The following is a 54,072-nucleotide window of genomic DNA, read 5'->3' as shown; positions in this document are numbered from 1 at the left end:
CCGGTCGACGACGACCCGGGTTGGGACGGGTCGTCGGCCGGCCGGATCGGCAGTCGGCACCGACGTCGGCGTCGGCGTCGGGTCGGCGGACCGGGCGCCGGAGGTGCTCGTCGGCACCGCCAGCGCCCGGCTGCTCTGGGCCGTCGGTTCACGCGTCGCCCACGCCGCAGCGCCGCCCGCGGTGACGGCGACCGCGAGGGCCGTCGTCGCCGCGAGCCGTCGCGAGCGGGCGAGCGCCATCTCAGCCCTCGTTGCGGCGGCGCCGCATCGGCACGTAGACGAGCGCTCCGGCGACCACCGCGACCGTCAGGACCGTGGCGACCCGCTGGCGCTGGGCGTCGGACGCGACCTGGCCACCGGTACCCGACGGCACCCCGCCGGGAGCCGAGTGCAGGCCGCTGATCGTCTGCGTCGCGAGCTTCAGGTTCTTGTCCGAAGCGCTGCCCCACGCGTAGACGATCGTGTTCGTGCCCTCCTTCAGGTCCAGGTCGGCCGGGCCGATCGCGACCGTGTCCGTGCCGGCGAGGGTGACGTCCGCCGAGATCATCCCGGCGGGCAGGTCGGCCTTGGCCTCCTTGGGGTTGACCAGGTTCTGGAAGGCCGCCTTGCCGTTGGCGCGGACATCGACCGCGGGTGCGGCGGCCGTGTGCCGAACGGTCAGCCGCGCCTGGCCGGCCGCCACCTTCGAGGTGTCGTTGACGAACGGCGTCAGCTCGGGCTTGCCGTCCGCGCTGAGGTGAGCCACGACCGTCGCGTTCGCGCCGGCCGGGACCTTCACCCCGTTCGCCTCGATGAGGGCCTTGCCGCCCGCACCGGCGCCGGCGGCCGTGACCTTGAGGTCGTACGTGCCGGCCGGCAGCTGCTGCGGGTCGGTGAGCGTGCCGGGCTTGAAGTTGGTCAGCAACGGCTTGCCGTTGGCCCAGACGTCGACCGTGACGCCGGGGACGCCGTGCAGCACCGACACGGTCGCGGTGTCCGCGGCGTGTGCCGGGCTCGGCGTGATCGCCAGGCCGAGGCCTGCGGTCGCCGCGAACGCAGCACCGGCGGCGAGGGTACGAGTGGTGTTCATGACTGCTCCTTCTCGAACTTCCTGGTGGGGTGTCGTGCGGGTGTTGCGGATCAGAGGTCGGCAGGGCGCAGGACGAAGACGATCCCGTGCGCGATCTGCCGGTTGCCCTTGTTGATGTCGAGGGCGAACGGGTTGACGATCGGGTTGACGTCGTTCGGGTCCTTGTCGCGCAGCACGATCAGCGGCAGCTGCCGGCTGAGGACGCGCACCCCGATGGTCGGGCCGAGCGCGGTGGTGAGCTGGGCGCCGTCGGCGTTCGCGGCGGCCTGCTTGTCGATCGTGGCGCCGGGCACGACGTGGTAGAGCAGGACGGACTCGATGGCGTCGATGCCGACCGTCTGCGCCAGCGTCGTGAACGTCTGCTGCTCCGAGCCCGGCCAGCGCTTGGTGAGGTCGAACGCCAGCACCTGGAAGGCGCGGTCGTTCGGCAGGAACGCCGTCAGCGGGACGGTGCCGTCGGCCAGGACGGCGACCTTGCTGGTCGGCTTCGCCGCGAGGACGGCGCCGACCGCCTGGGCGAGGATGTCGTAGTCGTACCAGTTGCGGTCGAAGGTGTCGCCGTCAGCGGCGAGGACCGACGCGAGACTTCGCGTGCCGAGGCTGGGCGCTGCGGGAGCCGCGGAAGCGGCGGGGGCCGCGAGTCCGACGGCGGTCGCGGCGCTGACCGCGCCGACCAGCCAGTGACGTAGGGACATGAGACGTCCTCTCGGTGGGGTTCGCCGACGTGGGGTGTCAACGAGATGCCCTTGCTTCCGGACGAGAGCCGTCCACGGATGCAGTGAGAGGGAAAAGTTTCGAGAAGTGCGAACCGGGCGGTCAGGCGGCGCGCTGCTCCGGTGCGGGAGCGACAGTCGGCGCGGCGGAGTCGGTCTCTGCGGTCGACCCCTCCGAAGACCCCAGAAGACTTTGCTCGACTCTGGCCATCACGAACGGCAGCGCCATCATGACCGTCAGGTGGAAGAAGATGAGGGCTATGCCCCTGCCCAGGCCCACGTCGCCACACTCTCACTCGCAGCGGCTCTTGTCACCACTTGTGAACAGTCAAATGTGTAACAAGGGGTCCTTTTTCTTCCCAAGTTCACCTGCGCGAGACCCGCGCGGCCCTCTACGCTGTTCGCTTTTGTCGCAGGGGGATCCGCGACAAGCACCGTGGCGCCGCCCGCCGCGCTCCCACCGGCCTGCCGTCGCGGCGCCTAGGTTCGAGGGGTCAGGCAGTGCACCTCGTCCGCCAGGAGCAGTCATGAGCGCCGACCACGACAGCGCCGAACGACCCGACCGGCCGCCCGTCCATCCGCGGCCCGACGGCGTCGACGACGCGACGGTCGAAGCGCTGGGCACCCTGTCCGAGGCGCTGGAGGTCATCGAGCACGCGCGCGGTCTGCTGTACGGCTTCCACCGGCTCAGCGGCACGGCGGACCTGACCCTCCAGCGAGCGGTGCAGCAGCTGCGCGAGGCGGGGCACACCGGGCTCGCGGCGCAGCTGGACGACGTCCTCGTCGGCCGCGACGTCGTCCGGGACATGTGGACGTTCGAGATCGTCGAGGCCTACGACGAGGGCTACTGGCAGGTGTTCCGCGACCTGGAGCGCACGGCGCGCGAGCAGCTCGGCGTCCACGAGCCGCACGTGCTCGAGTCGGAGATGAAGCACCGCGAGCAGGGCGGTCGGTGACGTGGCGACCGTGACCGTGTCCGTCGAGGGCTCCGCAGCGCCGGCGCAAGTGTGGGAGCGCTACGCCGACATCGGGCGTTGGACCTCGTGGGCTCCGCACATCCGGGCTGTCGAGCCCTCGGCACCACGGCTCGCGCCGGGGGTGCGCGGAGTCGTCCGCAGCGTCCCTCCGGTGTCGGCGCGGTTCGTGGTCGACACCGTGCAGGAGCCTGAGCGGCGGTGGACGTGGACCGTCCGGGCGTACGGCGCCACGCTCCACCTGGAGCACCGCGTCGAGGAGGTGCCCGCCGGGACGCGCGCGACGGTGGTCGTCCGCGCACCCGCCGTCCTGGCCTACCCGTACCGGCCGGTGATGGCCTACGCGCTCGGCCGGCTCGTGGCGGCGAACGGCTGAGCCGACGGTCGACGTGCGGGTCGGGGAGCCCTAATGTCGAAGAATGAGCCAGCACGCCGCCCAGGAGAACCACCGTCCGCGGGTCGTCGTTCTCGGCGGCGGCTTCGGTGGGATGGCCGCCGTCAAGCATCTGCGCAACGCCGACGTCGACGTCCTGCTGATCGACCGCCGTTCGTACACGACGTTCCAGCCGCTGCTCTACCAGGTCGCGACCGGCGGCCTGAACCCCGGCGACGTGACGTTCGCGCTGCGGGCGTTCACCAGCCGGTACGACAACGCCGACTTCCTCCGGGCGACCGTGACCGGGGTCGACACCACCGAGCAGCAGGTTGAGCTGGAGGGCCTGGACCCTGTGCCGTACGACTTCCTGGTCGTGTCGGTGGGTGTCACCGCCAACTTCTTCGGCATCGAGGGCGCCCAGGAGAACGCGCGCCCGATCTACACCCGCCAGGACGCGATCACCGTCCGCGACCGCATCTTCACCTCGATCGAGAACGCCGCCCAGGCGCGCTCCGGCAAGCGTGAGACGTCCGTGGTCGTCGTCGGCGGCGGGCCCACGGGTGTGGAGATGGCGGGTGCGCTCGCCGAGCTGCGCAACGGCGCCGTCCCGGTCGCGTTCCGCACCCTCGGCATCGACCAGGTGCACATCGTGCTCGTCGAGATGCTGGACCACGTGCTGTCGCCGTTCGCCCCCAACCTGCAGGAGTACGCCGCCCGCGAGCTGCGTGAACGCGGCGTCGACGTACGGCTCGGCACCTCGGTGCAGCAGGTGACGCCGGACGCCGTCGTGGTGAAGCGCCCGGACGGGGAGCAGGAGACCATCCCGAGCGTCATGACGGTGTGGGCGACCGGCATCACGGCCGGCCCGGTGGTGGGGTCGTGGGGGCTGCCGACCGGTAAGGGCGGGGCCATCGAGGTCCAGCCGGACCTGAGCGTGAAGGGTCTGCCGAACGTGTTCGCGGCGGGCGACGTCGCGGGCGCGGGCCTGCCGCAGGTGGCGCAGCCGGCGATCCAGGGCGGCAAGCACGCGGCGCAGCAGATCAAGCACCTGCTCGCCGGTGAGCCGACCACGAAGTTCTCCTACTTCGACAAGGGCACGATGGCGACGATCGGCCGCAGTGACGCGGTGGTCCAGCTGCCGGTCGGGGTCAAGCTGCGCGGCAGCATCGGCTGGCTGTCGTGGCTGGGCCTGCACCTGATCGAGCTGATGGGCGGCCGCAACCGCGTGGCGGCGATGGTCAACCTGGCGACGCGCTACTACAGCTGGCCGCGCAGCGTGAACGTCGTCGTCGGCGACCCCGCGGAGTGACCTCGTCGCTCGCTCAGCAGCGCCGGGCGATGAGGTAGCCCTGCGGCTGCAGCTCGTCGGGGTCGGCGGGCTTGGTCGCGGTGAGCACGACCCGGAAGCCGGCGTCGGTGACGCGCCGGGCCATCTCCGCCTCGGAGAGCCAGTAGATGTCGAACTCGACGTCGAGGCTGCGACCGCCGCGGCGGAGGGTGTCGTCGCCCTGCTTGTACGCGATCGCGACGTGGCCGCCGGGGCGCACGACCCGGGCGAGCTCGGCGAACGCCCGCGGTCGCTGGTCCGGCGCGAGGTACATCAGCGAGTACCAGCCGAGCGCCCCGGCGAGGGAGGCGTCCGCGAACGGCAACGACCGCACGTCGGCAACTTCGAAGGGGTGGCCGGGGTAGTCGCGCCGTGCCAGCCGGATCATCTCCGGGGACAGGTCGACCCCGGAGGGCGTCAGCCCCAGCCCGGCGAGGTAGGGCGCGAGTCTGCCGGTGCCACAACCGATGTCGCCGACGTCGGTGCCCAGCCCGCTCTCCAGCACGAGGTCCCGGAAGACGCCGAGGACGCCACGCTCGACGGGCATCGTGTCGATGATGTGGGCCAGCCGCTCGGCGTACACGGCGGAGATGACGTCGTGCGCCTCGCGCAGCTCCCGGGTCTTCGCGTCCATGCCCGAGACCGTAAGGACGGCCACCGACATCAGCCGGGCAGGTGACCCATCACCCGCGTCACCCGGACCGCGATCACAACCCGCAGCGGGTTCTCGCGCGGCACGCGGAACCGCTGCGCGTACCGCTGCTCGGCGAGCCGGACGTCGGCCGGGTCGTCCAGCACGGTGGCGACGCCCTCGACGGTGACCCAGCGGCGGCCGTCCACCTGGCACAGCGCGACGGGCACGCCGCCGTCGCCACCGGCGAGCACGTTCCGGGCCTTGCGCGAGGTGCGCGAGGTGATGACCCGGACCAGCGGCTCGTCCGGGTCGAGGGTCGCGGCGACGGGGACGACGTGCGGCGTGGCATCCGGGCGCGGTGTCGTCAGGGTCTGCAGGTGGCGCTCACGCCAGAACTCGGTCAGGGCGGGGTCGCGCAGGTCCAGGGCGGCCTTCCGGGTGCTCATCGGCCCATCGTCGCCGACGATCCGCGGGGCGCGGACGGCAGGACGGCCCGTCCGACGACGAACGGGACGACGACGCCGGGGGCGACCCGGACGTCGTACGTCTCGGTCTCGACGTGCTCCCACGCCAGCGTCTCGATGACGCTGAGGGTGTCGCGGGTCGGGCGGCAGCCGTGGTCGAACCGGCGGCTGAACGGCGTGGCCATCCGCTGGAGCCGTCGGGACCAGGAGCCGTGCGGCGCCCCGACGTGCTCGGCGAACGCGAAGGCCCCGCCCGGCCGTACGACGCGACGGATCTCGGCCAGCGCCGTCGGCTGGTCGTCCACCGAGCACAGGGTGAAGCTGGTCAGCGCGGCGTCCACCGACCCGTCGGGCAGCGGGATGTGCTCCGCCCGGCCGAGCAGCAGCCGGTCCTCGCCGGCGACGGTCGGGACGAGCCGGTGGTGACGAGACTCGTCGGGTTCCAGGCCGACCCACCGCGAGCCCGGTGCGAGGTGGGCGCGGCGGCGCGGCGTACCCGCCCCGATGTCGAGCACCGTGCCGTGCAGGCTCGCGATGAGGGCGTCACGCGCGGCCTCGACCGTGACGCGAGTGGCTGTGGTCATCGGTGCCCTCCAGGTCGCGACGGCTGGTCTCAGCCCGACGTCTGCATGGCCCGGGGGGCGACCGCTCGCGCTCGTGCGTCCGCGGAGCCGGCTCGTCCCCGACCCATCATGTTGAGGACCGCTTCGGTCCGGGCCCGCGCGCCCAGCGCGCGGAGGACGGCCGCGACCTCGCGCTCGACGCTGCGGGTGGAGATGTCGAGCCGGCGGCCGATCGCCTCGTCGGTCAGGCCCAGACACATCGCCCTGGCGACGCGGACCTGGCGGGGAGTGAGCGGCGGCTTCTCACCGGGAGCCAGTGCCGGGGTCGACGCCGCCACCAGCGAGGTCAGGTAGCCCGAGGCGAGCTCGAAGAGCTCGGTTCCGCGCTCGCACCGCCACGCGGTCGACTCGCCGTACCGGGTGGGGGGTCCCTCGACGATGGCCAGTCGGTCGTCGACGAGGATCGTCCTCAGGCTCGCAGGCCCGATCAGCACGTTCGGGCTGGTGCACACGATCATCGGATTGGTGGCGAGCGCCAACGGCGTCGTCGTGAGATGCAGCGAGATCCCGCGCGCTCGGGACCGCTCGTTCAGCTCGAAGCCCGGGTCCTCCGGGTCGAAGCTCACCATCGGCAGCGAGGTCACCGCCGACACCCGAGCCGACCGCTCCAGGTCGTCCAGCGCTCGCATGATCTGGACCGGTCCGCACGCCAGCAGCGTCACTCCGCTCACCGTCGCGCGACCGGTCGCGATCCGCGCGAGGCGGCCGCTCACCTCGTGGGTGGTCGTCATCAAGTCGTGCAGGTCCACCATCGCCATCAGCCCCCTGTTTCCGCGCCCCCGCGCGTTCCGCCCCGCACATGCGTAGCACGGCTCGTCCCGAACCGCCCAGCCCTGATCGCCGTGTGGCGGCCATCCGCCACGAGCGTTGTCCGTCGACGCGGCGACCTGGCGTACTGGGGCTCCCGTCACACCGACAAAGAACGAGGACCCATGAAGACTCTGAAGTTCCGCACCATGTCCGTGCCCGCCGCTGCGGCGATGGCGCTCGTCGCGTCCGGAGGCGTGATGGCGGTCGGCTCCGTCGAGTCGGCGCACGCCGCCACGTACCAGTGCACGTCGAGCACGAACTTCTGGCACAACGACTCCAGCGTGGACAAGTACATCACCCTGCCGACCTACCGTGGGAACTCCAGCTGCGAGCTGCGGCATGGCGCCGCGAACAGCGGGGTCACCGTCCTGCAGCGGGCGATGACCGCGTGCTACGCGCTGGGCGTCAAGGCGGACGGCAGCTTCGGCCCGGCGACGGAGACCGCCCTGAAGACCCTGCAGAGCCGGCTCAAGATCGAGCCCGACGGCGTCTACGGCCCCATCACCCGCAGCGCGATGGTGTGGGACGCCAGGACGAGGGCCGGTGCAGGCGCCGGTTGCTGGAAGGCCGTCAACTACATCTGAGTCCGGGCGCCCGCCCATGCCCGCCGCTGGTGTCTCGAAGCCCGAGCCGCCGGCGGCGGGCGTCGTCATGCACCGGTGCCGGACCACGGAATTGGTCCGTAGGCCTTGCGCGGTCCTACGTTGGAGGGACCTCACGACACGACGCCGTGACTGTCTCAATGAGGAGCAGGCCATGACCGGTAACAGAGTTGTTGTCTACAAGGGCGCGGGCGAGGTGGCGGTCGAGTCGATCGACTACCCGACCCTGGAGCTGCCGAAGGACGTGTCCTCCGGCATGAAGATCAAGAAGAAGGCGCCGCACGCAGCGATCCTGAAGCTGGTCACCACCAACATCTGCGGCAGCGACCAGCACATGGTGCGCGGCCGGACCACAGCCCCCGTCGGGCAGACGCTCGGCCACGAGATCACCGGCGAGGTGGTCGAGACCGGGGACGACGTCCTCTTCGTGAACAAGGGCGACATCTGCTCCGTACCCTTCAACATCGCCTGTGGCCGCTGCCGGATGTGCAACGAGGGCAAGACGGGAATCTGCTTGAACGTCAACCCTGCTCGCGCGGGGGCGGCGTACGGGTACGTCGACATGGGCGGATGGATCGGCGGCCAGGCGGAGTACGTCATGGTGCCGTACGCCGACTTCAACCTGCTGCGCTTCCCCGACCGGGACCAGGCCATGGAGAAGATCCTGGACCTGACGATGCTGTCCGACATCTTCCCGACCGGGTACCACGGGGCTTACACGGCGGGCGTGACCACCGGTTCGACCGTGTACGTCGCGGGCGCCGGGCCGGTCGGCCTCGCCGCCGCGCACGCCGCCCAGCTGCTCGGCGCGTCCGTGGTCGTCGTCGGCGACATGAACGCCGAGCGGCTCAAGCAGGCCAAGAGCTTCGGCTGCGAGACGGTCGACCTCAGCTCGGGCGACAAGATCCAGGACCTCATCGAGGGCGTGCTCGGCGAGCCCGAGGTGGACGCCGCGGTCGACGCGGTCGGCTTCGAGGCCCGCGGTCACGGCGCGGACGCCGAGGAGGCGCCCGCCACCGTCCTGAACGACGTCATGGGCATCGCCCGGGCCGGAGCCTCGCTCGGCATCCCCGGCCTGTACGTCACCGGCGACCCGGGCGCCATCGACGAGAACGCCAAGCAGGGCCGGCTCGGGATCGACCTCGGGCTCGGCTGGGCGAAGTCGCACTCGTTCACGACCGGCCAGTGCCCGGTGAAGCGGTACAACCGCCAGCTGATGAACCTGATCCTCAGCGGTAAGGCGGAGATCGCCAAGGCCGTCAACGCGACCAAGATCAGCCTGGACGATGCCCCGCAGGGCTACTCCGACTTCGACAAGGGCGCCGCGAAGAAGTACGTCATCGACCCGCACGGCATGGTCGCATGACCCGCGGACGTCGTCGCCGTCACGGCTCGTACGTGACGACGGCGTCGTCGCCGAGCTCGCGCTGGAGGTCGCGCGCCAGTCGTCGTCCGTCCCGCTGCCACTCGTTGTGGCTGTCCTTCTCGCGGATCCGGAAGTCTTTGCCCATCAACTCCTCCCAGCGCGCCGCCCAGGTGCGCAGGTCGGTCCGGAGGCGCGAGGAGATCGGCAGGTCGTCCAGGTCGACCATGCCGCGCTCGGCCCACACCGGGTCGGCGCCGTAGTCGGGGAACAGCCGGTAGCTGGGTGTCATGCCTCATTGTGGTCCGGCCGTCGTGGGCGACGGAAGCGTACCTGGACAGTTACGTAACTGTATGGGTACGCTTCTGCGATGGACGCTGTCTTCCACGCGCTGGCCGACGGGAGCCGACGGTCGATCATCGACACACTCGCCGCCGGACCCGTCACCGCGGGTGCGCTCGCCGAGAGCCTGCCGATCGCACGGCCCGGCGTCTCGCGGCACCTGCGGGTGCTGCTGGAGGCGGGCCTGGTCGAGGTCGAGCAGCGGGGCCGGGAGCGCGTCTACTCGTTGCGCCCTGACGCGTTCGCCGACGCCGACGCGTGGCTCGCCCACCACCGCGACCTGTGGGGTCAGCGCCTCGACGCCCTGCACACCGAGGTCGCCCGCGGACGGCGTACGGCACGCAGGTCCGGCACCACCGAGAAGACCGGGAGGTCAGCATGAGCACTCAGACCCGCACGCTCGCGACGATGCACCTGTGGGCGGGGGTGCCCGGGGTACGCCTCGAGGACACCTACGCCACCGACATCGACGACCTCTGGGAGGCCGTCACCGATCCGGAGCGGCTCGCCCGCTGGGTCGCCCACGTCACGGGCGACCTGCGTCCGGGCGGGCGGTTCGAGATCCGCTTCACCAGCGGCGCCGAGGGGCCGGGTCGGATCGAGGCGTGCGAGCCGCCGCACCGGCTGTTCGTCACGATGATGCCGGGCGAGGACGACGCCACGACGCTGGAGGCCACCCTCGCCGAGGTCGACGGAGGGACCCGGCTGGTCGTCGAGGAGCGGGGCCTGCCCCGCGAGATGCTGCCCGCGTACGGCGGCGGCTGGCAGGTGCACCTGGAGGACCTGCACGCCTACCTCGAGGGTCGCCCGACCGCCGACTGGGGCGCTCGCGCGAACGAGCTGAAGCCGACCTACCAGGCGATGTCGGTCGAGGAGTCATGACCGAGCGCGCGGACCTCGCCCACTTCCTCGACGCCCAGCGCCGCTCGATCGTCGCTATCGTCGACGGCCTCGACGCCGCGGCGATGACCCGGTCCGTCGTGCCGAGTGGCTGGAGCCCGCAGAGCCTGCTCGAGCACCTCGCCGGCGCTGAGCGGTACTGGTTCGGCGCGGTCATGCGCGGGGAGCCCATGGCGCGCCCGGACTCCGGCGACGTGCTCGCGGACTACCTGGCGCAGACCCGGCTGTGCGACGAGGCCGTACGCGACGTGTCGCTGGACTCCGCGCCCGCCGGTCCGGTGCTGCCCGAGCTCGCCGACGAGGTGACCGACCTGCGGGGCGTCATCCTGCACATGATCGAGGAGACCGCTCGGCACGCCGGCCACCTCGACATCGCCCGCGAGCTGCTCGACGGCCGCACCGGCCTCGGCCCCCGCTGACCTCCGCCCCCTCCGCTGGTTGAGCCGGCCCCTCCGCTGGTTGAGCCGCTCTCTCCGCTGGTTGAGCCGCTCTCTCCGCTGGTTGAGCCGGTCTCTCCGCTGGTTGAGCCGGTCTCTCCGCTGGTTGAGCCGGTCGAGGCGCCAGCCGAGACCGAGTCGAAACCCGGTGACCGCGAACGGACGAGTCTCCCCGTACGGCACCGGGTTTCGACTCGGACCTCCGCTTCGCTCCGGCCCGGCTCAACCAGCGAGTGTCGGCCCGGCTCAACCAGCGAGGGGCCCTCAGTCGATCTCGGCGGCGACGCGGTCGCGGGAGCGCAACGCCCAGGGGCTCGTCGTCACCAGCGCCAGGACGAGGATGCCGGCGCCGCACGCCAGCATGAGCGCCCACCCGGCGTGGCTCGACGCGGCGAGCCCGGTGCGTACGGGACCGTCGAGCCGACCGAGCGTCACTGCGCCGAACACCGCTACCCCGAGCGCCGTCCCGACCTGGCGGCTCGTCGAGGCGATGGCCGCGGCGACGCCCGCCTGGGCCCGCGGCATCCCGGACACAGCGGTGTTGGTGATCGGCGCGTTCAGCGACCCGAACCCAACGCCGAACGCCAGGTACGCGACCGCCAGCACGACGTACGAGGTGTCAGACCGCAGCGTCAGTAGGATCAGGGCGCTCACCGAGATGCCGGCACCCGCGACGACCATCGGCAGGCGGGGACCGCGGACGCCGACGACGCGACCGGAGAACGGCGAGCACAGCGCGGTCATCCCTGCCATCGGCAGCGTCATCAGCCCGGCGGCGAAGGGTGAGAGGCCGCGTACGTCCTGCAGGTAGAGCGTGTTGAGGAACAGGAACCCGCCCATCGCCGCGAACCCGAGCACGGCCGTCACGACCGCACCCGAGAACGGCACGCTCCGGAAGAACCGCGGGTCCAGCAGCGGCTCGCGGCGGCGACGCTCGTACGCGACCAGCAGCCCGAGCGCGAGGGTGGCGGCGACGAAGCAGCCGACCACCGCGGCGGAGGTCCAGCCGAGGCTGCGGCCCTCGATGATCGCGTACGTCAGCGAGGCGAGCAGCACCATCACGCACAGCTGGCCGACCGGGTCGAACCGGCGGGGCCGCCCGGCGCGCGACTCCGGCACGAACCGGGTGGTCAGGACGAGCGCGGCGACGGCGATCGGGAGGTTCAGCCAGAAGATCGACCGCCAGCCGATCGCGTCGACGAGTGCGCCGCCGACGACCGGCCCGAGCGCCAGCGACAGACCGACGGTGCCGCCCCACATGCCGATGGCGCGGGCCCGCTCCCGAGGGTCGTGGATCGTGTTGGTGATGATCGACATCGCGACCGGGTTGAGCATGGAGCCACCGACCGCCTGCACCATCCGCGCCGCGATCAGCACGCCGATCGACGGCGCGACCGAGCAGAGCAGCGAACCCACGCCGAACAGCGTGAGCCCCAGCCGGAACACGCGGCGGCGTCCGAACCGGTCGGCCATCGACCCGGACAGCATCAGCAGACCGGCGATGACCAGCGTGTACGCGTCGACGACCCACTGCAGCTGCGAGTACGACGTCGACAGGTCGTCCTGGATCGAGGGCAGCGCCAGGTTGAGGCCGCTGGTGTCGATGCCGACGATGAACAGGCTCATGCAGCAGATCGCGACGACGATCCAGCGGTGCCGCCGGTCGAGCTCGTGCGCCTGGACGGACGGGACGTCCCGGGTCGTCGTCATCAGCTCGCCCCGACCTGGCTGGCCTGGAGCTTGTCGAGCAGACGCGCGAGCTCGCGCCGTTCGTCGCCGGTCAGCACGTCCATCAGCGGCGGCGCCCCGTCGGGCAGCGACCGGACGTCGTCAAGCCAGGCGAGGCCGGCCGGCGTGGCGGTGACGAGCTTGACCCGGCGGTCGTCCGGGTGCGCCTCGCGCGTGGCGAGGCCGTGCCTGACCAGGTCGTTGACGATCACCGTCATCGCCGGGGCGTCCACCCCCATCGCGTCGGCGAGCTCGCGCTGGCTGCGCGGCTGCTGCTCGACCCGACGCAGGGCGCGGTACCGGCTGTACGGGACCGGCAGCTTCTTCTCGAACCGCTCGGCGAAGTACCACTTGTGGTCCATGACGATCCCCATCATCGACAGCCAGAGGCCGACCGGCGTGGTTTTGGTTGTTGTCATGCAACCATTGTGATCACACAACTACCTCCCTGTCGAGGGATGTCCCCAGCGCGTGGTCACCCACCGCCCCTTTCCGGCCGAGTGCGCGTGTCCTGCTGCGTTCACAGCGGAAATCCCGCACGACGCGCGCACTCGACCCGACAGGGGCGCGCGGTGGACTGGACGCACGACGCGCGCACTCGACCGGAGGGGGCGGCGGCCGGCGAGGATCAGGCTGGTTCGCCGAATCGGCCGCGACCCTCGATCGGGTCAGGCGTCGAACCGGCCGCGGCCCTTCTTGACCTCGCCGCGTCGTTTCTTGGCGGCGATGCGGCGCTCGTGCGAGCCGCGGGTCGGCTTGGTCGCCCGGCGCCTGGCCGGCGGGGGAGCGGCGGCCTCGCGCAGCAGCTGAGCCAGCCGCTCCCGTGCGGCCCGACGGTTGGCCAGCTGGCTGCGGTACTCGCTCGCCGCGATCGTCAGCTCGCCGCCGACCAGCCGGTGCGCGAGCCGGGCCATGATGCGGTCGCGCAGGGGTTCGGGGATCGACGGCGATGCGGCCACGTCGAGGGTGAGCTCCACCCGGGAGTCGGCCGTGTTGACGCCCTGACCTCCAGGACCGGAGCTGCGGGAGAAGCGTTCGCGCAGCTCGCCGGCGGGTATCACCAGCCGGTCGCTGACGACCACGTCCTCGGGCATCTGGCCAGTATCGCGTGCGTTCTGAGCCTCGTACGAGGCGTTATTGCCGTCGTGGGTGAGCCGGGCCGGTGCGGAGCCCGACAGGGGAGACTCGTTCGTTCGCGGTCACCTGGTTTCGACTCGGTCTCGCCCCAGCGGCTCGACCGGCTCAACCAGCGAGTGCTGCCGGCTGGTTCGGATACGAGTCATCACTGCGTTCGCGTCTGCTCGACCGGGCGGGTGGGGTCAGCGGGGCTGGTCGGTGCGGGGTCCGACGGGGCCGGTGGCTGCCGACACGCGGCGGGTGCCCGCGAGCGTCCGGAAGCTGCGGGTGTACGTCGGCAGCACGCCCGGGTTCACCCGCGGGTCCGGGGCGGCGGACGTCGGGACGGGCGTGTGGTGGAAGTCCGCCTGCACGCGCTCGGGCGTCACGTCGATGACCGTGAACCCGTGGCCGACGCCGTCGAGGTACTTCACCCACGGGTTCAGCTGCTGGACCGCGCCGGTGATCTGCCGGGTGGCGCCGACCGCGGTCTCGGGCGCCGGGTTGCCGAGGAAGGAGCGGACGATCTCGTAGAAGCCGTCGCTGGTCACCGACGGCGTCACGAACTCCACACCGGCAGGCGTACCGCCCGCCTGCAGGTCGGCCGCCCAGGATGAGTGGATGTCGCCGGTGAGGACGACGACGTCGCCCGCCGCAGCCGGCTGGGCGCCGAGGTGACCGAGCAGCGAGGCCTGGTCAGCGGCGTACCCGTCCCACTGGTCGGCGTTCACGAACAGCACGTTCCCGGCGCCGAGCGCGGACCCGGGGTAGCGGACCGGCGTGATCATCACCTGGTTGCCGAACAGGTGCCAGCGGCGGCCGGTCGTGCTGACGCCGTCCTTGATCCAGGTCAGCTGCTCCGGCTCGGGCAGGTGACGCTGCGGCGAGGCGAGCGCGCCGTCGATGGCCGGGCTGACCCCGATCGGGACGAACCCGTCGAGCGGGCTCTGCGGGTAGCTGACCTGCTTGCTGCGGTTCTGCCGGGTCTCGAGCACCGACAGGTCACCGAGCGCGCCGAACGAGAACCGCTTGAAGAAGCGTGTCCCACGGTGGGACACCGACTGGTCGGGCAGGCGGAACGGCATCCACTCCAGGTACGCCTTGAGCGCCGCGTTGCGTCGGGCCAGGTACGACCCCTCGTTCGCCTGGTGGTTCTCGGCGCCGTCGGCCCAGGCGTTGTTGGCGACCTCGTGGTCGTCGAAGATCGTGATCCACGGGTGCGCCTGGTGGGCGGCCCGGGCGTCGGGGTCGGCCTTGTGCAGCGCGTGCCGCAGCCGGTAGTCCTCCAGGCCCAGGATCTCGGTGGCCGGCTGGGCGTCGCGGACGCCGACGAGCTCCTTCGGGCCGTAGCGGTCCGCGCCGTTGCCGTACTCGTAGATGTAGTCGCCGACGTGCAGCACGAAGTCGAGGTCGTCGCGCTCGGCGATCGCGCGGTACGCGGTGAAGTAGCCGCCGGTGTAGTTGCTGCAGCTGACCAGCGCCATCCGCAGCGCGTGCACCTCGCCGGGGATGTCCGCGGCGGTACGGGTGCGGCCGACCGGGCTGTACTCGCCGAGGCTGTGGAACCGGTAGTAGTACTGCGTGTACGGGTCCAGACCCGTGACGTCGACCTTGACCGTGTGGTCGGAGTCCGCCGAGGTGTGGACCGTCCCGTGGGCGACCTTGCGGGTGAACCGCTCGTCACGCGCGACCTGCCACTGCACGGGGATCGACCGGCCGCAGCCGCTGCCGGGAGCGGCGATCCGCTCGCCCGGACGCGCGGGCGGCGTCGCGCGCGTCCAGATGATCACGGAGGTCCCGGTCGGGTCTCCGCTCGCGACGCCGTACCCGAAGACGCCCTTGCCCGCGGGCGCAGCGGCGGCAGCGGCGTCGAACACGCGGGGTGCGGCGAGGGCGGCGGTGGCCGCGGCGACGCCCTTGAGGACGGTGCGGCGCTGGATCTGGGGCAGGCTCATGGCCGCATCGTCCACCGCGGAACGTCCCGATGTGAACCGAATCACAGGAATTGGCGGCGGGGTCAAGAACTGTTCACGACCACGACGCCACGACCAGCCCGAGCCCGACGCCGAAGCAGACCGTCCCGGCGCCCAGGACCGCGGCGTACCACTGGCGTCGCCGCGCGAGCACCCATCCGGCGAGCGCCAGCAGCATCCCCACGCCGGCGATCCGTACGCCGCGGGACGCCACGGACTCGACGAGGAACGGACCCGGGTCGACGCCGGCCCGACCCGCCTCGGCGGCGTACACCTTGTACGGGATCCCGTCGTACGGCTGGTGGCGGACGGCGGCGGCGCCCTCGTCCGCGACCTGCTGGACAACAGTGGCGCGCATCCGGTCGGTGGTCAGCGGGGCGGGCGCGACGACGCCGTGCGCCGCGAGGAGCAGCGCGACCAGGCCACCGAGCATGCTCCCGGAGATGGCCACCGGGATCAGCCGGCGCCACGCCGCGGGCGCCGCGAGCAGGGCCACCGCCAGCGCGGTCTCGGGCAGCAGGGGCCAGCTCAGCGCCTCGGCGAACGACAGCCCGCCGACCACCAGCACGCCGCGACGGCCGGCCGTACGAACCGCGACCCGCTGCCGCAGCCGGCTGTCCCGCTCGCGGGGCCGGCTGACCAGGGCGTCGACCGACGCGCGCGCCTGCTCCGTGGTCGCGGCGACGTCCGTGGCCTCGAGCGGCGCCCCGATGCGCACCGACACCGGGCTGCGGTGGAACCGCCCGTGCGCCGGCAGCAGCGCCCGGGTCCCCTGGATCCCGACGGGGACGACCGGCACGCCGGCCTGCGCGGCCAGTCGGGCGGCGCCGGAGTGGAAGTCGCCCAGCTCGCCGTCACGGGTCCGGGTGCCCTCGGGGAAGATCACGACGGCGTGGCCGGTACGCAGCAGCTCGGCTGCCGCGGTGAGGTCGGCGCTCCCGCCGCCACCTCGGCGTACGGCGAAACCTGCTGCGAGAGAACGGCATACGGACGCCTTGAACCCGCCGCGGAACCAGTAGTCCGCCGCCGCCGCGACCCGCGGGCGGTGGCCGGCGTCGAGAGCGGCGAGCAGGGCCGCGGTGTCGGCGTGCGAGGAGTGGTTCGCCACGACGACGCAGCCGCCGCGGGGCAGCCGGCCGGTCACCCGGACGCCGCCGGTGAGGACGAACGCGATGCGCCACAGCAGGCGGCGCAGGAAGGCGGCGATCATCACGCACCGCCCACCAGGACGAGCGCCACGGGCAGCGCGACGAGCAGCGAGTCGACCCGGTCCAGCAGCCCGCCGAAGCCAGGCAGCCAGGTGCCGGCGTCCTTGCGGCCGCAGCCGCGCTTCACCAGCGACTCCAGCAGGTCGCCGAGGACGCTGCCGACGGTGGCCGCGACCAGGAGCGGCCAGGACGGCTCGCCCAGCACGGTCAGGACGAGCGCCGCGCCGGCCAGGGAGCCGAGGACGCCCGCCCAGGTCTTGCTGGGCGAGTGCGGTGACAGCGGCCGGGAGAGGGGACCGCGGCGACCGAGCGCGCGGCCGGCGCACCACGCGCCGACGTCCGCGGTGGCGACGGCCAGGCACAGCGACACCACGACGACCGGGTCGAGCAGCACCAGCGGTAGGAGGCCCGCGACGAGCCAGAGCGCCCCGAGGGCCAGGGCGCTCACCCGCCGGAACCCGCCGGCCGCATCTCCACCGAGCAGGGCCGGCAGAGCGATCGCCAGAGGGGTCAGCGCGAGCCAGCGGGCGTCGTACGACCCGACGTCGAGACGGGCCAGGACGGGTGCGGCGACGACCGCTGCGACGAGGAGGCCGCCGTCGGAGGGCCGCAGCCCGGTGAGCCGGCCGTACTCGGCGGCGGCGACGACGCCGAGACCGGCGGCCAGCAGGACCGGACCCCACGAGCCGAGCAGGAGCATCGGGACGAGCACGACCGGTGCGGCGACCAGCCAGGTACGCCAGCGCTCGCGCAGCACCGGGTTGCCGCTGAGGTGGGTGGCCACGCCGCCGACGGTGAGGACGGTGGCGGTGAGGGTCAGCTGTTCCATCACAGGCTCCGCAGCGCGATCGCCCGGCGGACCGCGGTGACTGCCGAACCGGCCGCGACGACGGCGAGCAGGGGCACGGCCGCCCCCGGCACGGCGGCGACGCCGACCAGGGCCAGGCAGCGCTCGGTCTTGCCGACCGGGCCGCCGTTCAGCCGGTCGTGACCGGCGGCGGCGCCGGCGAGCGCGACCCAGGAGGGGAGCGTGGCGGCCAGCATCGCGGCCAGGACGAGCCACGCGGGCGCGAGCCAGAAGCACCCGACCAGTGCGGCGAGCTCGGCCGCCCGGTCACCGAGCTCGTTGACGACCGAGCCCCAGCGGGACCGGCGGCCGGTGACCCGGGCGAGGTTGCCGTCGAGGTTCGCGGCGGCCAGGCGCAGCGCCAGCAAGGGGGCGACGGCCAGGGCGGCCGCTCCGGTCGGCAGGGTCGCGAGCGCGACCCCGGCGCCGGCACCCATGACGACGCCGGCAGCGCTCACCCGGTTCGGGTGAACGTGCCGGCGTACGAGAAGGGCCAGGACGGAGGTGAGGCGAGCGGCGTACCAGGGCTTGAGGGCGTAGAGGCCCTGGCGCGGGGCGTACGGGGCGTGATGTGCGGACATCGGGGCTCCTCGGACGGGGAACAGGACTGGTCACCAGCCTGCTGAGCCGCGCCGTTCCGGGGATCCGCCGTCGTACCCGGGTCGCCTGAGTAGAACCCCCTGCCTAGTCGGCCGGCTCCCAGGGAACGAGGGGCAGGCGCGCCTCGTACGCCTCGCCGACGGCCCGGAGGAACCCGGCGCGGTCGACCGAGCGGCGGACGCCGCCCGCCACGTCGGTCACCTGCACCTGCTCGGCCGACACCTCCGCCTCGCCCACGACCGCGAGCAGGCAGTCGCGGCGCCGGCGAGCGGCCTGGATGCGGCGACCGAGCGACCCGTCGAACTCGACCCGAGGACGCAGCCCGGCGGCCAGCAGGTCGTCGTGCAGGCGGCGCGCGGCCTCGTCCTGGTCCGGGCCGACCGGCAGGACGCACACCTGCACCGGCGCGAGCCAGAGCGGGACGCGCCCCTGGTACCGCTCCAGCAGCGCCGCGACGACGCGTTCCATGGAGCCGACGGTGCCGCGGTGGATCATCACCACCCGCTGCCGGGACCCGTCCGCCGCGTCGTACGCCAGGTCGAACCGCTCGGGCTGGTTGAAGTCGAGCTGGACGGTCGCGATGGTCTCGTCGTGGCCGCGCCCGTCGTGGACCTGCAGGTCCAGCTTCGGCCCGTAGAACGCGGCCTCACCCTCGGCCTCGACCACGCCCCGTACGCCGACGGCGGCTGCCGCCTCGCGCAGGGCCTGCTCGGCCGCCTCCCACTGCTCCGGGGCGCCCAGGTACGCGGGGCCCGCGTCACGGCGGGACAGTCGCACCTCGTCGACCGGCAGGCCGAGCACCTGCTGGGCGTGCAGTGCGGACCGCAGCGCCCGGGCCGCCTCCTGCGCGACCTGGTCCGGCCGGCAGAACACGTGGGTGTCGTCCAGGGCGATCTGCCGGACCCGGCTCAAGCCGGACAGCACACCCGAGCGCTCGGCGCGGAACATCGGCGCGAGCTCGTGCAGGCGTACGGGCAGCTCTCGGTAGGAGTGCGGCTGCGCGGCGTAGGTGAGCGCGTGGTGCGGGCAGTTCGCCGGGCGCAGGACCAGGTCCTCGTCGGCCACGCCGCCACCGTTCAGGGACATGGGCGGGAACATGTCGTCGGCGAACTTCGCCCAGTGGCCCGATCGTTCGAACAGCGCGCGCTTGCCGAGCACGGGCGAGTACACCTCCTGGCAGCCGTCGGCGCGCGCGATCTCACGCGCGAGCCGCTCCAGCTCGGCGCGCAGCACAGCGCCGGCGGGAAGCCACAGCGGCAGCCCTGAGCCCACCATCGGGTCGGTGGCGAAGATGCCCATGGCGAGGTTCAGCTCGCGGTGATCGAGCGGCGAGTCGTCCTGTGCAGCAACGGAATTCATGTCGTCCTCCTGTCGGTCGAGCCGAGGAGCACGTGCCGAGGGATGAGAAAGCCCCGGAGCCGTGCTCCGGGGCGGGGATGCGGTGAGTGCAGCCTGTCAGCGCCGGAGTGGGTCCGGCGTCGTCGTCTGCTGGCTGCGGTGCATGCCGACCAGAGTACGCCCGCGGGAGGGTCGGGCGAGCGGGCTGATGTGCACTGCCCCACCGACAGGGGGACTCGGTGGGGCAGTGCACGGCGCCGGTGCCGTCACGCGGGGGAGGGCGTGCTGGCTCCCGGACGTCCCTTCGTCCGGCCTCCCTCCTCCTGGTCGCGCCGACGACGGGTACGGTCCGCCGGCCCGCGCCGCAGCGCGGCCCGCGCGACCTTCGCGACCACGCGCGGCGTCATCAGGGTGCTGGGCGGCGCCGCCAGGTGGCTGACCCGCAGGAAGACGGTGGCCAGCTCGGCGTCGTCGCACGCGGCGCGCAGCAACGCCCCGACGTACCGGTTCATCATCCGCGTCGCCCACGGAGCGGGGTCGGTGGAGCCGGGCAGCTCGCGGTCGCGGCCGACGACGAGCGTCCACGGTGTGTCCACGTGCCGAGCGGCGCGGGCGAAGAACCGGCGAGCCAGGTCGTCGGTGCCGTCCGCCAGGCAGCCGCGCAGCTCCAGTGCCTCCAGCGCCGCCACCGACATGCCCTGCCCGTACGCCGGGTCGAACGCGCACAGCGCGTCCCCGGTGACGAGCAGGCCGGCGGGGAAGCGGCGCACCTTCTCGTACCGGCGCCGCACGTTCGCGGCGAACCGGTACGTCGCGCCGTCGTCCAGCGGCTCGAGGGTGGGAAGCATCCGGCCCACCGGACCCGGGTGCGTCGCCGCGTAGGCGATGAACTCCTCCAGGTCGGTCGGGGGCCGCACCCCGTGGTAGCCGGTCAGGCCGACGATCCAGCGGTCGCCCTCCTGCGCCAGCATGATGGCGCTGCGGGGCAGCTCGGGGCTGCTCGGCTGCAGCACCGCCACCAGGCCGTCGGCGTGCGTCGCCGAGCGGCGGAACTGGCGGGTCGCGTACGCCACGTCGATCCGGACCCTCTCCTCGGCCGGTGCCGGGAAACCGCGCCGCTCCAGCCACTCCGGCGTGCGCGCCGTGCGGCCGGACGCGTCGACGACGAGGTCGGCGGGCACCGTCTCGACGCCGCTCGGTGCCTTCTCCGGACCGGCGACCCCGTCCAGCGGCGCGACCGCCACTCCGACCACGCGCGCCGCCGGCCCTGACTCGTCGTCGAGCACGAGGTCGAGCACGGTCGTGCGCTCGCGGATCGTGACGTTCGGGAGGGCCGCGACGCGCGTACGGACCCGGTGCTCCAGCAGTGGCCGGCTCACCGCCAGGGCGAGCAGGCCGCTCGTACCCCCGGCGAGCGTCCGGTCGCCGACGTAGAACTGCGTGCGTTCCTGGAAGTCGCCCAGCTCACCGCCCAGCGCGCACAGCTCGTCGGTGAGCCCGGGAAGCAGCTCCTCCATCGCCTCCCGGCCGCTGGCGAGCAGGCCGTGGACGTGCTGGCTCTGCGGTACCCCGGACCGGGCCAGCGGCTCGTCCGGCAGCCGGTCCCGGTCGAGGACGACGACCTCGTCCGCGTGGTCGGCCAGGGCGCTCGCGCTGAGCAGCCCGGCGAGGCTGCCCCCGATGACGACCGCCCTGCTCATCCGCTGTGTCATGGCCCCTGCTCCTCTCAGCCCGCCGGAGCGAGGATCGCGCCGGTGACGCCGCCCACCCGGTTCAGCGGGACGGTGCGGAACGACGGGTAGCGGGTGGTGAGGTCGGCGACCCGGGCCATGCCGGTCTCCGGGCTGGGGCAGAAGACGCGCTCGACGTCCTTCTGCCTGACCGTCACGGCAGGAACGCCGTTGACGTTGAACCGGACCAGGAACTGGAAGCCCAGCCGCTGCTCCTTCGGCACCCGGACGATGTCGCAGCTGAACGGCGCCTTGCCCCCGATGTCGACGCGCGGCACCGCGCGGTGCAGCCGTCGCTCGAGCTTCAGCGAGCCGTCGGCGTTCTTCTGGAAGGGGGCGAAGACCATGGTGTCGAAGCCCTCCTGGCCGAGGAACGCGTCGCTGCCGTCGCCGGGCGCCCAGATGTTGATGTCGTTGCCGCGGTCGCCGACGATCACGTCGCTGTTGGGTGCGGCGAAGTTCTCCGGGCCGCCGATCTCGATGTCGTCCCCGGTGCCGCCGAGGAGCGTGTCGCCGCCGAGGTTCCCGATCAGCAGGTCGTCGTTGCCGCGGCCGAGCAGCACGTCGGTGCTGTCCATGTGCTGCTTGGCCGTGACGCCGGGCGGCTGGACGAAGGTGTTCGCCGCGTTGTCGTTGTCGAGGCCGATGTGCACGTCCTTGGCGGGCGTGCCGGGCTCGGCGACGGCGAGGACCGCGGGTGCGGTGAGGCCGACGATCGCCATGGCGGCGACCACGGCGGTCACGGTCGTGCGTCGTCGGGGTCTGGTCGTGAGTCGCATCGCTGGTGTCCTTTCGTGACGGGTTCGAGCGATGCAGCGACGCTAGGAACGCCACCGGACCCCGCACATCGGTCGCCTACCTCAGATGTGGCCCCGGACGCCTTAGCCGGGCCATGCTGGGGCCATGGCCGAGGTGGCGTCGACCGGCCTCGTCGGGCGGACGGACGTCCTCGACGAGCTGGGCGCCCTGCTGCGGCTCGCCGGGGACGGTGCGCCGTGCCTGGTGCTCCTCACGGGTGAGACGGGGGTCGGCAAGACGCGCCTGCTGCGCGAGGTCGTCGCCCGGTACGAGCCCACCCTGCTCGCCGGGGCCTGCGTCCCGATGGCCGGCGAGCCACTGCCGTACGCGCCCTTGCGGCAAGGGCTGCGGCGGCTGCGCGGGCACGGCGTCGTACGCCAGGAGCTCACGCGGTCCGCGGCGCTCGCGCGGCTCGTGACGGGTGTCGCCGACGCCGAGGAGGCGGAGCGGGCGAGCCAGGCTGCGCTGTTCCAGGCCGTGCTGTCCCTCATCGACCGGCTGGGGGCGAGCGCACCGGTGCTGCACCTCGTCGAGGACCTGCACTGGGCCGACCGGTCGACGCTGGACCTGCTGCGCTACCTCGCGGTGAACATGAGCACCGAGCGGGTGCTCGTGGTCGGGACGTACCGGGACGACGCCGTCACCCCCGGCTCGGCGCTCGCAGGCTGGGCGGCCGAGGTCGGGCGGCTGGACATCACCCGGCGCATCGGGCTGGACCGCCTGGACGCCGAGGAGACCGCGCGGCTGGTGGCCTCGCTGACCGGCGGTCACCCCGATCCGACCCTGCTCGACTCGACCCTCTCCCGGTCCGCGGGCAACCCGCTGTTCATCGAGCAGCTCGTGCTGCGCGGCGCCGGCGAGGACCTCGCCCTGCCCGTCACGCTGCAGGAGCTGCTCGCCGCCCGGGTCGACGCCCTGCCCGAGGGGTCGCGGTCACTGCTGAGCGCGCTCGCGGTGCACGGTCGGTCGGTGCCGCTGGAACGACTCGCGGACACGCTCCACGTCGGTGTCGAGGACGCCGAGCAGGCGCTGCGCCCCGCCCTGGAGCAGCACGTGCTGGAGCTGCGCGACGAGCAGCGGGTCGGTTTCCGGCACCCGGCGTTCGAGGAGGTCGTGTACGGCGGCCTGCTGCCGACCGAGCGGACGCGTCTGCACCTCGCTGCGGCGTCGGCGCTGGAGAGGTCGCGCGCCGGCGTTGCCTCGCCGGAGCCCGCGGACGTCCGCGCGGCGGAGCTCGCCCGGCACTGGCTGCGCTCCGGCGAGGAGGAGCGGGCGCTGGACGCGGCCGTGGAGGCCGGTCGGACGGCCGAGTGCGTGTACGCGTTCGCGGACGCCCAGGTGTGGTTCGGGCGCGCTGCCGAGCTGGCGCAACGGTGGCCGTCCGACCACGACCCGATGCGGCTGCTGAGCCGCGCGGCCGAGGCGGCGGCACTCACCGGCGACACCCGCGAGGCGGAGCGGCTGGGGGAGGCCGCTCTGGCCCTCGCCGCCGAACCGGCTCAGCAGGCCGAGCTCTGCGAGCGGCTCGGGACGTACGCCTACCTGGCGGGGAGCGGTCCGCGGGCGGAGCACTGGTTCCGGCAGGCGCGCGCGGCCCTGCCCGAGGGCGAGGTGAGCGTGCTCGCGGCCCGGGTCCACGCCGGGCTGGCGCTGCTCGCGGGCGCCTGGTCACGGCTCGAGGAGGCGCAGGAGTGGGGTGAGGACGGTCTGCGCCTCGCCCGCGCCACCGGTGCCCGTCGTGAGGAGGGCCGGCTGCAGAGCGCGCTCGGGCTGGCCGCGGCCGCCCGCGGACGCACCGACGACGGCGTGGCCCACCAGCGCGAGGCTCTCGCCATCGCCGAGGAGGTCGGCGAGCCGCACGACATCGGTACGGCGTACGTCAACCTCAGCCACGTCCTCGGCCTCGCCGGCCGGTGGGACGAGGTCGTGGACGTCGGTCGCGCCGGGATGGCCGCGGTCGCCCGCGTCGGGCTGTCGGCCCAGCGGGGCAACCTGCTGCGCGCCAACACCGGCGAGGCGCTCATCACCCTCGGTCGGCTGGACGAGGCTCAGGCGCTGCTGGACGACCCGCAGGCACGGCGCGTCCGGGGGATCATGGCCGCGCCGGGGCTCATGCAGTCCGCCCGCATCGCCGTCCTGCGCGGTGACCTGCGGGCGGCGTGGGACCAGTGCGGGCGGGCGCGCGCCGTCGTCGAGGCCGAGGGTGCGCCGGACGCCTGGCTGCGGGACGTCCACGAGCTGACGGCCCTCATCGAGCTCTGGGCGGGGCGCCCGGCAGCCGCGTACGACGCGGTGATCGACGGACTCGACCTGATCGCCGGCGGTGACGAGGAGGGTTTCGGCGACGAGCTGGCCGCCCTGGGCATGCGCGCGCTCGCCGACCAGGCGGAGGCGCACCGCGACCGAGGCTCGCAGCGAGCGCTGGACCGTCGCGTCGCGCCCCTCCTGGACGCGATGGACCGCATCGGCGCGCGACCCGAAAGTGCGGCGTACGCGGCGTGGTTCGCGGCCGAGCACGCCCGGTTCTCCCATCGCTCCGACCCCGCGCTGTGGGACACCGCGGTCGCCGCCTGGGACGCGGTGGGCCAGCCGTTGCGGGCGCTGTACGCGCGGTGGCGGGCGGCCGAGGCGCGGCTGGACACGGGCGTCGACGGCGCGGCGATCGCGGCCCTGCGCGCGGCGTACGACGGGGCGGTGCGGCTGGGGATGGTCCGCGTCAGCGAGGAGCTGGTCCGCCTGGCGGCGTGGCACCGGATCGATCTGCCGGCAGCGGACGAGGCGCCCGCCGTGGGCGGGACCCCGTCCACGGGGGTGGCCGCTCCCGACGCGGACGGGACACCGGCCGGTCTGCGGCGGTACGGCCTGACCGAGCGCGAGCTGGAGGTGCTGGCCGGTCTCGCCGAGGGGCGGACCAACCGGGAGATCGGCGAGGAGCTGTTCATCAGCACCAAGACCGCCAGCGTCCACGTGTCCAACATCCTGCGCAAGCTCGACGTCTCGGGCCGCCAGGAGGCGGCGCGCGTCGCGTACCGGCTCGGCGTGCGCGGGGTCGAGGCCGCGCGCGAGTCACCGCCCGGTGACCGGTGACGCCCGGGCTGGCTAGGGTCGGGGCATGAGTGCGCGGGTTGCTGTGTACATCGACTTCGACAACATGGTCATCTCCCGCTACGACGCCGTCCACGGCAGCGGCCGGTGGCGGCGCGACGAGGCCCGGCGGCACGCACCGGGCGACGGCTCGGACGGCGACGTCTCCCGCCGGCTCGCCGATGCGGAGGTCGACCTGGGCGCGATCATCGACTACGCCTCCTCGTTCGGGACGGTCGCGCTGACGCGGGCGTACGCCGACTGGTCGGTGCCAGCGAATGCCGCCTACCAGCGGCAGCTGACCGACCGGGCCGTGGACCTGGTGCAGCTGTTCGCCACGTCGGGCACCAAGAACGGCGCCGACATCCGGTTGTCGATCGACGCCATCGACGACCTGTTCCAGCACGCGGACATCACCCACGTCGTCGTGGTCGGCGGCGACTCCGACTACATCGCCCTCGCGCAGCGCTGCAAGCGGATGGGCCGGTACGTCGTCGGGATCGGGGTCGCCGGCTCGACCAGTCGTGCGCTGGTCGCGGCGTGCGACGACTTCAGCTCCTACGGCGACCTGCCCGGGGTGACCGAGGCCGCAGAGGTCGCGGACGAGGCCGCGCCCGAGGAGCCCGCGCCGGCGTCGGACGCGAGGTCCACGACGAAGGCGCCCGCCAAGAAGGCCGCGAAGGTCAAGACCGCCCCGGCGCGCAAGTCGTCCACCAGCAAGGCCGCCCAGGCGACCGCACTCCTGCGCCGGGCGGTCGCGGTCGGCGCGGAGAAGAGCGACGACGGCTGGCAGCACTCCTCCAGCGTGAAGAGCCAGATGCAGCGGCTGGACTCCACGTTCAAGGAGAAGTCGCTGGGCTTCAGCTCGTTCCGGGCGTTCGTCGAGGACCACGACGACCTCCTCGAGACCAAGCTCCTCGACAACGGCCAGCTCGCGGTCCGACTGCGCTGATCGGTCGGGTGGACCGGTGCTGAAAGGTGCGCTCCTGCGCACCTTCGGTCACAGGTCCAGAGCCCAGGTCCCGTACACGATCCGGCGGCCCAGGGGGCAGACTGGAGGGGACCCCGGGAGGCTCCATGTCACTCGACCACGACGAGCGTGAGCGCACGCGCCGCGAGCTGCGGGCCAACCTCGAGCTCAGCGGGCTCGACCGGCAGGCGGTCGCGAGCGCGCTCGACCTCACCACCGACCGTCTCGACGCCACCCTCGACGTCACCCCGACCTCCCGGCCGGCGGACGTCTGGTTGCTGCGCGACTTCCTCGACCGCGCGATCCGGGACCAGGGCGGCGAGCCGCACCCGTGGAGCGTGCTCACCGACGACGGCCGCCGGCGCGCGGCCCGATGGTTCCGGTTGCGGGAAGCGCCACCTGCGCGCTGACGTCCTGCGCCAGGGTGTGGCCATGACGTCCTTCATCTCGCACACCACGATCGACAGCCGTGACGCGTACGAGCTCTCCGAGTGGTGGAAGCGGCTGCTCGGCTACCGGGACCTGCCCGACGACCCGAACGCGCCCGGTCACGAGGAGTGCATGATCGAGCACCCCGAGACCGGCCACCGGCTGCTCTTCATCGAGGTACCTGACACCAAGCAGGTCAAGAACCGCATCCACCTCGACCTGCGACCGACCGAGGGAACCCGCGACGAGGAGGTCGAGCGGGTGCTCGCGGCCGGGGCGACCCAGGTGGCCGACCTGCGCGGCACCGACGGGCCGGGCACCGGCTGGGTGGTCCTCGCCGACCCGGAGGGCAACGAGTTCTGCATCCTGCGGTCCGAGGCCGAGCTGGCGAACCCCGCGACCTGACGCGGGGCGTCCGGTCAGGCGGGCGGGGCGTACGGCGGCAGGCGCAGCACCTTGTCGTTGCTGCCGTTGGACGTGGTCACGTACAGCGCACCGCCGGGGCCGCTCTGCACCGTACGGATCCGGCCGTAGGTGTTGTCGAGGGCGGGCAGCTGCTCCTGGCGGGTGACCTGGCCGGAGGAGTTCAGCGTCAGCACCCGGACGCCCTGGCCCTTGAGCTCGGCGACCGCCAGTGCGCCGTTCCAGCGGCCCCACCCGGACCCACGCAGGAACGTGATGCCGGACGTCGCGACCGTCGAGGAGCCGGAGGACCAGCGTGCCCGGATCGCGTTCGGGAACTTGGTCGTGTCGGTCATCGGGACCGACTCGTTGTAACCCGGGACCGGGTCGTAGCCGTAGTTGCCGCCGGAGACGATGGCGTTCGTCTCGTCGTCACGCGTGGTGCCCTGCTCCTGGCTCCACAGCTGGGACGTGCCCGGCCGCACGTCCAGGCCCTGCACGTTGCGGTGGCCGTAGCTGCTGACCCACCGGCGGCTCGTCGTCGCGCCCGCGTACGGGTTGTCGCTCGGGACGGGGCCGCGCGGGTCCATCCGCAGCGTCTTGCCGCCCAGGTTGTCGAGGTTCTGCGGGTTCACGCCCGTTGCCGCGTCACCGGTGCCGGCGTTCAGGCGGTAGCCGGGGGTGAACCGCAGCCGGCAGCCGGAGTGCCGTCCGGACGTGAGCGGCAGCCCGGAGACCACGACCCGTTGCCGCGCGGCGGACGTGCCGTCGGCGGACAGCTTCCACTGGATGATGCGGACGTCGACCGGATTGCCGCCCGACTTGTAGGTCTGGCACGTGTAGAAGTAGCTGTGGACCGTGGTCGGGTCGACCACCAGGCCCATCAGGCCGCCCTCGCTCGCGACGTACAGGTCGGACATCGGGGCCTTGATGGTCCGGTTGCCCGCCGCCGTGCGCAGCACGATCCGGCCACCGCGCTCGGTGAAGAGCATGTCGCCGTTCCGGAAGAAGCTGACGTCCCACGGGATGTTCAGCGAGCTCACGACCGTCTGGACGGACGCGGCAGCCGCGAGGTCCGGGGACGAGGCGGAGGCATGAGGCGCGGATCCGGCCAACGTGACGGCCATCATGGCCGCACCCGCCGAGGCGAGCAGTCGTCGGGACCGGGGACGCGTCGCGTCGCTCATACTCTTCACCGTAACCCGCATCCGTCGGCAACGGCAGAGCCCGAGGGTCGGATCTGTCGTCGGTGCGGATGCGGGGGAGCCGTGGCTCAGAACGGGCAGGTGGAGCGGTACTCCTCGACGGTCGAGCTCGGCGCGGGGCCGGGGCACAGGTAGGAGTCGTAGCTCGTGTCGCCGTTGACGAAGTGCTTCAGCCACGAGACGGACTGGACGGACGTCGCCGGGTTGTCGCTGTTGGTGGCGCTGTGGCTCGCGTTGTTGAGCTCGAGGTAGGCGTGCTCCGCGTTCGCGGGAAGGCTGGTGTAGAACGGCTCGGCGTGGTCGGCCACCGGCGCGATGGTGTCGTTCTCCGCGCCGACGATCAGGGTCGGGGTGGTGACCTCCGGCCAGGTCTTGTCGGTGTGCCACGGCGCCAGCGGGATCGCCGCCTTGAGTGAGGGGCGCGACTTCGCCGCGGCGAGCGTGCCGCCGCCACCCATCGAGTGGCCCATGACCGCCAGGCGGGAGGGGTCGACCTTCGACTTCACCGCGCTGGTGCCGGTCAGGTAGTCGAGAGCGGCGAGCAGCTGGGCGCCCCGCGAGTCGGGGTTGTCGAGGCCGGAGTTGGTGTTGAACGTGATGACGACGAAGCCGTGCGAGGCCAGTCGCGGCCCCAACCAGCTGATCGCCGACTGGCTCTCGGTGAAGCCGGGCGAGATCGCGACGCCACCGACCGTGCCGGTGGTCGATGTCGGGTAGTAGATCGTCGCCGCACCGAAGCCGGGGGTCGCGGCGTCGCTGACCGTCGTGCTCGTGTACGCGTACGGACCGTTCCGCGCCGGGTTGTTGGCAGCGAGGGTCTGCGGGCGCTCGACGACGGACGCGGACGCGGGTCCGGCGGGGGCGGCGACGCCGACGACTGCTGCGGAGAGGGCGACCGCGGCGGCGGCACTACGGGGTGTCCAGGACTTCACAGGATCTCCTTGGGGGATGCCCGGCCGGGGGAACCGGGATCCCGATGCTACCGACGCGTAGCCCTGCGATGTGACGTGCATCACGTCGAATTCCCTGGGCTCGGCGGACGAGGCGCATATCGAGCACCGCACCCGTTCGACGACGAAATCGGTGGAGAGTTACCGTCATCACATGCGCATTGGTGTACCCACCGAGGTCAAGAACAACGAGTTCCGCGTCGGCATCACCGCCGTCGGCGTGCACGAGCTCGTCTCCCACGGACACGAGGTCCTGGTCCAGAAGGGCGCCGGCACCGGCTCGTCCATCAGCGACGAGGAGTACGTCGCCCAGGGCGCCCGGATCGTCGACACCGCCGACGACGTCTGGGGCGAGGCGGAGATGGTGATGAAGGTCAAGGAGCCGGTCGAGGAGGAGTACCACCGGCTGCGTGACGACCTCATCCTCTTCACCTACCTGCACCTGGCCGCCGATCGCCCGCTCACCGAGAAGCTCGTCGAGACCGGCACGACCGCGATCGCGTACGAGACCGTGCAGCTGCCGTCCGGTCTGCTGCCGCTGCTGTACCCGATGTCCGAGGTCGCCGGCTGCCTCGCCCCGCAGGTCGGCGCGCACTCGCTGATGAAGGCCCAGGGCGGCCGCGGTGTGCTGATGGGTGGCGTCGGCGGCGTGGCCAACGCCAAGATCGTCGTCCTCGGCGGCGGCGTCGCCGGCCAGAACGCCGCGAACATCGCGCTCGGCATGGGCGCGGACGTCACGATCCTCGACACCGACCTGGACAAGCTGCGGATGAGCTTCTGGCGGTACAACAACCGCGTCCACGGGCTCGCGTCGTCGCGGCTCGCGGTCGAGCAGGAGGTCATGGCGGCGGACATGGTCATCGGTGCCGTCTTGATCCCGGGGGCCAAGGCGCCCAAGCTGGTCAGCAACGAGCTGGTCTCGCGGATGAAGCCCGGCTCGGTGCTGGTCGACATCGCCGTCGACCAGGGTGGCTGCTTCGAGGACACCCGCCCGACCACGCACGCCGACCCGACGTTCCGGGTGCACGAGTCGACGTTCTACTGCGTCGCCAACATGCCCGGCGCCGTCCCGAACACCTCGACGTGGGCGCTGACCAACGCGACCCTGCCGTACGCGGTGCGCCTGGCAAACCAGGGTTGGCGGGACGCGATGCGGGCGGACGCGGCGCTGGCCCTCGGTCTGAACACGCACGCGGGCAGCATCACCTGCCCGCCGGTCGGCGAGGCGTTCGACCTGGCCGCCATCACCCCCGCCGAAGCCATCGCCTGACCCGCCAAGCCGCGCGCTTCGCTGGTTGAGCCTGCCCTCGCCCGGCTCAACCAGCGGTGGGGGTGGCCAGGGTCTCGCGGGTGATGTCGGCGACGGACCGGACGCCGGCGAGGCCCATCGTCAGGTCGAGCTCGGCCAGCACGTGCTCCAGCACCGCCTGGGCGCCGTGCGCGCCGGCGAGCGCGAGGCCGTACACCCAGGGCCGGCCGAGCAGCACCGCGTCCGCGCCCAGGGCGAGCGCGATGAACGCGTCGGCTCCGCTGCGGACGCCGCTGTCGAACAGCACCGGGACGCGCCCGTCCACCGCGTCGACGATGCCGGGCAGGGCGTCGAGCGAGGCGATCGCGCCGTCGACCTGACGGCCGCCGTGGTTGGACACGACGATGCCGTCGACGCCGTGCTCCAGCGCGAGCCGGGCGTCGTCGGCGTGCTGGAGTCCCTTGAGCACGATGGGCAGCGACGTCCACTCGCGCAGCCGCGCCAGGTCGTCCCAGGTGAGTGACGACCGGGAGAAGGTGTCGAGGAACGTCTCGACCGCCGCCCGCGGCAGCCCCGAGCGCAGGTTGGTGCGCACGTCGCCGGGGAAGCGCCGGGCCTGCGACAGAACCGACCGGACCGCTGCCGGCGTCGGGCGCGGATCACGTTCGGTACGAGGCTGATTCGCGCGTTCACGAGTCATCCGCTGGAACACCGGGTCGCTGGTGTACTGCGCGAGGCCCTGCCCCTGGGCGAACGGCAGGTACGCGAGGTCGAGGTCTCGTGTACGCCATCCGAGCAGATGGGTGTCGAGCGTGACGACGAGCGCCTGCGCCCCGGCGGCCTCGGCGCGGCGCACGAACGACTCCGCGAGCTCGTCGTCGCGCGACCAGTACAGCTGGTACCACATCGGACTCGCGCCCAGGTCGGCCGCGACGTCCTCCATCGGCACCGACGCCTGCGTCGACACGATCATCGGGAGGCCGAGCGCCCGCGCGGCCGATGCGACGGCGTGCTCGGCCTCGCGGTGCGCCATCTCCAGGACGCCGATCGGCGCGAGCAGCAGCGGCGCCGGCAGCGTCCGTCCGAACAGCTCGGTGGTGAGGTCGCGCTCCTCCACGTCGACCAGCATCCGCGGGACGATCTGGTGCCGGCCGAACGCGGCCGTGTTGGCGGCGGCCGTCCGCTGCTGTCCGGCGCTGCCCGCGACGTAGGACCAGGAGCGCGGGCTCATCGCCTTGCGAGCGGCGGCCTCCAGCGCGGCCGGCTCGACGGGCACCGTCGGGCGGTGGCCGAAGACGCCGGCCCGGTAGATCGCTGACTGGACAGCACGACCGACGCTCGGCACCGCAACTCCTCCCGCTGGACGAACCCGTGCCCGCGACCGTACCGCCGCTACAGCGTCACCCACTGGCGACCGTCGATCAGCTCGCGCGTCGCGTCGAGGTGACCGGCGTGGACGGCGGTCTCGGTGATGACGTGCAGGACGACGGAGCGCACGTCCGGGAAGCCCATGCCCCACGTCTCCCACGCGGGGTCGGTGTACGCGGGCGGCGCGTCGAGGGTCGTGGCGGCGAGGACGGTGTCCGCGCGGGCGCCGTGCTCGCGGTAGAGCGCGACCAGGTCGGCGAGCGTGCTGTCGTCGCCGACCCGCCAGTCGGCGCCGTCCGCGCACAGCGACCCGTCCACCGGTTCGCCGCCCACGACGCAGGCGAACCAGTAGTGCTCGTCGGAGTGGGCCAGGTGCTTGAGCAGCCCCAGACAGCTCCAGCCGGACGGCAGCACCGGTCGGCGCGCCTGCTCGTCGTCCAGGCCGTCGACCATGGTGACGACGTGCTCGCGCTGGCTGCGCAGCGCGCCGAGGAGCAGGGTGGTCTCGCGGTCGGTCATGGTCGACTCCTTCGTGTCCTGGCGGGCCGGACGTGGCCCCCTCACCCGGATGTCGGAGCCGGGCAGCCGGACCCGACATCGGGGTGCACGGCGCCGGAGTGCACGGCTAGGGTAGAAAGGTACCCGGAACAGGTAGAGTGCTACCCATGGGACTGAACATCAAGAACGAGCGCGTGCACGCGCTGGCGCAGGAGGCCGCTCGGCGCACCGGTCAGACGCAGACGGGCGTCATCGAGACGGCGCTCGAGCGGCTGCTTGCCGGTCTCGGCCCCGAGGGGGTGGGCGGCGGCGCTCGGATCGACGTGCTCCTTTCCGAGGTGCAGCGACGAGTGGCCGTCGAAGGCCCGCTGGTGAGCGAGGGGTTGTACGACGACGCGGGCCTGCCGCGGTGATCGTCGACACCTCTGCAGTGGTCGCCATCCTTAACGCCGAGCCGGGCTGGCAGGTGCTGGAGGAAGCTCTCCGGTCGGCTCCGTCCCCGAAGATGTCAGCCGCCACCTACGTCGAGCTCGGCGCCGTCGTCGACTCTCGCCGCGACCCGTCCCTGTCCCGCCGCGTCGACCAGCTGCTCGATGCGTGGGGCGTCACCGTCGTGGCGGTGACACCGGCGGACGCCGACGTGGCCCGTGCGGCGTACCGCGACTTCGGACGCGGGAGCGGCCACTCGGCTCGGCTGAACTACGGCGACTGCTTCGCGTACGCCCTCGCCCGGTCGAGCCGCGAGCCGCTCCTGTTCGTCGGCGACGACTTCGGGCACACCGATGTCGAGGTGGTGGCTCTGGACGCCTGAGCCGGGCCCGGTCGCCGAGCGCCGCCGATGTCGGAGTCGGCTGGCACGATTCCGCAGCGTGACCACCGAGAGACCGATGCCACCCCTCGACGCCGACGAGATCGCCACGCTGGAGGGCTGGCTCGACTTCCATCGCAGCACCCTCGAGGCCAAGTGCGCCGGGCTGGACGACGCCCAGGCCGCGACCGCGTCCGTACCACCGTCGCCGCTGACGCTCGTGGGCCTGGTGCAGCACCTGTCCGAGGTGGAGCGGACGTGGTTCCGGGTGCTCGTGGCGGGGGAGAGCCTCGAACCCCTCTACGGCCCGAAGGCCGACCCGTCCGACCACGAGGGCGGCTTCGAGGTCGCCGACGGCGCGACGCTCACGGGCGCGCTGGGCACCTGGCGGACGGAGGTGGCCGCGTCGCGGGCGGCGTGCTCGGGCCGTGCTGCCTCGCAGACGGTGCCGTTCATGGGGGCGCGGGTGACACTGCGCTGGGTGTACGTACACCTGATCGAGGAGTACGCGCGCCACAACGGGCACGCGGATCTGCTCCGCGAGCGCATCGACGGTGCCACCGGAGTCTGACGTGGCGATGCTCCGCGCTCCGCGCTCGCTCGACGATCCCGGCCGCTCGGGCTTGACCTCAAGGCGAGTGGAGGTCGCACGATGACGGGCATGACCGACGACCGATGGCACCTCGACGAGCTCGACCTGCCCGCCTACCTCGCGCGCACCGGACTGGCGGCGCGCCGGCCGAGCATCGAGGCCCTGGACGAGCTGCACACCGCGCACGTGCGCACCTTCCCGTTCGAGAACATCGACGTGCTGCTGCGCCAGCATCCGGGTGTCCAGCTCGGCGCGGTCGCGGAGAAGTTCGTCGAGCGGGGGCGGGGCGGCTACTGCTTCGAGCACGGCACCCTGTTCGCCGCGGTCCTGGAGCGCCTGGGGTACGACGTCGAGCGCCACCTCGGCCGTGTCGGCGACCCCGGGACGGCCGGCCGGACGCACATGACGGTCGTCGTGACCATCGAGGGCCGGCGCTACCTGTGCGACCCCGGGTTCGGGATGAGCCTGCTACGTCCGATCCTTCTCGAGCACGGCGCGCAGGACGACCGGGACGGGTGGGCGTACCGGGTGCAGCGGATCGACGAGGGCGGGGCCGGCGCGGCGTGGCGGCTGGAACGCTTTCGGGACGAGGAGTGGCAGCGCATGCACACCACCGACGAGGTCCCGGTCCGGCCGGTCGACCTGGTGATGGGCCACCACTTCACCAGCACGTTCCCGGGCTCGCACTTCACCCAGCGGCTGATCCTGGCTCGCCACGGCGACAACCGGCACACCACCGTCTCCCCGGAGGGCCTGACCACGCGGGTCCCAGGGCGGCCCACCACGCGTACGGATGTGGCGGCCGAGGACCTGCCGGCGCTGCTGCGCGAGCACGGGGTGACGTTGTCGGAGGAGGAGGTCCAGCGGCTCGTGGCGTTGTGGCCGGGGATGCTCGACGCCGCCTGAGCGGGCGGACCCGCAGGGATGCCGGCGCCCCCCGCGGGTCAGGCCGGGTCGCCCGGCAGCGCGAGCCCGGTCAGCAGCAGCCGTCGGGCGAGGTCGAGCCCGAGGTCGGCCACCCCGGCGCTGCCGTGGTCCAGCAGTCGTCGGACCCCGGGCACATCGTCAGCGGCCAGGCGCAGGTCGCCGGCCCGGCTGCGGACCAGCGCGCTGCCGTCCGGCGCCTCCTCGATGCGGGCCACCAGGTGCTCCCGGAGCCGCAGAGTCGCGTCCCCGGAGAGCGCTGCCGCGGCCTCGGTCTGCGCGACCGGCGACACCGGCTCCGGCCGCTGGGCGTCTCGCACGCGGCGGCCCAGTGCGGCGGCCACGTCGTCGGCGTCCAGGGACTCCAGCGCCCGGATCAGCGCAGCGCGCGCGAGGTCGACGTCGTCGCGCAGCTCGCCGCCGCGGGTGACGTCGGCGTACGCCGGGAGCGAGACCCGCAGCGCCGGGTCCCGGCTCGCGCGGGTGAGCGCGAGGGTCGCGAGCTCGTCGGCGAGGTGCCGGCGGGTCCAGACGTGGACGCCGATGGTCAGGTGGGTGCTGACACCGCCGAGCGCGGTCGCGGAGTGCAGGTACCCCCGCGGCAGGTAGAGGCAGTCGCCCGGCTGCAGGGTGAGCTCGAGCATCGGTGGCTCGGCGGCCGCGGTGCGAACGGCGTCACGATGCGCCGTCCACGGCTCGTCGCGCAGCGGCCAGCGGTGCACCGGAGGTCTGATGCGCCAGCGCTTCTCGCCCGCCACCTGGACGACGAACACGTCGTGCACGTCGTAGTGGTCGTCGAACCCGGTGTTCTGCGACGGCGTGATGTACGCGTTCGTCTGCACCGGGTGCCCCAGCTCGCCGGAGAGGCGCTGGGTGAAGTCGATCAGGGCCGGCCAGGTGCGGTGGAGGCCCTGCAGCACGAGGGTCGCGCCATCCGCGAACAGACGCAGCAGCTTGTCGTCGCTGACCTGGTCGGCGATCGCCGCGCCCACCCCGCCGCCGGCCGTGAACTCGCGGTCGCCGTACGTCCGCCCGTCCTTGGCGACGCGCAGGAACGGCGCGCGCAGGCCGCGCCGGGAGACGAGCTCGTCCACGGCGGCGACGTCGAACAGATTGCCGAGCTCGCCGGGGAGGTCGGCGCTGCGGGAGATCAGTGGTTCCAGACCCCAGTACGTGCCGGCGAAGACGTCGTCGGGCACGGCCACCAGGGCAGGCAGAGCCGGGCGCCCGCGTGATGTCGCGGACGCCCGGCTCGTGATGCTGTCGGTCATGCGGTCGGTGACTCAGAGCTGGTCGCCGGCACCACCGTCGGCGCCGCCGTCGTGGGTGCCGGGGTCGGCTCCGCCGTCCGCGGGGCCTTCCGAGCCGTCGCCACTGCCGCCGCCGAAGCCGCCGCTGTCGCCGCCGGCGCCACCACCGGCACCACCGTCGGCGCCGCCGTCGTGGGTGCCCGGGTCGGCTCCGCCGTCAGCGGGGCCCTCCTGGCCGCTGGCCAGGCCGCCCTCGGAGTCACCGGCAAGGCCGCCACCGCCACCTGCTGCGCCGCCGGCACCGGCACCGCCGGCTGCACCGGTGTCGTCACCGAAGCCGCCACCGCCACCGCCACCGCCACCGCCGGCACCACCGTCGGCGCCGCCGTCGTGGGTGGCCGGGTCGGCTCCGCCGTCAGCGGGGCCCTCGGCGCCGCCGCCGAAGCCGCCGCTGTCGCCGCCGGCGCCACCATCGGCGCCGCCGTCGTGGGTGCCCGGGTCGGCTCCGCCGTCGGCCGGGCCTTCGGAGCCGCCGCCGAAGCCGCCGCTGTCGCCGCCGCCGGTGGTCGGGTTGTCAGAGTTCTCAGGGTCGAAGGTGTCGCTCATGGATGTGCCTCCTTGAGGAGATCGACACGGCACCGCACGGTGTCGCTCCGTCGTTCATACCCTGATTTCTGCGCCACCACACCCCTTCCGAGCAGGTCCTTGGCCGCCGTCGGTGTACCCGGTCAGGATGGGCGCATGACGCGCTGGGTGCTGCACGTCGACATGGACCAGTTCCTCGCCGCCGTCGAGCTGCTGCGCCGACCCGAGCTCGTCGGTCTGCCGGTCGTGGTCGGCGGGCGCGGCGACCCCACCGAGCGGGCCGTGGTGTCCACGGCGTCGTACGAGGCGCGGGAGTTCGGCATCCGCTCCGGCATGCCGCTCAAGGCCGCCGTCCGCAGGTGCCCCGACGCCGTCTTCCTCCCCGTGGACTTCCCGGTGTACGAGGCGGCCTCGGCCCAGGTGATGCAGACCTTGCGCGACTTCCCGGGGGCGACCGTCCAGCTGCTCGGCTGGGACGAGGCCTTCGTCGGCATCGACAGCGACGACGTCGAGGCGACCGCGCGGGCGATCCAGGCGGCCGTGCTGGCTGCCACCGACCTGCACTGCTCGGTCGGCATCGGCGACACGACGGTCCGCGCCAAGAACGCCACCGACTTCGGCAAGCCGCGCGGCATCTTCCGGCTCACCCGGGACAACTGGCTGGAGGTGATGGGGCACCGGCCGACCACGGCGCTGTGGGGCGTCGGCAAGCGCATCGCCGAGCGGCTGGCGGCGCTCGGGATCCGTACGGTCGCCGAGCTCGCGGCCGCTCCGGACGAGCCGCTGGTGGCGGAGTTCGGACCCAACACCGGGCCGCACATCGGCCGTCTCGGCCGGGGCCTGGGTGCGACGACGGTCGACGACACGCCCTGGGTCGCTCGCGCCCACGGCCACGAGACGACGTACCAGCAGAATCTCGTGACGCCCGAGGAGATCGCGGCGGCCGTCCGGGTGCTGGCCGAGCAGGTGGTCGAGGCCATCCGCGCGGAGGACCGGCCGTGCATCCGCGTCCACCTCAAGGTCCGGTTCGCGCCGTTCTTCACGGTGACGCGCGTCCGGAAGCTGGCCGAGCCGACGTACGACCCCGCGGTCATCGCGGACACCGCCCTCGCCCTGCTGCTGAAGATGGAGGACGACCGCCCGATCCGGCTGCTCGGCGTACGGGCCGAGATGGTGCCGCCCGAGGGTGGGTACGACCCGCCTCGCTCGCACGGCCGCCGCGGCGCCCCCTGAGCGCCTTTCCCCCGCCGAGAGGCCCACCTTTCGCCGACCGGCCCACCGTTCCGCGCTGGATCGACGGTCCGCTCGCTGAGAGGTGGGCCTCTCGGTGACACAGCACCGCCGGGAACTCGTCGCGTCGTGGTCACCCGCAGTTGGCCGGACGCTCCTAGCGTCGGAAGGACCACCGTCTCGAGGAGGAGATCACCGTGCGACGTACCCTCACCGCACTCGCCGCGGCCGGAGCCACCGCGCTGCTCGCCGCGACCACCGCCACCGCCTCTGCGGCACCGGCCGACGCACGCTCGTACGGGCCGCCGACGAAGAACCACTTCGACCTGCAGGCCCACCGCGGCGGCATCGGCATGACGACCGAGGAGACCCCGCAGGGCTTCGCCAAGGCGCTGGAGCTGGGCGTGACGACGCTCGAGCTCGACACCCAGGTCACCAAGGACCGCAAGGTCGTCGTCACCCACGACCGCCAGGTCTCGGGCACCAAGTGCCAGGACACGGCCCCGGTCACGCCGGGGGACCCGCAGTTCCCGTACGTCGGGAAGTACGTCAAGGACCTCACGCTCGCCCAGATCAAGACGATGAACTGCGGCTTCCAGCAGCTGCCGGGCTTCCCCGAGCAGGAGGTCGTGCCCGGCGTGCGGATGGCCGAGCTGAAGGACGTGTTCGCCGTCGTGAAGCGGCACCGGGCGTACGGCGTCACCCTCAACATCGAGACCAAGGTCGAGGCGGGTGCCCCCGAGCAGACCGCGCCGCGCGACGTCTTCGTCACCCGCGTGTACGACGAGATCGCGCGCTCCGGTCTGCAGAAGCAGGTGACCATCCAGTCGTTCGACTGGGGCTCGCTGATGCTGATGCACCGGCTCGCACCGCGAATCCCGTTGGTAGCACTGACGAACTACGACTTCCTGCAGGTCGGCAAGCCCGGGGCGTCACCCTGGCTCGGCGGCATCGACGCTGACGACTTCGGCGGTGACTTCGTCGCGGCGGCCGACTCCATCGAGGGCGTGACCACGCTGTCGCCGAACTACGGCTTCCCGCAGGACGGGAAGATCGGCCAGCCCGGCTTCCGGTTCTACTCCGACCGGTCGATGATCCAGCGGGCGCACGCGCGCGGCCTGAAGGTCGTGCCGTGGACGTGCGACGACCTGCCGACGATCGCGCAGCTGATGGACTGGGGCGTCGACGGCATCATCACGAACTACCCGAACAAGGTCCGCGACCTGATGGCCTCGCGCGGCATGAAGCTCCCGAAGGCCTACCACGAGCACCCCCGCCCCTGACCCGATCGCCGGACGAGCCGGCCCACACCGCCGGTCGAGCCGGCCCACACCGCCGGACGAGCCGGCCCACACCGCCGGTTGAGCCGGCCCCCACCGCCGGTTGAGCCGGGACGAGGCGCCAGCCGAGGCCCGAGTCGAAACCCGGTGCCGCACAGGGAGACTCTCCCCGTACGGCACCGGGTTTCGACACGGTCTCGCCTAGCGGCTCGACCGGCCCAACCAGCGTGATGGCGCGGGCTCAACCAGCGTGATGGCGCGGGCTCAACCAGCGTGATGGCGCGCACTCAGCTCGTGGGTGGGACGCGGTCGAGGAAACCGAGCACGGTCTCGATGCGGCCCTGGTCGTTGGTCACGACCACGTCGAACCCGACCACGACCGGCTCAGCGCCCTCCGGGCCGAGGCCCCACTGGAACCGCGTCTGCCGGTGGTGGCCGTCGGCGTCACCGACCGGCGTGAACACGAAGCCCGGGAACTGCTCGTGCACCGCGCCGATGGTGGCCGAGATCGCGTCGCGGCCGGCCGCCTCCGCCAGCGGGTCGGTGTACGAGGCGTTGTCGGCCCAGTGGTCTGCGAGCATCTTCGCGCGGGCGTCGACGTCCTGCTCGTTCCAGGTGGAGAGGTACGAGGTGACGAGGTCGTTCATCGTGGATCCCCTTTCAGGAGAGTCGCTCTCGGCTGATGACGAGAACTCTCCCCGGAGGGAGCTCACGCGGTCGATGACCTCCGAGGTCATGCCGGGCAGCACCCGGCCGAGGACGTCACTGGCCGAGCTCCTCCATCAGCCGTAGCCAGACCTCGCTCATCGTCGGGTACGCGGGGACGGCGTGCCGCAGCGCCGACAGCGGCACCTCCGCGGCCACCACGATGGTCGCGGCCTGCAGCATCTCGGCGACGTCCTGGCCGACGAACGTCGCACCGATCACGGTCTGCGCGTCCTCGTCGACGACGAGCGCGACCTTGCCCGTGTAGCCGTCCGCCTGCACGGCCGCACCCGCGACCGAGCCCAGGTCGTACTCGACCATCCGGCAGGAGCGCCCGGCGTCCTTGGCCTCCTGCAAGGTCAGCCCGACGGCGGCCACCTCGGGGTCGGTGAAGACGACCTGCGGCACCGCGCGGTGATCGGCGACGGCGGTGTAGGGCACCTCCTCTCCGCGGGCGCGCGCCACGATGGCGTCCGAGGCGATCCGGGCCTGGTACTTGCCCTGGTGCGTGAGCAGCGCCCGCCCGTTGACGTCGCCGACCGCGTACAGCCAGGGCGTCCCGGGCGTGCGCAGGGTGTCGTCGACCTCGACGTAGTCGCCGTCCTTCAGCCCGACGACGTCCAGGCCGAGGTCGTCGGTGCGCGGCTTGCGGCCGGTGGCGATGACGAGCTCGTCGCAGGTGAGCGTGCTGCCGTCGTCGAGTGTCAGCGTGCGCGGCCCGTCGCCGTCGCGGGTCACCGACGTGGACTCGCGCCCGAGCAGGACGGTGATGCCGTCGTTGCGCAGCGCCGCCAGGACGGCCTCGCCGACGAACGGCTCGTTGCGCTCCAGCACCGCCTGGCCGCGGACGACGAGGGTCACTTCGCTGCCCAGCCACGACCACGCCTGCGCCATCTCGACGGCGACGACGCCACCGCCGACGATGACCAGGCGCCGGGGCGCGGCCTTGGCGTTGGTGATCTCCCGGCTGGTCCATGGTGCGACGTCGTCCAGGCCGTCCAGCGGCGGGAGGTTCGCGCGCGACCCGGTCGCCAGCGCGACCGCCTGCCGCGCAGTGAGGACGCGTTCGCCGGACCCGTCGCGGTCACGCACCGCCACCGTGCGCTCGCCGACCAGCCGGCCGACGCCGCGCACGAGGGTGATCCCGGCGTCCTCGACCCACTCCACCTGGCTGCTGTCGTCGAGGTCGTGGATGAACTCGTCCCGACGCCTCAGCACCTTCTCGACATCGAGCGGCCCACGGACCGCCTCGGCCGAGCCGGCGACGCGTTCGGCGGCGCGCAGGGCATGGCCGCTGCGCAGCAGTGTCTTACTGGGCATGCACGCCCAGTACGAGCACTCGCCGCCGACCAGCTCGGACTCGACGATCACCGTACGCAGCCCGGCGGCGGCCGTACGACCGGCGAGGTTCTCGCCGACCGGTCCGGCGCCGACGACGATCACGTCGTAGGCGTCCTCGGTGTCGCTCTGGTCAGGGGAGTCGGTGCTGGTCATGGTCGTCCTTTCCCGTGGGCGTGCCCACCACCGTACGGACGCGACGGCGCACACCGCGAGGGTCTGGTGGGTGTCGGGGCGCAGGTCTAGCCTCCGAGAGAAGCCGCCGACCGACCCGAAGGAGCTCGCCCATGACCAGCCGACTCAACCCGTACATCTCCTTCGACGGGCAGGCCAAGGAGGCGATGGACTTCTACCAGGCCGTCCTCGGCGGCGAGCTGCACAGCAACACCTTCGGCGAGTACGGCGCGGCGGACGGGCCGGACGCCGCCAAGATCATGCACGCCCAGCTCGAGACGCCTGACGGCTTCACGCTGATGGCGTCCGACACGCCGCAGGGGATGGAGCACAAGCCGGGCGACAACATCAGCATCAGCCTCAGCGGCGACGACGCCGACAACCTGCGCGGCTGGTTCCAGAAGCTCGCCGACGGTGGCCGGGTCACGGTGCCGCTGGAGAAGCAGATGTGGGGCGATGAGTTCGGCATGCTGGTGGACCGGTTCGGCATCGCCTGGCTGGTCAACATCGCCGGCGAGGAGAACCGCCGGTCCTGACCTCGGGCGCTGCGCGCGCAGGCGCCGACCGTCGAGAGCGAAGGTAAAGATCTGGTCTGGTCCGGTCCTCGTGGCGGCCCGGCGTGCTCTGCTTCGCGCACTGCAGTTCCCTTCTCATCTACGGAGCTCTCATGCGAGTCCCCCCGCTCCTGGCCGGCGCCGCCCTGTGCGCGCTCGCCCTCCCCGCCGTGTCCGCCACGACCGCGACCGGTCTTGCCACGGCACCCGCCGGTGCGGCGAGCGTCCGCTCCGCCGCCTCCGCCGTACCGTCCGACCTCACCCAGGTCCGGGTCCGGCAGTCCCTGCTCGGCAGCCACACCTGGTACCAGCAGACCCACGGCGGCATCCCGGTTCTCGGCGGCTACTACGCGGTCCACACCAGCCGCGGCGCCTCGACCGTGCAGGACGGCCGCCTCGCGGTGACCGGGCTGGTCATGCCGCGCACCCGCATCACGCCCGCCGCCGCGCAGCAGGCCGCCGCCCCCCACGGCTCCGCGCGCAGCACCCGCCTCGTCATCGTTCCCGGCGCCACCGCGCGCCTGGCGTACGACGTCCGGACCAGCGCCGACAAGCAGGTCCTGGTCGGCGCCTCCGACGGGAAGGTGCTGAAGGTCGTCGACGAGCGCCGGCTGGCGGATGCGACTGGCAAGGTCTTCGACCCGAACCCGGTGGTGTCCCTGCAGAACGAGGGGCTCAAGGACAGCAACAACGCCGCCTCGGCGGTGCCCGCGGCGGCGTACCGGACAGCCACGCTGCAGCACCTGGACACCAGCGGCTACCTGCACGGCACGTACGCCACCGTCGTGAACAAGGCCAAGGGCAAGGTGCCCGGCGTGAAGGCGACCAACGGCACGTTCGACTTCGACCGCAGCCAGACCGGCTTCGAGCAGGTCAACGCCTACTACGCCGTCGACACCGTGCAGAGCTACTTCCAGTCGCTCGGCTTCACCGACGTCAACAACGAGGCGCAGGACCTCAGCGTCGACACCGTCACCGACGACAACTCCTGGTACTCCCCGAGCACCGACACGATCACCTTCGGCACCGGTGGCGTGGACGACGCCGAGGACCAGGAGGTCGTGTGGCACGAGTACGGCCACTCGGTGCAGGACGACCAGGTGCCCGGGTTCGGCAGCACCGAGGAGGGCGGCGCGATCGGTGAGGGCTTCGGCGACTACCTCGCGATGACGATGACCCAGGCGAACAGCCCCGACACCGCCACCACCCCGTGGGCGTGCGTCATGGACTGGGACAGCACGTCGTACACCTCCACGACCCCGCACTGCATCCGCCGCCTCGACACCGGCAAGACCGTTGCGAACAAGACCGGTGAGGTCCACGACGACGGCGAGATCTGGTCGCAGGCGCTGTTCGACATCAACAAGGGCCTGGGCCGCGAGAAGGCGAACAAGGTGATCCTGGAGGGGCAGTTCAGCTACGCCCCGAACACCGACTTCGCCGGCGCCGCGCAGAAGACCGTCGACGCGGCCACGGCGCTGTACGGGTCGACGGACGCCTCGACCGTCCGCGCGGCGTTCCACGCCCGCGGCATTCTCTGACGAGTCCGCCGGCCGGTCACCGGCCGGCCGGCGGCTCGCCCCTCACCCACCCCAGCCCACACCGGCAAAAGGTGGCGACCAGCACACGCATACCTGTGCCGCTCGCCACCTTCTGCCGGAGGGTGGGCGCGCCGCGCGGCGCGCGGCACGAACGGTCGCTGACGTCACGATCCGGTCCCGACGTCGGCGTGCTGCGGACGACGACCGCTCGCTGGGAGTAAGACCCGTACATGAAGCCGTGGCGCGTGCTGGTCCTTGTGCTCCTGACCATGACGTTCTCGCTCACCTCGCTCGCGCCCGCTCACGCGTGCAGCTGCGCTCTCGCGGGAGTGGCCGAGGTGGCGCCCCGTGCGGACACCGTGCTGCGCGGAACGGTGACCCGCGCGGAGTACGGCGGGTCCGACAGCTTCGGCGGCATCCTCACGCGCTACACGGTGACCGTGTCCGAGGTGTTCAAGGGAACCGCCGGCCGTACGACGTACGTGAGCAGCGAGAGGGACCAGGCGTCGTGCGGCGCGACCCTCGCCACCGGGCACGACGTGCTCGTCCTCGGCCGCCGTGTCCGGGGCGAGATCTCCACGAGCCTGTGCCAGTACAGCGGCGACACGACGGCGCGGACCCGTGCGGACCTCGTCCGGCTGCTCGGTCCACCGAAACCGCCGAGCGCGCGCGCCGATCCCTCGCCGCCACCCGCGCCATGGGCCGCCCCCCGCCCGGAAGCAGGCGGAACGGGGCCTCAGGTCAGCTGGGGTGTCGACGAGGAGATGGCGCGCTGGGGCGCCGGCGCAGTGCTGCTCGTGCTCGCGGCCGGGGTGGCGGCGGTCGTCGTCCGCCGACGCCGCCCCGCGGCGACCTCACCGGTCAGGGGACGATGACGACCTTGCCGCGGACGTGGCCCTCCTGGCTGGCGGTGAACGCCTCGGCCACCTGGTCCAGCCCGTAGGTCTTCGACACCTCGACGGTGAGCTTGCCCGCGTCGGCGAGCTCGCTGAGTCGTGCGGTCTCGCGCCCGTCCGGGCGGACCCAGATCAGTCGGCCGCCGTGCTTGAGCACGTCCCCGTCGACCACGGACGTGTGCCGGCCGCCGTCCCGCAGCACCGCCAGCGTCGTCTCGAGCTGGCCGCCGACGAAGTCCGCGACCGCGTCCACCCCGTCTGGAGTGAGCGAGCGCACGCGGTCGGCCAGGCCGTCGCCGTAGGTGACCGGCTCGGCGCCGAGGCCGCGCAGGTAGTCGTGGTTGCGCTCGGACGCGGTGCCGATGACCCGGGCGCCGCGGGCGCGGGCGATCTGGACGGCGAGGCTTCCGACGCCGCCGGCCGCGGCGTGGACGAGGACGGTCTGGCCGTCGGCGACCTCGAGCGCGTCCAGCGAGCGCAGCGCCGTGCCACCGGCGAGGGGGAGCCCGCCCGCCTGCTCCCAGCTGAGGGCGCTCGACTTACGGGCGACGGCGTACGCCGGGACCGCGACCTGCTCGGCGAAGGTGCCGGCGTGCACGGTGTCCTTGCGCGCGTACGCGATGACCTCGTCGCCGACCTCGTACTCGGGGGTGTCCAGGCCGACCGCCGACACGACGCCGGCCACGTCCCAGCCCGGGATGACAGGGAAGACCGCCTCCATCATGCCGTCCAGCCCACCGGCCATGACCTTCCAGTCGACCGGGTTCACGCTCGCCGCGCGCACGTCGATGAGGACGGACCCGGCGCCGAGCTTGGGGGTCGGCAGGTCCTTCACCTCCAGCGTGCTGACGTCGGTGCTGTACTCCGGGTAGGTCACGGCCCGCATGATCGGATCCTTTCGTGGGGGACGGGGTCCGTTCGGTGCAGCGGTGTCGCCCGTGCCGGTATTCCGGTGGATCTCGTCACCACGATGGCGGCCCGGTCGTCTGGGATGGTGGGTCGGGTGCGGGTTCTCACGCTCAACGTCGCCGATCCGCCCGCCGACCGGGCGAAGTCACTGCTGGAGTGGCTGTGGCACCAGCCGGACGAGGTGCTGGTCCTGACCGAGGTGGGTAGCCGCCGTGGGTCCTCGCTGATCGCGCAGGTGTGTCGAGCGGCCGGGTACGACGTGGTCGCGTCGGGTGCGGACGCGCTGGGCGTCCTCGTCGTCGGCCGTGAGGTCGCGCTGGAGCCGCTGGAGGCCGACCTCGGCGAGCTCGCGGGACGGGTGAGCGTCGTGTCCGTGGACGGCGTCACGCTCATCGGGGTGTACGGCGCCGCCAGCGACCCGGTCCGGTACAGCAGCAAGGCGCAACGGCAGCGCAAGCGCGAGTGGCTCGCCTCTTACGACCGGTGGTTGGCCGACTGGCTGCCCGGAGCCGGGCCGACCCTCATGGTGGGCGACCTGAACATCGTTGACCCGCAGCATGATTCGCGACTTCCGTACGTGCTGCCCGAGGAGGCCGCTCTGTACGACGCGCTCGTACGACGGCACGGGCTGACCGACGCCTACCGGCTGCACCACCCGGACGGTGACGCCATCACCTGGGTGGACCACTCCGGCGCGGGCTGCCGGTACGACCACGCGTTCGTGACCGCCGAGCCGGCCGGCGCCGTACGCGGCTGCGACCTCTTGCACGCGCCGCGCGAGGCCGGGTTCACCGACCACTCGGCGCTGCGGGTGCAGCTGGACGGGTCGCTCGCGGGCTGAACCGGTGCGAGCGGGTCGTCAGTCGACGACGCCGCCCTCGACGTCGACGTCCGCCGGCGTCCGCGACCACATGACGTCCCGCAGCGTCGAGCAGATCAGCGACGCCGCGTGCTCGGCGAAGTGGTGCGGAAGGTAGGGGCGCGGGGGCAGCGGCGAGTGCGGCAGGTACATCGTGAAGACGACGACGCCCTCGTTGACCGGGTGCGGCCAGCCGAGGTCGTACAGGCCCTCGACCTGGTCGTCGGTCCAGGCGTACTCACCGCCGAGCGACGCCGGGCCGGTGAGGTCGAGGAGGAGGCTGTTGCCGTCCCGCATGGCCTGGATGACCGGCGCGTCGAACAGCTGGCGCTGCCGCAGCCGGAGTCGGTGGGACAGGGGTCTCCTGCTGGGCGCCGGCGCCACCGGGAAGGTGCCGGCGCGCGGGATCACGACGAGGTTCTCGTGCGGCTGGTGCCCGAGGAGCTGGTCGACGAGGTCGGCCTCCCAGGAGTCCCACGACGACGTGTCGAGGTCGCGGCGCTGGTACACGCCCTGCATGCTGTCATGCCGTACCCGGTACAACTGACTCCGTGCCCAACCTCTTCGTTCTCGACCTCACCTACCCCGCCGGCCCGGACGCAGTCGCGCCTCATCTGGAGGCGCACCGGAAGTGGCTGCGCGAGCAGTACGCGCAGGGGCGGCTGCTCGCCTCCGGCCGGAAGGAGCCGCGCACGGGCGGTGTGATCATCGCTCGCGGTACGGACCGCGCAGAGGTGGAAGCGCTGGTCGAGACGGACCCGTTCCTCGCGGAGGGGGTGGCCGCGTACACCGTGACCGAGTTCGCGCCGACGATGACGGCGCCCGAGCTGGAGCACCTGCGCGTCACCTGCTGACGTCAGCCGGGCAGCTGTTCGCACTCGCCGATCCTCCCGGCGTCCGCACCGCGCGATCACCGGCGATCCGCCGGCCCCAGGATTCGGTGCCTGGCCGGCCGGGTAGTCCGTTCACTCCGACGCCCGGAGGGAGACGCCATGAAGCTGGGGTTCAAGCTCATCGCCGAGGGTTACGGCCCGACCGAGATCGTCCGGCAGGCCCAGGAGGCCGAGCGCGCCGGCTTCGACTTCGTCGAGGTCAGCGACCACTACCACCCGTGGCTCTACAGCCAGCAGCACTCCGGGCACGTCTGGTCGATGCTCGGCGCGATGGCGCAGGCGACCGAGCGGATCGAGCTCGCCACCGGCGTGACCTGCCCGATCATCCGGCAGCACCCGGCGATCGTCGCCCAGGCCGCGGCCACCGTCGGTGTGCTCAGCGGCGGCCGGTTCACACTCGGCCTCGGCGCCGGCGAGCGGCTGAACGAGCACGTCACCGGAGTCGGCTGGCCCTCGGTCACCGTCCGGCACGAGATGCTGCGCGAGGCGATCCAGATCATCCGTCAGCTGTGGGAGGGCGGCTACCAGTCGTACGAGGGCAAGTACCTGACCATTGACGACGCCCGGGTCTTCGACCTGCCGGAGGAGTCACCGCGGATGGTCATCGCGTCCGGTGGTGCCAAGGCCTCCTCGCTGGCCGCCCAGCTCGGCGACGGGCTGTTCGTCACCGAGCCGAAGCCGGAGCTGGTCGACGCCTACCGGGACGCCGGCGGCGACGGACCCACCTACGCCGAGGTCCCCCTCAGCTACGCCGGCAGCGAGGACGAGGCGGCCGAGTCCGCCCACCGGCTGTTCCGGTTCGGGCAGCTCGGCTGGAAGGTGATGTCGGAGCTGCCGAACCCGATCAACTTCGAGGCCGCCGCCTCCTGGGTGACGGTCGACGCCGTCCGCGAGGCGATGGGCTGCGGGCCCGACATCGAGCGGCACGTCGAGGTCACGCAGCAGTTCATCGACGCCGGCTGCGACCACCTGGCGCTCATCAACGCCGGCCCCGACATGGACGCCTTCTTCGCCTTCTTCGCCGACGATCTCGGCCCTCGCCTGCGCGAGCTGGAGGCCTAGACCGCCCGCTCAGTCGGCGATCGGCACGGCCGTACCGGTCACGGTGATCCCGTCGGTCGGCGGCACGTCCACGCGCAGCACGCTCGGGCGTCCGACGTGGTGGCCCTGCCGGATCGTCAGCGTCACCGGCGGACGCACCGCGCCCAGGCTGCGCAGGTACGCACCGGTCGCGGCGGCTGCGGCGCCGGTCGCGTAGTCCTCGGTGATCTCGCCGACGGGGAAGACGTTGCGCGCCTCGTACGTCAGCGGGTCCTGCTGCCACAGCACGGTCATGGTCACCCAGTCCTGCTCGTCGAGCAGGTCGCGGGCCTCCCGCGAGATGAACGTCAGCCCGTCGAACGTCTCCCGCGAGCCGAGGACGAGGACCGGGTGGCGGGCGCCCGCGTACGCCACCCGCGGCGGCAGGTCGGTACGCACGTCGTCCGCCGTGAGGTGCAGGACGCTGAGCAGCCGGTCGAGCGCGGCCGGCTCGAGCTCGCGGACGTGCGGCTCGACGCTGGTGAACGAGGCGGTGATGCCGTTCCCGTCGTCGCTGGTCACGATCTCCACCGGACCGGCGGGGGTGTGGAAGAGCAGCGGGCCGGTGCCGACCTGCTCGGCCATCGCGACGGCGGTCGCGATCGTCGCGTGCCCGCAGAACGGCACCTCGGAATGCGGTGAGAAGTAACGGATCTCGACGTGCCGGTCGCTGGTGGGCTGCCCCGTCACGAAGGCCGTCTCGGCGAAGCCGAGGTCGGCCGCCACCTGCTGCATCCGCTCGTCGGTCCAGTCGCGCGCATCCAGCACCACGCCCGCGGGGTTGCCGCCGCCGGGCTCGGCGGAGAACGCGGCCAGCCGGAGCACTTCGTCGCTCGTCATGGGCACAGGCTAGGCGTGGGCGGTCGCGCGGCGTCGGGCGTCCCAGCCCGGGTGCGAGGGGAACAGCGCGTGCACGAACCGCGACCCGTCGTACGGCTGCCCGGCCAGGGTGATCGGCGCTCCGGCGTCGGCGGCGTAGCGGTCCGCGGCGAGCTCGCGCGGCCACAGCCGGGTTCGCAGCATCGCGTGCAGGTGGCCGAGGAGGGCGAGGGGGACGGCGAGGGCGAGCACGGGCAGCGCGACCGCGACGAGCAGGAGCCCGGCGGTCAGTGCGAGCGCCTCGGCCGCGTACGCCACCGCGCCGCGTCGGGCGAGCGCGGTGGCGGTGTGACCCAGCGCGAGGTGACCGATCTCGTGGGCGACGGTGAACCGCAGCCGGCCCGGATGGCGCAGGGTGCCGCGGCCCAGGACGATCTCGTGCCGCCCGTCCCGGGTGTACGCAGCACCGTCGTCGCCGTCGACCCAGGTGACCGCGACCGCCGGCAGGCCTGCGGCGGCCGCCAGCTCACCGACGTACGCCTCCGCGTCGGCCCGGCTGACCTCGACGGTCGTGCTCACGGGCACCTCCTCGAGGGGACGGTTCCCCTCGAGACTACGGCGGCGGCGACGGGCGCCCCAGCCTCAGCGGCGGATCAGCCTGGCGACCGCACCCAGCGCCCGGACGACGACGTCGCCCAGCGGCCGCGGCCCCGGCACGACGAGCCGGAACTCGTCCCGGTGCCTCGCCGCGTGGGCGGCGAACCCGAGGGCGTCCGGCCGGGCCTTGCCCAGCGCGCTCGCGTCCCGGGCGAGCCGGTCGAGGCCGCGGAACCACTCCTCGCTGCGCAGCGCCGGCCGGGTCTCCCAGCGGGCGGTGGTGGTGACGGTGCCGCCGTTCCACATCCGGTGCACCGTCCCGGCCGGGATGGTGAACGACTCGCCCGCCGCGTGGTCGGTGGTCGTGCCGTCCGTCTCGACCCGGAGCATGCCGGTGAGCACCTCGAACCGCTCCTCCTGCTGCGGGTGGAAGTGCGCGGGCGGCTTGCCCTCGCCCGGCTCGTACGTCGCGAGGACGGCCAGACAGTCCGCGTCGCTGGAGGTGATCTCGAGGTGGCCGTGGTCGCTCAGGCGGATCTCGTCGGTCATGCCCTGAGCATGGCGGCTGGGTGGCTGCCCGGCCCGCAGAACGGCGCGGTTGCTTCGGCACCGTCGACGCCAGCACCGGCCGACCGGGGAGCGACGCCGTCGGGCGCCCTCAGGGCAGGGTGCGCCAGTGCGTCACGACCCGGCCGTCGTCGCCGACCAGGTGCACCGCGAACGTCGGCGCCAGCCCGGGCGTGATCGCCGGCAGCGCCTCGGCGTCCAGGGTCACCGTGGACGCGATCCCCCCTCCGATGAGCAGCGGCGCTCCGGCGAACGTCGTCGCGCACGCCGTGTGCGCGTGCCCGACCAGCGTGGCGACGAGGTTCTCGTGCCGCCCGATCACTGCGGCGAGCTCATCCGCGTTCTGCAGGCGGATCGGGTCCATCAGCGCGACGTGGAGGTCGACCGGCGGGTGGTGCAGGCCCAAATAGGTGGGCCGCCCGTCGGCGAGTGCCCCGTCGAGCAGCCGCAGCGACTCCGGGGCCAGGACGCCGTGGTCGATCCGCTCGCCGGGCGGCGCCGGGACGAGGGAGTCCAGCAGCACGAACCGCACGCCCGCGACGTCGTGGACCAGGTCGAGCGGACCCTCGGCCGCAGCCTCCCGCAGGTGGCGGGCGAACGCCGGGCGCACGTCGTGGTTGCCGGGACAGGTCAGCAGCGGAGCAGGCCCCGGCCAGCGGGCGAGGGCCGCTGCGGCGTCGACGTACTCGTCGTCGTGGCCGTGGTCGGCGATGTCCCCGGTCACGAGCACCACGTCGGGACCCGGCCGCATCGCGGCGAGGTGCTCGACGGCGCGGACGGTCCGGTCGCCGACGCCCTCGTACGCACCGAAGTGGGTGTCGCTCAGGTGGGCGATGGTCAGCATGAGCGGATCCTGGCACGGGCCGCTGACGGGCCGCCTTTGTCAGTCCTTGTCGCATTGACGGGTTCGACGGTAAGAAACTACCTTCTGCGTGTGACCGAGGACACAGTGGGCAAGATCGGGTCCGTACGCCGCGGCAGGATGCTGGCGGTCGCGGCGGCGGGAGCACTCGTACTGAGCGCGTGCGCGCCGAGCGACTCCGGCGACGACGCGGGCAACGGCGGCACCGGTGGTACCGGCGCCAGTGCGGGAGCGGCCGGCAACGCCACGCTCACCGTGTGGTCGTGGCGGGTGGAGGACAAGGCCGCGTACGAGAAGATCTTCGCCGCGTACGAGAAGAAGCACCCGGGCGTGAAGGTCGACTTCAAGGCCTTCAAGGCCACCGAGTACAACAAGATCCTCGCCACCGGGCTGGCGGGCTCGGGCGGGCCCGACGTCCCGCAGGTCCGCTCCTACGGTCAGCTCCAGACGACCGTGGCGTCCGGCTCGCTGGTGCCGCTGGACGGCAAGGTCGATGTCAGCAGCTGGGACGCGAACTCCGTCGCCAGCGCCAAGGGCAAGAGCGACGGCAGGCTGTACGCGGTGCCGTTCGCCCGGCAGACCGTCCAGATGTTCTACAACAAGAGGCTGTTCGAGAAGAACGGCCTGCAGCCGCCGGCCACCTGGGCTGACTTCATGAAGGCCAACATCACGCTCAGGAAGACCGACGTCACGCCGATCGCCGTCGGGGCCAAGGACGACTGGACGCTGCCGATCGTGCACGAGGTGCTCGCCGCGCCGCGGTTCGGCGGCAAGGCGTTCGCGGACGCGGCCCGCACCGGAAAGACGTCGTTCACCGACCCCGCCTGGGTCGACTCGGTCAAGGTCGTCGGGGACCTGAAGCAGTACATGCCCAAGAACGTCACCGGCGTGGCCCAGACCGACGCGCAGACGCTGTTCAGCTCCGGTCAGGCGGCGATGATCCCGGGCGGCTCGTTCGACCTGTCGGTGCTGCAGAAGCCGGACCCGACGCTGCAGATCGGCGTCTTCCAGGTCCCGCCGCCGCCCGGCTCGCCGGCCGGCTCGAGCGCCACCACCCCGGGCTGGGCCGACGGCAACTTCGCGGTGTCGAAGAAGTCGAAGCACCAGGCGCAGGCGATGGAGCTGGTGCAGTGGATGAGCACGCCGGAGTTCGGCCAGATGGTCGCCGACGAGATCAAGCAGATCTCCGCCGTGCCCGGCGTCACCTACTCCGACCCGCTTCTGAAGCAGATGAACGACGCGTACACCAAGAACGGCTCGCCGTACCTGCTGCTCACCGACTTCCGGTACGGCGCCCCGAGCGGCACCGACCTGATGGGCAAGGGCGTCCAGCAGCTGCTCCTCGGCCAGAAGGACGCGGCCGGCGTCAGCAAGGACCTCGACACCGGCATCAAGACGTGGTTCAAGCCGAGCGGGTCGTGACGGGTCCTTCGTCGCCCGCCCCGGCGTACGGTCGCTGACGTGCGCCGCCGGACCTCGCTGCTGTTCGTCGCTCCCGCGCTGCTGCTGTTCGGGGTGTTCGTCCTCTACCCGATGGTGACCGCGTTCTCGTACGCCTTCTTCGACTGGCGGGGGACGACCCGCTCGGACTTCGCCGGCCTCGCCAACTTCGACGCCCTCTTCTCGCGGGCGCCGTTCACCACGGACCTGCCCCGGGCGCTCGGGCACAACCTGCTGTTCTTCCTCGGCACGATGCTGGCCCAGAACACGATCGGCCTCGGGATCGCCTACCTGCTCTACCGCCGCGACCGCACCCGCCGGGTCCTGCAGACGTTGTACGCGATGCCGTACCTGCTCAGCCCGATCGTCATCGGGTACCTGTGGACGCTGCTGCTGTCCCCGACGTTCGGGCCGGTCAACACCCTGCTCACCAAGGTCGGGCTGGAGTCGTGGGCCGTCCCGTGGCTGGGCCGGCCGAGCACCGCGCTCTGGGTCGTGGTGCTGGTCAGCGTCTGGCAGTGGATCGGGTTCCCCGTGCTGCTGTACGGCGCGGCGCTGGGCGGCGTCCCGGACGACCTGACCGAGGCGGCCCGCGTCGACGGGGCCTCCCCACGCCAGACCTTCTTCCGGATCGTGCTGCCCCTGCTCGTGCCGGCCATCGGCACCGTCACCGTCCTGACGTTCATCTTCGCGATGGAGGCGTTCGCGCTGCCGTACGCCGTCGGCGGCTCCACCGGCAACCCCGCCGGCGCCACGGACTTCGTCTCCCTGCTCTTCTACCGGACGGCGTTCGACTCCGGCGCCACGGACGCCATCGGCACGTCCTCGGCGCTCGCGACGCTGCTGTTCCTCCTGATCTTCGGGGGAGCCCTGCTCGCCACCTGGGTGCTGCGCCGCCAGGAACGGAGGATCACCGGATGAGCAGCGCGGCCCGGAACCGGACCACCGACAGCACCGACACCAACGGCGCCACTGCCGCCCCTCCTTCGTCCGCGAGATCTGACTTCCCGGCATCGCATGGAAAGCCGGGCCGTCGAGATTCGCAGGGTGGCGCTCCGCAGGCCCGCCGCAGGGGACGGGCACGACCCGTCGGCGGCGCCCTCGGCTCGGTCGCCCTGTGGGTGTACGCGATCGGCGCGCTCGTCCCGCTGCTGCTCATGGTGTCCAGCTCGCTGCGCCCGAACGCCGACCTGGTCCGGGACCCGCTCGGCGCGCCCTGGCCGCCCACGCTCGACTCGTACCGGACGGCGTGGACCGACGGCTCGTTCGCGACGTACTTCCTCAACTCGCTGCTGGTCACCTGCGGCGCCGTGCTGCTCTCGACCGCGGTCGCGACCATGGCGGCGTACGGCCTCGCGCGCTCCCGCTCGCGGCTCGTCGGCGCGGTGGAGTCACTCTTCCTGTCCGGGCTGATGCTGCCGGTACACCTGGCGATCCTGCCGATCTTCTACCTGTTCGACGGCGTCGGGCTGATCGACTCCCGGCTCGGGCTGACGCTGATGTACGCCGCGTCCGGTGTGCCGTTCTCGGTGTTCGTGCTGACGACGTTCTTCCGCCAGCTGCCGGTCGAGCTGGAGGAGGCGGCGCAGCTGGACGGCGCCTCGGCGTGGCAGACGTTCGTGCGGATCATGGTGCCGATGGTGAAGCCGGCGGTGGCGACGGTGGCGATCTTCCGGTTCGTGCCGATCTGGAACGACTTCCTCTTCCCGCTGGTGCTGCTGCGCGACGACGCGAAGTACACCCTGCCGGTCGGGCTGACGACCTTCTTCGGCGAGAACGAGGCGAACTACTCCGCGATCTTCGCCGGCCTGGTCATCACGACCGTGCCGCTGATCGTGCTGTTCCTGCTGGCCACCAAGCAGATCGTCGCCGGCCTCACCGCCGGCATGTCCAAGTAGCCGACCACCCCTCTCGGCAAGAGCTGGCGGCGGGCACAGGTATGCGTGTGCAACCGGCCAGCTTCTGCCGGGAGTTGGTGGGACGGCGGTGGGCTGACAGGACGCTCCTATGGGTCGTCAAGCCGTGATGGGGCCGTGTTCAAG

Annotated in this window: 60 protein-coding genes (1 of these 60 only partly in view); 28 read left to right on the top strand and 32 right to left on the bottom strand. The window is 72.6% G+C overall.

Translation table 11 applies throughout. The features are described 5' to 3' along the window. The 3 genes in view from P4R38_RS18045 to P4R38_RS18035 are tightly spaced (at most 50 nt apart) and all read right to left on the bottom strand, a layout consistent with a single transcriptional unit that may run on beyond the window. Positions 1-240, bottom strand: the start of a protein-coding gene (locus P4R38_RS18045; RefSeq protein ID WP_275237217.1) for a class F sortase. The gene continues 420 nt to the left of window position 1, outside the view; the window shows 240 of its 660 coding nt (coding positions 1-240); its start codon is at positions 238-240; its stop codon lies off the left edge, out of view. Between the two features lies 1 nt (position 241). After that, entirely contained in the window at positions 242-1,069 is an 828-nt protein-coding gene (locus P4R38_RS18040) for a DUF4397 domain-containing protein (protein ID WP_277193381.1), read from the bottom strand. A gap of 50 nt (positions 1,070-1,119) precedes the next feature. Beyond that, positions 1,120-1,764 (bottom strand): fasciclin domain-containing protein, encoded by a 645-nt coding sequence (locus P4R38_RS18035; protein ID WP_277193380.1) that lies wholly within the window; start codon positions 1,762-1,764, stop codon positions 1,120-1,122. 545 nt (positions 1,765-2,309) lie between these two features. Between P4R38_RS18035 and P4R38_RS18030 the strand changes: the two genes are divergently transcribed. From P4R38_RS18030 to P4R38_RS18020, 3 genes are read left to right on the top strand one after another with little or no spacing between them, the layout of a single operon-like run. After that, positions 2,310-2,738 carry a phosphoheptose isomerase family protein gene (locus P4R38_RS18030; protein WP_277193379.1) on the top strand — a complete coding sequence of 143 codons (429 nt, stop codon included), beginning with the start codon at positions 2,310-2,312 and terminating at the stop codon, positions 2,736-2,738. Position 2,739: 1 nt separating this feature from the next. Continuing rightward, positions 2,740-3,132, top strand: coding sequence for an SRPBCC family protein (locus tag P4R38_RS18025; RefSeq protein WP_277193378.1), 393 nt, complete (start codon positions 2,740-2,742; stop codon positions 3,130-3,132). A gap of 43 nt (positions 3,133-3,175) precedes the next feature. Continuing rightward, positions 3,176-4,441 carry an NAD(P)/FAD-dependent oxidoreductase gene (locus tag P4R38_RS18020; protein ID WP_277193377.1) on the top strand — a complete coding sequence of 422 codons (1,266 nt, stop codon included), beginning with the start codon at positions 3,176-3,178 and terminating at the stop codon, positions 4,439-4,441. A gap of 13 nt (positions 4,442-4,454) precedes the next feature. On the opposite strand, the gene P4R38_RS18015 is transcribed toward P4R38_RS18020, so the two are convergent. Genes P4R38_RS18015 through P4R38_RS18000 form a run of 4 tightly spaced genes read right to left on the bottom strand, consistent with a single transcriptional unit; the run spans position 4,455 to position 6,938 of the window. Then, entirely contained in the window at positions 4,455-5,093 is a 639-nt protein-coding gene (locus tag P4R38_RS18015) for a class I SAM-dependent methyltransferase (RefSeq protein ID WP_277193376.1), read from the bottom strand. Between the two features lie 29 nt (positions 5,094-5,122). Further along, positions 5,123-5,539 carry a pyridoxamine 5'-phosphate oxidase family protein gene (locus P4R38_RS18010; RefSeq protein WP_277193375.1) on the bottom strand — a complete coding sequence of 139 codons (417 nt, stop codon included), beginning with the start codon at positions 5,537-5,539 and terminating at the stop codon, positions 5,123-5,125. Beyond that, positions 5,536-6,141 carry a class I SAM-dependent methyltransferase gene (locus P4R38_RS18005; RefSeq protein ID WP_277193374.1) on the bottom strand — a complete coding sequence of 202 codons (606 nt, stop codon included), beginning with the start codon at positions 6,139-6,141 and terminating at the stop codon, positions 5,536-5,538. Before P4R38_RS18005 ends, P4R38_RS18010 begins: the two co-directional genes overlap by 4 nt. Positions 6,142-6,170: 29 nt before the next feature. Next, positions 6,171-6,938 carry a helix-turn-helix domain-containing protein gene (locus P4R38_RS18000; RefSeq protein ID WP_277193373.1) on the bottom strand — a complete coding sequence of 256 codons (768 nt, stop codon included), beginning with the start codon at positions 6,936-6,938 and terminating at the stop codon, positions 6,171-6,173. Between the two features lie 174 nt (positions 6,939-7,112). Here P4R38_RS18000 and P4R38_RS17995 point away from each other — a divergent pair, with 174 nt between their 5' ends. Then, positions 7,113-7,574 carry a peptidoglycan-binding domain-containing protein gene (locus tag P4R38_RS17995; RefSeq protein WP_277193372.1) on the top strand — a complete coding sequence of 154 codons (462 nt, stop codon included), beginning with the start codon at positions 7,113-7,115 and terminating at the stop codon, positions 7,572-7,574. Between the two features lie 172 nt (positions 7,575-7,746). Further along, positions 7,747-8,958, top strand: a complete 1,212-nt coding sequence (gene fdhA, locus P4R38_RS17990; protein ID WP_277193371.1) for a formaldehyde dehydrogenase, glutathione-independent — start codon at positions 7,747-7,749, stop codon at positions 8,956-8,958. Positions 8,959-8,977: 19 nt separating this feature from the next. On the opposite strand, the gene P4R38_RS17985 is transcribed toward fdhA, so the two are convergent. Further along, positions 8,978-9,247: a hypothetical protein gene (locus tag P4R38_RS17985; protein ID WP_277193370.1), complete on the bottom strand. Its 270-nt coding sequence runs from the start codon at positions 9,245-9,247 to the stop codon at positions 8,978-8,980. A gap of 78 nt (positions 9,248-9,325) precedes the next feature. Between P4R38_RS17985 and P4R38_RS17980 the strand changes: the two genes are divergently transcribed. Genes P4R38_RS17980 through P4R38_RS17970 form a run of 3 tightly spaced genes read left to right on the top strand, consistent with a single transcriptional unit; the run spans position 9,326 to position 10,616 of the window. Continuing rightward, complete coding sequence (locus tag P4R38_RS17980) at positions 9,326-9,679, top strand: ArsR/SmtB family transcription factor (RefSeq protein ID WP_275237204.1); 354 nt, start codon at positions 9,326-9,328, stop codon at positions 9,677-9,679. Beyond that, positions 9,676-10,179 carry an SRPBCC family protein gene (locus tag P4R38_RS17975; RefSeq protein WP_277193369.1) on the top strand — a complete coding sequence of 168 codons (504 nt, stop codon included), beginning with the start codon at positions 9,676-9,678 and terminating at the stop codon, positions 10,177-10,179. Before P4R38_RS17980 ends, P4R38_RS17975 begins: the two co-directional genes overlap by 4 nt. Continuing rightward, positions 10,176-10,616, top strand: coding sequence for a mycothiol transferase (locus tag P4R38_RS17970; protein WP_277193368.1), 441 nt, complete (start codon positions 10,176-10,178; stop codon positions 10,614-10,616). Before P4R38_RS17975 ends, P4R38_RS17970 begins: the two co-directional genes overlap by 4 nt. A 282-nt stretch (positions 10,617-10,898) precedes the next feature. On the opposite strand, the gene P4R38_RS17965 is transcribed toward P4R38_RS17970, so the two are convergent. The 10 genes from P4R38_RS17965 to P4R38_RS17920 all read right to left on the bottom strand — a co-directional run bounded on the left by P4R38_RS17965 (position 10,899) and on the right by P4R38_RS17920 (position 21,953). Further along, complete coding sequence (locus P4R38_RS17965; RefSeq protein WP_277193367.1) at positions 10,899-12,344, bottom strand: MFS transporter; 1,446 nt, start codon at positions 12,342-12,344, stop codon at positions 10,899-10,901. Then, positions 12,344-12,781 (bottom strand): MarR family winged helix-turn-helix transcriptional regulator, encoded by a 438-nt coding sequence (locus P4R38_RS17960; protein ID WP_277193366.1) that lies wholly within the window; start codon positions 12,779-12,781, stop codon positions 12,344-12,346. The genes P4R38_RS17965 and P4R38_RS17960 overlap by 1 nt, the downstream gene beginning before the upstream one ends. 249 nt (positions 12,782-13,030) lie before the next feature. Beyond that, entirely contained in the window at positions 13,031-13,456 is a 426-nt protein-coding gene (arfB, locus tag P4R38_RS17955; RefSeq protein WP_277193365.1) for an alternative ribosome rescue aminoacyl-tRNA hydrolase ArfB, read from the bottom strand. 225 nt (positions 13,457-13,681) lie between these two features. Next, positions 13,682-15,433 (bottom strand): alkaline phosphatase D family protein, encoded by a 1,752-nt coding sequence (locus P4R38_RS17950; RefSeq protein ID WP_277193364.1) that lies wholly within the window; start codon positions 15,431-15,433, stop codon positions 13,682-13,684. 73 nt (positions 15,434-15,506) lie between these two features. Then, complete coding sequence (locus P4R38_RS17945; protein WP_277193363.1) at positions 15,507-16,661, bottom strand: lysophospholipid acyltransferase family protein; 1,155 nt, start codon at positions 16,659-16,661, stop codon at positions 15,507-15,509. After that, positions 16,661-17,488, bottom strand: coding sequence for a phosphatidate cytidylyltransferase (locus P4R38_RS17940; RefSeq protein WP_277193362.1), 828 nt, complete (start codon positions 17,486-17,488; stop codon positions 16,661-16,663). The genes P4R38_RS17945 and P4R38_RS17940 overlap by 1 nt, the downstream gene beginning before the upstream one ends. After that, positions 17,488-18,087, bottom strand: coding sequence for a CDP-alcohol phosphatidyltransferase family protein (locus tag P4R38_RS17935; protein ID WP_277193361.1), 600 nt, complete (start codon positions 18,085-18,087; stop codon positions 17,488-17,490). Before P4R38_RS17935 ends, P4R38_RS17940 begins: the two co-directional genes overlap by 1 nt. 103 nt (positions 18,088-18,190) lie before the next feature. Next, positions 18,191-19,465: a threonine--tRNA ligase gene (locus P4R38_RS17930; RefSeq protein WP_277193360.1), complete on the bottom strand. Its 1,275-nt coding sequence runs from the start codon at positions 19,463-19,465 to the stop codon at positions 18,191-18,193. Positions 19,466-19,710: 245 nt separating this feature from the next. Then, on the bottom strand, positions 19,711-21,156 hold the full coding sequence (locus P4R38_RS17925; RefSeq protein WP_277193359.1) for an FAD-dependent oxidoreductase: 1,446 nt from the start codon (positions 21,154-21,156) through the stop codon (positions 19,711-19,713). Positions 21,157-21,170: 14 nt separating this feature from the next. Next, entirely contained in the window at positions 21,171-21,953 is a 783-nt protein-coding gene (locus tag P4R38_RS17920) for a hypothetical protein (RefSeq protein ID WP_277193358.1), read from the bottom strand. A gap of 124 nt (positions 21,954-22,077) precedes the next feature. On the opposite strand from P4R38_RS17920, the gene P4R38_RS17915 reads away from it, so the two are divergent. From P4R38_RS17915 to P4R38_RS17900, 4 genes are all read left to right on the top strand, one after another. After that, positions 22,078-25,059: a helix-turn-helix transcriptional regulator gene (locus P4R38_RS17915; protein WP_277193357.1), complete on the top strand. Its 2,982-nt coding sequence runs from the start codon at positions 22,078-22,080 to the stop codon at positions 25,057-25,059. Positions 25,060-25,084: 25 nt separating this feature from the next. Next, on the top strand, positions 25,085-26,008 hold the full coding sequence (locus tag P4R38_RS17910) for an NYN domain-containing protein (protein WP_277193356.1): 924 nt from the start codon (positions 25,085-25,087) through the stop codon (positions 26,006-26,008). A 125-nt stretch (positions 26,009-26,133) separates the two neighbouring features. Further along, complete coding sequence (locus P4R38_RS17905) at positions 26,134-26,436, top strand: DUF2316 family protein (RefSeq protein ID WP_277193355.1); 303 nt, start codon at positions 26,134-26,136, stop codon at positions 26,434-26,436. A 22-nt stretch (positions 26,437-26,458) separates the two neighbouring features. After that, positions 26,459-26,860: a VOC family protein gene (locus P4R38_RS17900; RefSeq protein WP_277193354.1), complete on the top strand. Its 402-nt coding sequence runs from the start codon at positions 26,459-26,461 to the stop codon at positions 26,858-26,860. A 14-nt stretch (positions 26,861-26,874) separates the two neighbouring features. Here P4R38_RS17900 and P4R38_RS17895 read toward each other — a convergent pair whose 3' ends face one another. Beyond that, positions 26,875-28,044 (bottom strand): PQQ-dependent sugar dehydrogenase, encoded by a 1,170-nt coding sequence (locus tag P4R38_RS17895; RefSeq protein ID WP_277193353.1) that lies wholly within the window; start codon positions 28,042-28,044, stop codon positions 26,875-26,877. Positions 28,045-28,130: 86 nt separating this feature from the next. Further along, positions 28,131-28,994, bottom strand: a complete 864-nt coding sequence (locus P4R38_RS17890; RefSeq protein WP_277193352.1) for an alpha/beta hydrolase family protein — start codon at positions 28,992-28,994, stop codon at positions 28,131-28,133. Positions 28,995-29,166: 172 nt separating this feature from the next. On the opposite strand from P4R38_RS17890, the gene ald reads away from it, so the two are divergent. Next, positions 29,167-30,282, top strand: a complete 1,116-nt coding sequence (ald, locus tag P4R38_RS17885; RefSeq protein WP_277193351.1) for an alanine dehydrogenase — start codon at positions 29,167-29,169, stop codon at positions 30,280-30,282. Positions 30,283-30,328: 46 nt separating this feature from the next. Here the strand turns inward: ald and P4R38_RS17880 are convergent, their stop codons facing one another. Both P4R38_RS17880 and P4R38_RS17875 read right to left on the bottom strand, forming a co-directional pair. Next, the gene (locus P4R38_RS17880; protein WP_277193350.1) at positions 30,329-31,606 is read right to left on the bottom strand and encodes a lactate 2-monooxygenase; all 1,278 of its coding nucleotides are present in this window, start codon (positions 31,604-31,606) and stop codon (positions 30,329-30,331) included. 47 nt (positions 31,607-31,653) lie between these two features. Beyond that, positions 31,654-32,148, bottom strand: a complete 495-nt coding sequence (locus P4R38_RS17875; protein ID WP_277193349.1) for a DinB family protein — start codon at positions 32,146-32,148, stop codon at positions 31,654-31,656. A gap of 146 nt (positions 32,149-32,294) precedes the next feature. Between P4R38_RS17875 and P4R38_RS17870 the strand changes: the two genes are divergently transcribed. The 4 genes from P4R38_RS17870 (at position 32,295) to P4R38_RS17855 (ending at position 34,433) form a co-directional block, all read left to right on the top strand. Continuing rightward, a complete protein-coding gene (locus P4R38_RS17870) occupies positions 32,295-32,540 on the top strand; it encodes a type II toxin-antitoxin system VapB family antitoxin (RefSeq protein ID WP_275237180.1) in 246 nt (81 codons plus the stop codon). Positions 32,541-32,557: 17 nt separating this feature from the next. Continuing rightward, complete coding sequence (locus tag P4R38_RS17865; RefSeq protein WP_277193348.1) at positions 32,558-32,938, top strand: type II toxin-antitoxin system VapC family toxin; 381 nt, start codon at positions 32,558-32,560, stop codon at positions 32,936-32,938. Between the two features lie 58 nt (positions 32,939-32,996). Then, positions 32,997-33,506 carry a DinB family protein gene (locus P4R38_RS17860; protein ID WP_277193347.1) on the top strand — a complete coding sequence of 170 codons (510 nt, stop codon included), beginning with the start codon at positions 32,997-32,999 and terminating at the stop codon, positions 33,504-33,506. Between the two features lie 90 nt (positions 33,507-33,596). Further along, positions 33,597-34,433 (top strand): arylamine N-acetyltransferase family protein, encoded by an 837-nt coding sequence (locus P4R38_RS17855; protein WP_277193346.1) that lies wholly within the window; start codon positions 33,597-33,599, stop codon positions 34,431-34,433. Between the two features lie 38 nt (positions 34,434-34,471). On the opposite strand, the gene P4R38_RS17850 is transcribed toward P4R38_RS17855, so the two are convergent. After that, complete coding sequence (locus tag P4R38_RS17850) at positions 34,472-35,722, bottom strand: cupin domain-containing protein (RefSeq protein WP_277193345.1); 1,251 nt, start codon at positions 35,720-35,722, stop codon at positions 34,472-34,474. A gap of 12 nt (positions 35,723-35,734) precedes the next feature. Then, complete coding sequence (locus P4R38_RS17845) at positions 35,735-36,307, bottom strand: hypothetical protein (RefSeq protein ID WP_277193344.1); 573 nt, start codon at positions 36,305-36,307, stop codon at positions 35,735-35,737. 135 nt (positions 36,308-36,442) lie between these two features. Between P4R38_RS17845 and P4R38_RS17840 the strand changes: the two genes are divergently transcribed. Next, positions 36,443-37,519: a DNA polymerase IV gene (locus P4R38_RS17840; RefSeq protein WP_277193343.1), complete on the top strand. Its 1,077-nt coding sequence runs from the start codon at positions 36,443-36,445 to the stop codon at positions 37,517-37,519. Between the two features lie 194 nt (positions 37,520-37,713). Then, positions 37,714-38,799, top strand: coding sequence for a glycerophosphodiester phosphodiesterase family protein (locus P4R38_RS17835; protein WP_277193342.1), 1,086 nt, complete (start codon positions 37,714-37,716; stop codon positions 38,797-38,799). Positions 38,800-39,083: 284 nt separating this feature from the next. Here P4R38_RS17835 and P4R38_RS17830 read toward each other — a convergent pair whose 3' ends face one another. Both P4R38_RS17830 and P4R38_RS17825 read right to left on the bottom strand, forming a co-directional pair. Further along, positions 39,084-39,443, bottom strand: coding sequence for a nuclear transport factor 2 family protein (locus P4R38_RS17830; RefSeq protein ID WP_277193341.1), 360 nt, complete (start codon positions 39,441-39,443; stop codon positions 39,084-39,086). Positions 39,444-39,558: 115 nt separating this feature from the next. Next, on the bottom strand, positions 39,559-40,995 hold the full coding sequence (locus P4R38_RS17825) for a dihydrolipoyl dehydrogenase family protein (protein ID WP_277193340.1): 1,437 nt from the start codon (positions 40,993-40,995) through the stop codon (positions 39,559-39,561). 131 nt (positions 40,996-41,126) lie between these two features. Here P4R38_RS17825 and P4R38_RS17820 point away from each other — a divergent pair, with 131 nt between their 5' ends. From P4R38_RS17820 to P4R38_RS17810, 3 genes are all read left to right on the top strand, one after another. Further along, a complete protein-coding gene (locus P4R38_RS17820) occupies positions 41,127-41,549 on the top strand; it encodes a VOC family protein (protein WP_277193339.1) in 423 nt (140 codons plus the stop codon). Positions 41,550-41,680: 131 nt separating this feature from the next. Beyond that, the gene (locus tag P4R38_RS17815; protein WP_277193338.1) at positions 41,681-43,108 is read left to right on the top strand and encodes a M4 family metallopeptidase; all 1,428 of its coding nucleotides are present in this window, start codon (positions 41,681-41,683) and stop codon (positions 43,106-43,108) included. A 230-nt stretch (positions 43,109-43,338) separates the two neighbouring features. Next, on the top strand, positions 43,339-43,983 hold the full coding sequence (locus tag P4R38_RS17810; protein ID WP_277193337.1) for a hypothetical protein: 645 nt from the start codon (positions 43,339-43,341) through the stop codon (positions 43,981-43,983). On the opposite strand, the gene P4R38_RS17805 is transcribed toward P4R38_RS17810, so the two are convergent. Beyond that, positions 43,970-44,890 carry an NADP-dependent oxidoreductase gene (locus P4R38_RS17805; RefSeq protein WP_277193336.1) on the bottom strand — a complete coding sequence of 307 codons (921 nt, stop codon included), beginning with the start codon at positions 44,888-44,890 and terminating at the stop codon, positions 43,970-43,972. The genes P4R38_RS17810 and P4R38_RS17805 overlap by 14 nt on opposite strands. Positions 44,891-45,007: 117 nt before the next feature. Between P4R38_RS17805 and P4R38_RS17800 the strand changes: the two genes are divergently transcribed. After that, entirely contained in the window at positions 45,008-45,754 is a 747-nt protein-coding gene (locus tag P4R38_RS17800; RefSeq protein WP_277193335.1) for a hypothetical protein, read from the top strand. Between the two features lie 18 nt (positions 45,755-45,772). Here the strand turns inward: P4R38_RS17800 and P4R38_RS17795 are convergent, their stop codons facing one another. Next, complete coding sequence (locus P4R38_RS17795; RefSeq protein ID WP_275239483.1) at positions 45,773-46,282, bottom strand: TY-Chap domain-containing protein; 510 nt, start codon at positions 46,280-46,282, stop codon at positions 45,773-45,775. A gap of 41 nt (positions 46,283-46,323) precedes the next feature. Here P4R38_RS17795 and P4R38_RS17790 point away from each other — a divergent pair, with 41 nt between their 5' ends. Next, on the top strand, positions 46,324-46,626 hold the full coding sequence (locus P4R38_RS17790; protein ID WP_277193334.1) for a YciI family protein: 303 nt from the start codon (positions 46,324-46,326) through the stop codon (positions 46,624-46,626). A 138-nt stretch (positions 46,627-46,764) separates the two neighbouring features. Continuing rightward, positions 46,765-47,727: a TIGR03557 family F420-dependent LLM class oxidoreductase gene (locus P4R38_RS17785; protein WP_277193333.1), complete on the top strand. Its 963-nt coding sequence runs from the start codon at positions 46,765-46,767 to the stop codon at positions 47,725-47,727. 9 nt (positions 47,728-47,736) lie between these two features. On the opposite strand, the gene P4R38_RS17780 is transcribed toward P4R38_RS17785, so the two are convergent. The 4 genes from P4R38_RS17780 to P4R38_RS17765 all read right to left on the bottom strand — a co-directional run bounded on the left by P4R38_RS17780 (position 47,737) and on the right by P4R38_RS17765 (position 50,572). Next, complete coding sequence (locus P4R38_RS17780) at positions 47,737-48,585, bottom strand: PhzF family phenazine biosynthesis protein (RefSeq protein ID WP_277193332.1); 849 nt, start codon at positions 48,583-48,585, stop codon at positions 47,737-47,739. A gap of 9 nt (positions 48,586-48,594) precedes the next feature. After that, complete coding sequence (locus tag P4R38_RS17775) at positions 48,595-49,143, bottom strand: M48 family metalloprotease (protein ID WP_277193331.1); 549 nt, start codon at positions 49,141-49,143, stop codon at positions 48,595-48,597. A gap of 63 nt (positions 49,144-49,206) precedes the next feature. After that, a complete protein-coding gene (locus tag P4R38_RS17770; RefSeq protein ID WP_277193330.1) occupies positions 49,207-49,710 on the bottom strand; it encodes a cupin domain-containing protein in 504 nt (167 codons plus the stop codon). A 109-nt stretch (positions 49,711-49,819) separates the two neighbouring features. Next, the gene (locus tag P4R38_RS17765) at positions 49,820-50,572 is read right to left on the bottom strand and encodes a metallophosphoesterase (protein ID WP_277193329.1); all 753 of its coding nucleotides are present in this window, start codon (positions 50,570-50,572) and stop codon (positions 49,820-49,822) included. Between the two features lie 90 nt (positions 50,573-50,662). Here P4R38_RS17765 and P4R38_RS17760 point away from each other — a divergent pair, with 90 nt between their 5' ends. From P4R38_RS17760 to P4R38_RS17750, 3 genes are read left to right on the top strand one after another with little or no spacing between them, the layout of a single operon-like run. Next, positions 50,663-52,012 (top strand): ABC transporter substrate-binding protein, encoded by a 1,350-nt coding sequence (locus P4R38_RS17760; protein WP_277193328.1) that lies wholly within the window; start codon positions 50,663-50,665, stop codon positions 52,010-52,012. 39 nt (positions 52,013-52,051) lie between these two features. Beyond that, a complete protein-coding gene (locus tag P4R38_RS17755) occupies positions 52,052-52,951 on the top strand; it encodes a carbohydrate ABC transporter permease (RefSeq protein ID WP_275239473.1) in 900 nt (299 codons plus the stop codon). Next, a complete protein-coding gene (locus P4R38_RS17750) occupies positions 52,948-53,928 on the top strand; it encodes a carbohydrate ABC transporter permease (RefSeq protein ID WP_277193327.1) in 981 nt (326 codons plus the stop codon). Before P4R38_RS17755 ends, P4R38_RS17750 begins: the two co-directional genes overlap by 4 nt. Positions 53,929-54,072: the final 144 nt, after the last annotated feature.

The sequence above is a fragment of the Luteipulveratus flavus genome, from assembly GCF_029439465.1.
Taxonomy (GTDB): Bacteria; Actinomycetota; Actinomycetes; order Actinomycetales; family Dermatophilaceae; genus Luteipulveratus; species Luteipulveratus flavus.
Note: the sequence above shows the minus strand (reverse complement) of the source record. Positions and strands in the feature narration are given on the sequence as shown.

Bases quoted from the DNA above. Each gene is read 5' to 3' on its own strand.
- P4R38_RS17930 (WP_277193360.1), bottom strand. From the start codon at position 19,465: ATGAATTCCGTTGCTGCACAGGACGACTCGCCGCTCGATCACCGCGAG.
- P4R38_RS17840 (WP_277193343.1), top strand. From the start codon at position 36,443: ATGACGCGCTGGGTGCTGCACGTCGACATGGACCAGTTCCTCGCCGCC.
- P4R38_RS18000 (WP_277193373.1), bottom strand. From the start codon at position 6,938: ATGGCGATGGTGGACCTGCACGACTTGATGACGACCACCCACGAGGTG.
- P4R38_RS17850 (WP_277193345.1), bottom strand. From the start codon at position 35,722: ATGACCGACAGCATCACGAGCCGGGCGTCCGCGACATCACGCGGGCGC.
- P4R38_RS18035 (WP_277193380.1), bottom strand. From the start codon at position 1,764: ATGTCCCTACGTCACTGGCTGGTCGGCGCGGTCAGCGCCGCGACCGCC.
- P4R38_RS17935 (WP_277193361.1), bottom strand. From the start codon at position 18,087: ATGTCCGCACATCACGCCCCGTACGCCCCGCGCCAGGGCCTCTACGCC.
- P4R38_RS17875 (WP_277193349.1), bottom strand. From the start codon at position 32,148: ATGACCGACCGCGAGACCACCCTGCTCCTCGGCGCGCTGCGCAGCCAG.
- P4R38_RS17960 (WP_277193366.1), bottom strand. From the start codon at position 12,781: ATGACAACAACCAAAACCACGCCGGTCGGCCTCTGGCTGTCGATGATG.
- P4R38_RS17870 (WP_275237180.1), top strand. From the start codon at position 32,295: ATGGGACTGAACATCAAGAACGAGCGCGTGCACGCGCTGGCGCAGGAG.
- P4R38_RS17970 (WP_277193368.1), top strand. From the start codon at position 10,176: ATGACCGAGCGCGCGGACCTCGCCCACTTCCTCGACGCCCAGCGCCGC.
- P4R38_RS17975 (WP_277193369.1), top strand. From the start codon at position 9,676: ATGAGCACTCAGACCCGCACGCTCGCGACGATGCACCTGTGGGCGGGG.
- P4R38_RS17810 (WP_277193337.1), top strand. From the start codon at position 43,339: ATGAAGCCGTGGCGCGTGCTGGTCCTTGTGCTCCTGACCATGACGTTC.
- P4R38_RS17920 (WP_277193358.1), bottom strand. From the start codon at position 21,953: ATGCGACTCACGACCAGACCCCGACGACGCACGACCGTGACCGCCGTG.
- P4R38_RS18005 (WP_277193374.1), bottom strand. From the start codon at position 6,141: ATGACCACAGCCACTCGCGTCACGGTCGAGGCCGCGCGTGACGCCCTC.
- P4R38_RS17805 (WP_277193336.1), bottom strand. From the start codon at position 44,890: ATGCGGGCCGTGACCTACCCGGAGTACAGCACCGACGTCAGCACGCTG.
- P4R38_RS17945 (WP_277193363.1), bottom strand. From the start codon at position 16,661: ATGATCGCCGCCTTCCTGCGCCGCCTGCTGTGGCGCATCGCGTTCGTC.
- P4R38_RS17905 (WP_277193355.1), top strand. From the start codon at position 26,134: ATGTCACTCGACCACGACGAGCGTGAGCGCACGCGCCGCGAGCTGCGG.
- P4R38_RS17855 (WP_277193346.1), top strand. From the start codon at position 33,597: ATGACCGACGACCGATGGCACCTCGACGAGCTCGACCTGCCCGCCTAC.
- P4R38_RS17980 (WP_275237204.1), top strand. From the start codon at position 9,326: ATGGACGCTGTCTTCCACGCGCTGGCCGACGGGAGCCGACGGTCGATC.
- P4R38_RS17820 (WP_277193339.1), top strand. From the start codon at position 41,127: ATGACCAGCCGACTCAACCCGTACATCTCCTTCGACGGGCAGGCCAAG.
- P4R38_RS17910 (WP_277193356.1), top strand. From the start codon at position 25,085: ATGAGTGCGCGGGTTGCTGTGTACATCGACTTCGACAACATGGTCATC.
- P4R38_RS17770 (WP_277193330.1), bottom strand. From the start codon at position 49,710: ATGACCGACGAGATCCGCCTGAGCGACCACGGCCACCTCGAGATCACC.
- P4R38_RS18015 (WP_277193376.1), bottom strand. From the start codon at position 5,093: ATGGACGCGAAGACCCGGGAGCTGCGCGAGGCGCACGACGTCATCTCC.
- P4R38_RS18040 (WP_277193381.1), bottom strand. From the start codon at position 1,069: ATGAACACCACTCGTACCCTCGCCGCCGGTGCTGCGTTCGCGGCGACC.
- P4R38_RS17915 (WP_277193357.1), top strand. From the start codon at position 22,078: ATGGCCGAGGTGGCGTCGACCGGCCTCGTCGGGCGGACGGACGTCCTC.
- P4R38_RS17940 (WP_277193362.1), bottom strand. From the start codon at position 17,488: ATGGAACAGCTGACCCTCACCGCCACCGTCCTCACCGTCGGCGGCGTG.
- P4R38_RS17985 (WP_277193370.1), bottom strand. From the start codon at position 9,247: ATGACACCCAGCTACCGGCTGTTCCCCGACTACGGCGCCGACCCGGTG.
- P4R38_RS17950 (WP_277193364.1), bottom strand. From the start codon at position 15,433: ATGAGCCTGCCCCAGATCCAGCGCCGCACCGTCCTCAAGGGCGTCGCC.
- P4R38_RS17830 (WP_277193341.1), bottom strand. From the start codon at position 39,443: ATGAACGACCTCGTCACCTCGTACCTCTCCACCTGGAACGAGCAGGAC.
- P4R38_RS17900 (WP_277193354.1), top strand. From the start codon at position 26,459: ATGACGTCCTTCATCTCGCACACCACGATCGACAGCCGTGACGCGTAC.
- P4R38_RS17785 (WP_277193333.1), top strand. From the start codon at position 46,765: ATGAAGCTGGGGTTCAAGCTCATCGCCGAGGGTTACGGCCCGACCGAG.
- P4R38_RS17965 (WP_277193367.1), bottom strand. From the start codon at position 12,344: ATGACGACGACCCGGGACGTCCCGTCCGTCCAGGCGCACGAGCTCGAC.
- P4R38_RS17995 (WP_277193372.1), top strand. From the start codon at position 7,113: ATGAAGACTCTGAAGTTCCGCACCATGTCCGTGCCCGCCGCTGCGGCG.
- P4R38_RS18010 (WP_277193375.1), bottom strand. From the start codon at position 5,539: ATGAGCACCCGGAAGGCCGCCCTGGACCTGCGCGACCCCGCCCTGACC.
- P4R38_RS17895 (WP_277193353.1), bottom strand. From the start codon at position 28,044: ATGAGCGACGCGACGCGTCCCCGGTCCCGACGACTGCTCGCCTCGGCG.
- P4R38_RS17925 (WP_277193359.1), bottom strand. From the start codon at position 21,156: ATGACACAGCGGATGAGCAGGGCGGTCGTCATCGGGGGCAGCCTCGCC.
- P4R38_RS17750 (WP_277193327.1), top strand. From the start codon at position 52,948: ATGAGCAGCGCGGCCCGGAACCGGACCACCGACAGCACCGACACCAAC.
- arfB (WP_277193365.1), bottom strand. From the start codon at position 13,456: ATGCCCGAGGACGTGGTCGTCAGCGACCGGCTGGTGATACCCGCCGGC.
- ald (WP_277193351.1), top strand. From the start codon at position 29,167: ATGCGCATTGGTGTACCCACCGAGGTCAAGAACAACGAGTTCCGCGTC.
- P4R38_RS18030 (WP_277193379.1), top strand. From the start codon at position 2,310: ATGAGCGCCGACCACGACAGCGCCGAACGACCCGACCGGCCGCCCGTC.
- P4R38_RS17825 (WP_277193340.1), bottom strand. From the start codon at position 40,995: ATGACCAGCACCGACTCCCCTGACCAGAGCGACACCGAGGACGCCTAC.
- fdhA (WP_277193371.1), top strand. From the start codon at position 7,747: ATGACCGGTAACAGAGTTGTTGTCTACAAGGGCGCGGGCGAGGTGGCG.
- P4R38_RS17815 (WP_277193338.1), top strand. From the start codon at position 41,681: ATGCGAGTCCCCCCGCTCCTGGCCGGCGCCGCCCTGTGCGCGCTCGCC.
- P4R38_RS17845 (WP_277193344.1), bottom strand. From the start codon at position 36,307: ATGAGCGACACCTTCGACCCTGAGAACTCTGACAACCCGACCACCGGC.
- P4R38_RS17765 (WP_277193329.1), bottom strand. From the start codon at position 50,572: ATGCTGACCATCGCCCACCTGAGCGACACCCACTTCGGTGCGTACGAG.
- P4R38_RS17780 (WP_277193332.1), bottom strand. From the start codon at position 48,585: ATGACGAGCGACGAAGTGCTCCGGCTGGCCGCGTTCTCCGCCGAGCCC.
- P4R38_RS18020 (WP_277193377.1), top strand. From the start codon at position 3,176: ATGAGCCAGCACGCCGCCCAGGAGAACCACCGTCCGCGGGTCGTCGTT.